Genomic DNA, 57671 nt, shown 5'->3' with positions numbered 1-57671 from the left:
AATAATGTAAAAACTCCAGATGCTGTCAACGTTATTCCATCAATCATTGTCACACTCCAAGGAAATAATAATATCGCGCTATATATATTTAACTACGAAATTGTAATTAAGGCTTAGGGAAATCGGCCAAACTAAACAATAGATTTAATTATAGTAATAAAAAAGCGCCTCCCGAAGGAGGCGCTTTTCAGTTCTATACACAGCAATTAGCTATTACAGGGATTCAGCGGTCGCAACCACGTTTTCCACGGTAAAGCCGAATTCCTTGAACAGCAGCTCGGCCGGGGCAGACTCACCGAAGGTGGTCATACCGATGATCTTGCCGCCGAAACCGACGTACTTGTACCAGTAGTCAGCGATGCCGGCTTCAATGGCCACACGCTTGGTGACGGAGGACGGCAGGACGGACTCCTTGTACTCGGCAGACTGAGCGTCGAACACGTCGGTAGACGGCAGAGAGACCACGCGCGCGGCACGGCCCTTGGCAGTCAGCTGCTCATAGGCGGCAACGGCCAGTTCCACTTCGGAACCGGTGGCGATCAGGATCAGCTCCGGTGTACCGGCGCAATCTTTCAGCACGTAGCCACCCTTGGCGGTATCAGCCAGCTGCTGGGCAGTACGGTCCATCTGGGCCAGGTTCTGACGAGAGAAGATCAGAGATGTCGGGCCGTCGGTACGCTCGATGGCGTGTTTCCAGGCGATGGCAGATTCAACCTGGTCACACGGACGCCAGGTGCTCATGTTCGGAGTCAGACGCAGGGAGGCGATCTGCTCAACCGGCTGGTGAGTCGGGCCATCTTCACCCAGACCGATGGAGTCGTGGGTGTAAACGAAGATAGCGCGCTGCTTCATCAGGGCGGCCATGCGCAGGGCGTTGCGAGCGTACTCCATAAACATCAGGAAGGTAGCGCCGTAGGGGATGAAACCACCGTGCAGGGCGATACCGTTCATGATGGCGGACATGCCGAACTCGCGTACACCGTAGTGGATGTAGTTGCCGGAGGCATCGTCGTTGGTCAGGGACTTGGAGCCGGACCACATGGTCAGGTTGGACGGCGCCAGGTCGGCAGAGCCACCCATGAACTCCGGCAGCAGCTTGCCGAACGCTTCCAGAGAGTTCTGGGACGCTTTACGGGTCGCAATCTTGGCCGGGTTGGCTTGCAGGGTTTCGATGATCTTGGCGGATTCAGCAGCCCAGTTGGCCGGCAAGTCGCCTGCGGTGCGGCGCTTGAATTCGGCAGCCAGCGTCGGGTGAGCGGCTTCATAGGCAGCGAACTTGGCAGCCCAGTCGGCTTCCAGTGCAGCGCCCTTCTCCTGGGCGTTCCACTCGGCAGCGATATCGGCCGGGATAACGAACGGCGCGTGGTCCCACTTCAGGAAGGCACGCGCAGCGGCGATCTCGTCGTTGCCCAGCGGTGAGCCGTGGCAGTCGTGAGAACCGGATTTGTTCGGGGAACCGTAACCGATGATGGTGCGGCAGCAGATCAGAGTCGGCTTGCCGGTCTCGGCCTTGGCGGCTTCGATGGCGGCATTGATGGCTTCCGGGCTGTGACCGTCAACAGCCGGAATTACATGCCAGCCGTAAGCTTCGAAACGCTTGACGGTGTCGTCGGTGAACCAGCCTTCTACGTGACCGTCGATGGAGATACCGTTGTCATCCCAGAACGCGATCAGTTTGCCCAGTTGCAGGGTACCTGCCAGGGAGCACGCTTCGTGGGAGATACCTTCCATCAGGCAGCCGTCGCCCATAAAGGCGTAGGTGTAGTGGTCAACGATGTCGTGGCCCGGCTGGTTGAACTGCTCAGCCATGGCTTTCTCGGCGATCGCCATACCCACGGCGTTGGTGATGCCCTGACCCAGCGGGCCAGTGGTGGTTTCCACGCCCGGTGCATAGCCGTACTCCGGGTGACCCGGGGTGCGAGAGTGCAGTTGGCGGAAGTTTTTCAGATCGTCGATGGAGAGGTCATAACCGGAGAGGTGCAGCAGGGAGTACAGCAGCATGGAGCCGTGGCCGTTGGAGAGAATGAAACGGTCGCGGTCGGCCCACTTGGGGTTGTTCGGGTTATGTCTGAGGTGGCTACGCCACAGCACTTCGGCGATATCCGCCATTCCCATGGGGGCGCCCGGGTGACCGGAGTTGGCTTTTTGAACGGCATCCATACTCAATGCACGAATGGCATTGGCAAGCTCTTTACGAGAAGGCATCTGAATCTCCTGCGATTGCTTCATTTGATGGCCAAGATTAAGGCGCGTTATTGTCCCAGCAGGGCGCGCGGCGTGCAAATATTATCTGGATGAATAAAGTGGCTTTGGGAGGACAATCGCTTTTCTTGCCCTCTATTGACCAAAGCAACCAGAGAAAAACGTTTGATTTCCATCCCTTTCGGGATAGGAGAGCACCGCTTGTGACCCATTGGACACTGCGCGACAAAATAGTGCTGGCAATCACGGGGGGCGCTAATTAAAATAGACGTCCAGATGTAGATACCTCTACACCATCCCATTCATCCGGTTATTGCCGTGGCGATAACCCAGACAAGCTGAGACTCTTATCATGGCAAAGCTGTTTACTTCCGAGTCGGTCTCCGAAGGCCATCCCGACAAGATTGCGGACCAGATCTCCGATGCGGTACTGGACGCCATCCTCAAGCAAGATACCAAGGCCCGTGTCGCCTGCGAGACCCTGGTCAAGACCGGTATGGTCATGGTGGCCGGCGAAGTAACCACCTCTGCCTGGGTTGATATCGAAGAGATCGTGCGTGATACCGTACGTGAAATCGGCTACACCCACTCCGACATGGGCTTTGACGCTGACTCCTGCGCCGTGCTGAACGCCATCGGCAAGCAGTCCCCGGATATCAACCAGGGCGTTGACCGCAGCGATCCGCTGGAGCAGGGCGCTGGCGACCAGGGCCTGATGTTCGGCTACGCCACCAACGAAACCGACGTGCTGATGCCGGCCCCCATCACCTACTCTCACCTGCTGGTGAAGCGTCAGGCTGAAGTGCGCAAGAACGGCACCCTGCCGTGGCTGCGTCCGGATGCCAAGAGCCAGCTGACCTTCGCCTACGACGACGCAGGCAAGATCATCGGTGTCGATGCCGTGGTGCTGTCTACCCAGCACGCCGAATCCATCAGCCACAAAGATCTGGTTGAAGCGGTACGCGAAGAGATCATCAAGCCGGTGCTGCCGGCCGAGTGGGTCAACAAAGACACCAAATACTTCATCAACCCGACCGGCCGTTTCGTTATCGGCGGCCCGATGGGTGACTGCGGTCTGACCGGTCGCAAGATCATCGTCGACACTTACGGCGGCATGGCCCGTCACGGTGGTGGCGCCTTCTCCGGCAAGGATCCGTCCAAGGTTGACCGCTCCGCTGCCTACGCCGCCCGTTACGTTGCCAAAAACATCGTTGCCGCCGGTCTGGCCGATCGCTGTGAAATCCAGATCTCCTACGCCATCGGCGTGGCCGAGCCGACTTCCATCAGCGTGGAAACTTTCGGTACCGCCAAAGTCGCCGAAGATCTGCTTGTCAAGCTGGTGCGCGAGCACTTCGAACTGCGCCCGTATGGCCTGATCCAGATGCTGGATCTGAAGCGCCCGATCTACCAGGCTACCGCGGCCTACGGTCACTTCGGTCGCGACGAGTTCCCGTGGGAGCAGACCGACAAGGCCGAGCTGCTGCGTTCTGCTGCTGGCCTGTAAGGCTCGCTGTTGTGATAAAAGGGGAGCCAGGCTCCCCTTTTGCTTATCCGCTATCTGACGAGATGTTGATGTCTGCCACCCCTTCCCAGCTTGTCACCCTGCTGCAACAACGCGTAGAAGCCTGTTTTGTGCAGGCCGAGGCGCGCCTTGGCCGTACCTTCCCCCGCCCGCAAGTCCATTGCAATATGCGCGGTCGGGCGGCAGGATCGGCGCGGCTGGAAACCTGGGAGCTGCGCTTCAATCCCGCCCTCTATCAGGCCAACCAACAGGCGTTTCTGGATGAGGTGGTGCCCCACGAGGTGGCCCATCTGCTGGTTCACGCCCTATGGGGTGAAGGTCACGGCAAAAGCCGGGTCTTGCCCCACGGCCGCCAGTGGCAGTCGGTGATGCGAGAGGTATTCGGCCTTGAGCCCAGAACCACCCACAGCTTCGATCTGGCAGTATTGGCCCAGCGCACCGTGCCCTATCGCTGTCACTGCCAGCAGCATCAACTCTCTATTCGCCGTCACAACAAGGTGGTGCGCGGCGAGGCCCGCTACCACTGCCGCCGCTGCAAGCAACCGCTGGAGCGGGAACGGCCGGAGCCAGAGCAGTAAGCCAGCTTGTGTCGCGCCCCTGTGGTAGGGTGCCCGCCATCGTTCGTCAATCACCCCGTTTGCAAGGAATCCCATGCGTTTCATCTCCTCCCTCGCCCTGACCCTGCTGGCCGGCTTGCCGCTGCTCAGCTCCCCCCTGCACGCCCAGACCTTTCGCGAAGCCAAGCAGGATCTGGTGAAGCTCTATCGCAGTCAGCCTGCGGTCACCACCTTCTACTGCGGCTGCGACATCGACTATCAGGGCAAGAAAATGAACCCGGATCTGGCCAGTTGCGGCTATGAGCCGCGCAAGCAGGCCAAGCGCGCCGCCCGCATCGAGTGGGAACACGTGGTCCCGGCCTGGGAGTTCGGCCACCAGCTGCAGTGCTGGCAGGATGGCGGTCGCAAGAACTGCGAAAAAGCGAGCCCCGAGTTCAACAAGATGGAGGGGGACATGCACAACCTCTTCCCCGCCATCGGCGAGGTGAATGGCGATCGGGCCAACTACCGCTTCTCCGACTGGAACGGCAAGCCGGATCAGTACGGTCAGTGCCAGATGCTGGTGGATTTCAAGGATCGTCGAGTGCAGCCGCCCAAGGGGCCGGTACGGGGCCAGATTGCCCGCGCCTACCTCTACATGAGCCAGCAGTATGGGCTGCGTCTGGCAGCGCAACAGCGTAAACTGTTTGAAGCTTGGGATCGCCAGTACCCGGCAGATGGCTGGGAGTGCGAGCGCAACCGCCGCATCGGCAAGCTGCAGGGCAATACCAATCCCTTTATTGAAAAGCAGTGCCAATAACCCCATTTGACCAGGGAGGGGGATCGCCCCTCCTATCATGAAACCCTTACCCACTGCCGCGTGAGCATTGCTTGCCGCCTCACAGCAGGATATGAAGGGTTTCCAAGCAAGAGACTGACAAGCAGCCATGCGCATTCCACGTATCTATGAACCGGCCACCCTGCAAGTTGGCCAGACCATCGCCCTGTCGGAAGACGGCGCCAACCATATCGGCCGGGTACTGCGCATGCAGCCGGGCCAGCAGCTCGAGCTGTTCAACGGCGATGGCAATCAATACCCCGCCACCATCGCCAGCGTCGGCAAAAAGTCGGTGGAAGTGACCATCGACCGCTGCGACGTCCAATCAGTGGAGTCACCGCTGGCCATCCACTTGGGTCAGGTGATCAGCCGTGGCGACAAGATGGACTTCACCATCCAGAAATCGGTTGAGCTGGGCGTCACCTGCATCACTCCGCTCTTCTCCGAGCGCTGCGGCGTCAAGCTGCCGGCCGATCGGCTGGAGAAGAAGCGCGAGCAGTGGCAGAAGGTGGTGATCAGCGCCTGCGAACAGTGCGGCCGCAACGTGGTGCCAGAGGTGCGCATGCCGATGGAGCTGGACGCCTGGCTGGCGGAAGAGACCAAGGAGCTCAAGCTCAACCTGCACCCGCGCGCCGAGTACAGCATCAACACCCTGCCCGTTCCCGAGCACGGCGTGCGCCTGCTGATTGGCCCGGAAGGGGGCTTGTCGAGCGACGAGATCGCCCGTACCGTGCAGGAAGATTTCAAAGAGATGCTGTTGGGGCCGCGGGTGCTGCGCACCGAAACTGCCGCCCTGACTGCGATCACTGCGCTGCAGTGCCGCTTTGGCGATCTCGCTTGATACTATCGGCCGCATCAATCAGCCTCATGGCTGCATCGACGCAGCCGCAAGCGGCCGATTACGCTGCGCTAATCGACCCTACAACCCTATCGAGCCATTAAAAAGGAACTGCGGATGACCATTAAACTCGGCATCGTGATGGACCCCATCTCGGCCATCAACATCAAGAAAGATTCCAGCTTTGCCATGCTCGAAGAGGCGCAAAAGCGCGGCTATGAGCTCTTCTATCTGGAGATGAAGGATCTCTACATGGAAGCCGGTCGCGCCTTTGGCACCATGCGCCCGCTGACCGTCAAATATGACTATGCCGACTGGTACACGCTGGGCGAGGTGGTGGATCAGCCCCTCTCCAACCTCGATGTGATCCTGATGCGCAAGGATCCGCCGTTCGACACCGAATTTATCTATGCCACCTACATGCTGGAGCGGGCAGAGGATGAGGGTTGCCTTATCGTCAACAAGCCGCAGAGCCTGCGTGACGCCAACGAGAAGCTCTATACCGCCTGGTTTGCCGAGCACACCCCGACCACGCTGGTAACCCGCCGCGCCGACAAGCTGCGCGCCTTCCACGCGAAGCACAAAGACGTGATCTTGAAGCCCTTGGACGGCATGGGCGGTGCCTCCATCTTCCGCATGAAGGAGGATGACGCCAACGTCGGTGTGATTATCGAAACCCTGACCGCCCACGGCAGCCAGTACTGCATGGCGCAGACCTATCTGCCCGCCATCAAGGATGGCGACAAGCGGGTACTGGTAGTGGACGGTGAACCGGTTCCCTACTGCCTGGCCCGTATTCCGGCGCAGGGGGAGACCCGCGGCAATCTGGCGGCCGGTGGCCGTGGTGAAGCACGCCCCCTGAGCGAATCGGACTGGGCCATCGCCCGTGCGGTGGGCCCAACGTTGAAAGAGAAAGGGCTAATCTTCGTCGGCCTCGATATCATCGGCGATCGGCTGACCGAGATTAACGTCACCAGCCCGACCTGCATTCGCGAGATTGAAGCAGCGTTCGATGTACACATCACAGGCATGCTGATGGATGCCATCGAGCGTCGGCTGGGCAAATAATCGCCAGACAGGCTAAACCGGCCTGTTCAGGGGTAACCCGCCCCCGACAAGCCCGGAAACAGAGAGGGTGGCCCGGCGCCACCCTCTCTGTTTCAAGGCAATCCGGAAAGGGGCGGGATCTCGCCCTGCCCAAAAAGCGGTTTTTCCCATGGGGATCAACTGCCATAATTGACCTCAAATACCTTTGCACTATTTGGCCTCTATGCAAACACTGCAAAATCACTTCCTGCTTGCCATGCCAAGCCTGACGGATCCCTATTTCGAGCGCTCGCTGGTCTATCTGTGCGAGCACAACGAAGAGGGCGCCATGGGACTGGTCGTCAACATTCCGGTCGAGATGTCGCTGGAAACCATGCTGACCCAGCTCCAGCTCAGCCCGCCCAACAACCCGGAGCTCAAGCAGCCGGTACTGCAAGGGGGGCCGGTTCACGCCGATCGCGGCTTCGTGCTGCACAGCTTCCGCCCCGGTTTCAACTCCACCCTGCAGGTGGGGGATGAGATGATGGTGACCACCTCCAAGGATATTCTGGAAACTCTGGGTACGAGCGAGGCCCCAGCCCATTGGCTGGTGGCCCTTGGCTATGCCGGCTGGAGCGCCGGGCAGCTGGAGCAGGAGCTGGTGGATGGCGCCTGGCTGGTGATCCCCCCCAATCCGGCTCTGGTGTTCAAGACCCCCATTCACAAACGTTGGCAGCAAGCTGCCGCCAGCATAGGGGTGAACCCGGTTCACCTCTCCAGCGATATCGGCCACAGCTGATCGGCTGGCCCGCTCCGCTCTCTATTTCGAGGATTTATCAGTTATGTCATCACGCAGCATCATGGGCTTTGACTATGGCACCAAGAGCATTGGCGTCGCCATCGGTCAGGAGCTGACTGGCACAGCCCAGCCTCTGCGCGCCCTCAAGGCCAACGACGGCATCCCCAACTGGGACGAGATTGAGAAGCTGCTCAAGGAGTGGCAACCGGACCTGCTGGTGGTCGGTCTGCCGCTGAACATGGATGGCACAGATCAGGAGATCACGGTACGGGCCCGCAAATTCGGCAACCGGCTGCATGGCCGTTTCGGCAAGCCGGTGGAGTTCAAGGATGAACGACTCACCACCACAGATGCCCGCGCCCGTCTGTTTGAGCGAGGCGGCTATCGCGCGCTGGAAAAAGGCAGTGTGGACGGAGTATCGGCGCAGCTGATCGTCGAAGCCTGGATGGAAGAGCAGTACAACTAAGCCATCAACAGCAAGGCAAGGGTCGCAGCCCTTGCCTTGTCTCGCACTATCCTCCCCTCATTACGCTTGTGATTGACCCGCGACCAGCCCCTCGGCCTCTGTCGGCGTTGCATTCATCATCCGGTTGAGCCAGGGCACCATCAGCCCCATCACCACCGCAATCAGCAGGGTCGCCATTCCTATCTTGCCAAACACGCCGGTGTAAATGGGCAAGGTTTGCAGCGGATCCGTCACACCTTGCGGCACGGCGGTAAAAGTCGCCACATAGCCCCCCAGCAGGGACGCCATCGCCTGAGTCAGGAACCACATTCCGAGAATGAAGCCCATCAGGCGTTGCGGCACCAGCGCGGCGACCATCGCCAGCCCCAGCGCACTGATCATCAGCTCGCCCAGACTCTGGAACAGGTAGATAAGCACCATAAACCAGGGGGAGGTCAGCCCCTGCTCATCGGCAAACCACCAGCCGGATGCCGCCGCCGTCAGAAAGCCCAGCGAGCAGAAGAACATCCCGAGGGTGAACTTGAGCGGCATGGTGAGATCCCGCCCCTTGCTACCCATCCGGGTATAGATCATCGCGAGTACCGGACTGCCCACCACCACCCAGAAGGGGTTGAGCGCCTGGAAGCTGATGGGGTTGACGCTCATGCCCAGCATCTCGTGGTGCATGTTGTTGATGGCAAAGAAGTTCAGAGACGTCGGCATCTGGGCGTAAAGCACATAGAAGAGCACCGCCTCCAGCATCAGCACGAAGGCCACATACATCTTGTTGCGGCCCACGGCATCGAGCCTGAACGCCTCGCGAAAGAAGAAGATCACCACGGCGATGGTCACCGTCATCAGCACCATGTTGGCGATCACCACGTGGTGCATCAGCCAGGCGCAGAAGAAGACCATGGCTACCGAACCCAATATAACCAGCAACAGCTTGCTGTAATTCAGTGGCAGGTGATCCGGCTCGGAGCCAATATCCTTGACCATATTGCGGCAGGCAAAGAAGGTAAGCAGCGCAATAATCAGCCCCACCCCGCACAGGTTATAGGTCACGGTATAGCCGTAGTGATCGGCAATCACCGGCGCGAGCGAGAGGGAGATAAGGGAGCCAATATTGATCGACATATAGAACAGGGTAAACGCCCCATCCAGCCGCGGATCTTTTGGCTGGTAGCATTTTGACAGCAGGCTGGCCGGATTGGCCTTGAACAGGCAGTTACCAACTGCAATGGTGCCCAGCGCATAGAAAATCAGGTCGGGATTGTAGATAGAGAGGCCGGTCATAAAGTAGCCTGTCACCAGCACCACGGCCCCCAGCACCATGGTGCGCTTGGTGCCGAGCACATGGTCGCCGACATAGCCACCGACCGAGATCAGACCATATACCAGCGCCGAGAAGGCACCGAAGGTAATAAAGGATTGCTCTTGGGAAAAACCCAGTTGCTGTACAAAGAAAACCGCCAATATCCCCTGCACGCCGTAATAACCGAAGCGCTCCCAGAGTTCGACGAAAAATATCATAAAGAAGGGTTTGGGTTGTTGTAACAACCCGGTGGGTGCTGTTGCTGGACGCATATCAACCTGCCTTTGCTGAGATTTATTTTTATTAATCTGGTGGTGGCTGCCGCACTATTTTTTGCCCGCCATTGCCATAACGGGGAGCACAGTCAGCCTGCCAATCTGGCTATTTTCGGGTGCATGGGCCTCGTTCGATGAAAGGTGTTTTTCATCTAGCCGGTTTCAATTAGGTGTTATCGGGGGATGGTGAGTGGCGTCTCCCAGTACAGTTACCGGCTCCGGGTTCTACCTTTGCTGCATCCCTTTACTCAAGCCGGTTTATCAACCTTGATACTTATTCCCCTCTGCTCCGTCACTCATGGCTGGTGGCTAGATGGACGGGGCATGACACGGCCACAGACGACCTGTGGGGCTGGTTCACTCCGCGCTCTACTGGCTATCACACTACACAGGCGCTATCTAACCCCGTCATTTCAAGGGGAGTCATGCTATATCACTGCAAATACAGGAACTTAATGGTCGATCACACTTTAAAAGCGACCATAGGTGAAGTTTTCTAATGAAACCACATGAATTCTTTTCGTGAAAAGAGCTTCACTCGAGACGTGCAACCAAGGTCAATATGTGCATAAAGAGAGTTGAATGGCACACAGCTTGAACCCGAACTCGGCACTTAAGTCGTGCCAAAGCCCACTCATCCGGGCGATACGACAACAAAAAGCCGAAGCTGATGGCTCCGGCTGATCGATGGGCACCGTCACGGCCACATTAGCGTGGCGATTCATCGTTGTAGAGTCGCCGGATCTCGTTGCGCAGCCACATCACCTTGGCATCCTGATTGTGCCGCTTGTGCCACAGCAAGATGAAGGCGATCTCCAGCTGGGCGTAGAGCTTCTCGGGGAGCGGCAGCGGCATGGCGATCAGATTGCCGTGATGCCGACTGGCATAACCACCGCAGTAGGAAGGGGCCACCGCAATCAGTTCGTGGCTCGACTGGGAGGCAATATGCAGCGCCTGCTCGAAGCTGGAGACCATGATGGGCACCTCCCGCTTCAGCCCCTCGTCCTCCAGCAGACTGTCGAGAGCCCAGGTATCGTTCGCTTCCCACACCATGCTGATCTGGGGGCAGGCCAGAAAGTTCTCCAGCGACCACTTCTGCCCGAGCAGGGGGTGATCCTTGCGCAGGAACACCACCGGGCGATCGGTGAACAGCACCTCGTGATCGATGTAGTAGGGCAAGCGGTTGACCTTGGCTTGGGAGCGGCCATGGGTCTCACGGGCGCAGAAGCCGAGATCTGCATCGCCGTTGACGATGTCGTTGAGGGAGTGGTGATCCCACCCCAGCATCCTGACTACCGAGTTGGGGTACTTCTGGTAGATGGTCATGGGCAGATCGCTCAAAAAGCTGATGTAGAAGGGGGACTCCATCACCAGCGTGAAGCGGGCGCCGTCGGGGATCGCCTCGCTATTGAGCGAGGTGATGCTGTCGGTGAGCTGGAACCAGACTTTCAGCTCCTCCTCCAGGGTCAGGGAGAGGTTGGTGGGCTGCAATCCCTGCCGTACCCGCACAAACAGGGGATCGTCAAACCACTCCCGCAATTTGGCCAGAGACTTGCTCACCGCCGACGGAGTGACACAGAGCTTTTTCGCCGCCCCTGCCACACTGCGCTCCTGCATCAGGTACTTGAACACCACCAGCAGGTTCAAATCGAGTTCACCCAGATTGCGCATATCCCCTCTCATCTTCCATCAGCCCTGCGACCGCACTTCACGAAGCGCGAGCCATGGTAACAGCCCTTTGGCAGCCAGGTAACTGAGCAGTGCCAGCAGCAGGGCGCAGATCAGCATCTCGGTCGGGGCAAAGCCAAGTTGGCCCAGCAGCCAGATATAGAGGCCGGAGAGGCTGATCTGCATGATGCAGAGCACCGCGCTGGCGAACGCCACATTGTGTTGACAACCATCGAGCGCCTCCCCCATCGCCACCCCGAACCCACAGGAGAAGCCGACACAGACCAGCGCAAACCCCGGCAGCAAAAGATGGATATCGCCCCCCGCCTGCCAGCTGCCGATCAGTGAGCAGGCCGCCAGCAGATAGGAGAGATGAGACACCGCCAGCACCTTCTGTTTGCCCAGCCAGCGCAACAGCAGAGGGGTCAAGAAAGAAGTAGACATACTCACCCCGGCCATCACCATCATCACGATGGAGTACTGCTCGGTGGTGAAGCCAAACTCCTTCACCAGGATCAGCGGCGAGACGCTGACATAGACCAAAATAGAGGTCACGCTGGCACTGGTCAGCAGGGAGAGCAGCATAAAGCGCGGCGAGCGCAGCAGGGCAAAAGGCAGCGTTGTGCCCCCCCCCGTTTGCCGGGCCGGGCGGGTCTCCTTGAGCAGCAACAAGTTCACCAGACCGCTGACGGCTGCCACCAGCGCCATCGCCACGAAAATCGCACGCCAGTCAAAATGCGACAGGATGAGGTAACCGAGCACCGGCGCCAGCACTGGGATCACACAGATCACCCCGTTGATCATCGAGAGCGCCATCGCCAGCCGCTCCTGACTCAGCACGTCCCGCAGCACGGTAAAGGTCATGATATATAGCGCACCGGCCCCAACCCCCTGCCAGAAACGACCGAAATAGAACTGACTTATCCCCTCTGCGCTGCCTGCCACCAGCGAGGCGAGGACAAAGATCAGCGCCCCCCCGAGCACCACCCAGCGCCGCCCGTAGCGATCGGCAATCATTCCCCCCAGCAGCACGGTCGCCGCCATGCCAAACAGATAGATGGAGAAGGCCGTGTGGATCTGCGCCTCGCTCGCCTGCAGGGTATCGGCAATCTGGGGCACCGCCACCAGATAGAGATCGATCCCGACCGGATAGAGGATGATCATCAGAAAAGTGCACAACAGGAAAACAAGCATGGATGCTCCATAGCAGATTGGCGTGTAGATGCCTGCCAGATCACAGCGACAGGCGAACAGTGGCGGGGCCAAGGTGGTGACAAAGGTAGCAACACAGCGCGTCGCAATGGGGCAACTATATGGGTGCCCACCGCTCTCACCTAGTGAAGAGATGGCGATCGGTACATTCCAATCAGGAAATATTGTATTGAGTTACGTGCCATAGCGGCCATATTGAATCGAGCAGACTCAGCAATAAACCGGGTCACCTCCCGCTCATAGCCATCCCTGCGCAGCACTTTTACCGCCCGTCTGTTATCTGCCTTCGCTCTTGCGGGCGTATAAGCTGTAGGTGCGACGCAATACAGGGAATGTGTATGAAGGGAATGGAGAGAGAAGAGCAGATTGCCGGGCTGCTGGCGGCACTGGAGCAAGTCATTCTGGGCAAGCCGCTGCAACTGAAAATCGCGCTGGTGACCCTGCTGGCGCGCGGTCATCTGCTGATCGAGGATCTGCCCGGTATGGGCAAAACCACCCTGGCCCACGCGCTGGCACAGGTACTGGGGCTGGCATGCCGGCGCATGCAGTTCACCGCCGATCTGCTCCCCGCCGACCTGCTGGGGTTGCAGATCTTTGACCCCCAGCAGCAAACATTTCGCTTTCACCCCGGCCCCATCTTCACCCAGGTACTGCTGGCGGACGAGATCAACCGCGCCAGCCCCAAAGTACAAAGCGCCCTGCTGGAGGCGATGGCAGAGGGCAAGGTGAGCATTGAGGGGAATACGCATCCCCTCCCCGATCCGTTTTTCGTCATCGCCACCCAGAACCCGGCGGATCAGGCGGGCACCTATCCACTGCCGGAGTCCCAACTCGACCGCTTCGCCGTGCGACTCTCGCTGGGTTTTCCGCCGCGAGAGGCGGAGCGCCAGCTGCTACGCGGCCACCAGCCGACGGGCCCACTGCCCGCCATGCTGGATGCTGCCGGACTCGCCACCTTGCAAAGCGAAGGGGATGCTATCCATGTTTCCGATGCCACCCTCGACTACCTGCTGGCGCTGGTGCACCAGAGCCGCTTTGATGGGGATCTGCCACAGCCCCTCTCCCCCCGTGCAGCCCAGACCTTGCTGGCGGTGAGCCGTGCCTGGGCGCTGGTGGCGGGGCGGAGCTTTGTCACGGTGGAGGATGTGCAGGCAGTCTTCCCCTATGTGGCCGAGCATCGGCTGCGGGGCAGCTTTGGCGTACAGCACGGCGAAGCCTGTCCCCTTAGCCAGCGGCTGCTGGCCAGGGTCGATCCGGACAATCCCTGATGAGCAAATTGCTAAACCGTTGGCAGCAGTGGCGAGCCCGCTGGCAGCGACGCTGGCTCGACCGCCGCATTCCCCCGGCCCGCCAGATCACGTTGGGTACCCGCAGCCTCTTTATCCTCCCCACCCGCATGGGGCTGCTCTATCTGCTGGTGCTGCTCGCCATCTATCTGCTCGGCACCAATTACCAGAACAATCTGGTGCTGCTGGTGGCCTACTGCCTCGGCAGCCTGTTTATGGCCGCCATGTGGCTCACCCACCGCAATCTGCTGGGGCTGGAGCTGCTGGGGGGCCCACTGATGCTCGGGGAAGCGGGTAGCCAGCTTCCTATCCGTATCTTGGTGCAGAGCCCGCGCCCGGTACAGGCACTTCACTTTAGCCTCAACGAAGGCGCCCTCTGGCTGGCACAGGCCGACGCTGTGCCCAGCACAATTATCCTGCCAGTATCGGGCTCGCGCCGTGGGGCACTGCCCCTTGGTCGATTGCGGGTCGAGAGCCGCTACCCTCTCGGCCTGTTTCGCTGCTGGTCCCTGCTGGACTTGCAACTGGAGGGCTGGCTCGCCCCCAAACCCGCGTTCGGGGCACTAAGAGGGGAACATGCGACCCAAAGCGAAGGGCATCAGGGCCAGCCCGCGCCAGCTCCCCTCGGTGACTTTGATACCCTGCGGACACATCAGGCCGGTGAGCCACTGAGCCGAGTCGCCTGGAAGCAACTTGCCCAAGGGCGCGGCCTGCTGACCAAACAGTTCCATGAACCGCAGCAGGATGACACTCACCTCACATTGCCGCGGGTCGCAGGCGGGGATCTGGAGCAACGGCTGGCGGTGCTGGCCTGGTGGTGCGCCGATTACGGCAAGCGGGGCATCCCCTTCACCCTGACGCTGGCAAACCAGACGCAGGGGCCCGATAGTGGCGCCACCTTTGTGCAGCGCTGCCTGCTGGCACTAGCCCAGTTCGATGCCACACCACCGAAGAGCACGCCAGATGCTGCTCGATAACCGCCGCCTGCTGCCACTCATCGCCCTGCAACAGCTGCTGCTGGTCGCTGCGCTCTGGCCCCAGTTGCAACTCTGGGTAGTGGCAGTGGGCGCCATCACCCTCGGCGTCCGGGCCATGATGCTGTGGCGCGGCTGGCCGCCCCTGCCTGCCCGCGGGTTGGCGCTGCTGGCCATCACTACTGTGCTGTTGCTGGGACTACAGTGGCGTGGCTTGGGCACCCTGCCCGCCCTGATCAATCTGCTCTGGCTCGGTTATAGCCTCAAAATGATCGAGGTACGGCGCGAGCGGGATATCGAGCTGGTGCTGCTGCTCGCCTTCTTTCTCATCGCGCTGGCGCTGGTGCAGCGACAGAGCATCGGCTGGACGGTCGGAATAACAGTAGCGCTCTGGCTGGCAGTGACCGCGCTGGTGGCCGCCATCGCCCCCGAACAGAAAAGGCCATGGCGCAGCGCGGGTGGCTCCCTGCTGCTGGCGCTTCCTCTGCTCATCACCCTGTTTCTGCTGCTGCCAAGGCTGCCGCCCCTCTGGCAGATGCCCACCACCAGCCGCGCCCTGTCGGGGCTCTCGGAAGAGCTGGCCCCCGGCGATATCAGCGAACTGGTCAACTCATCGGAGCTGGCCTTTAGGGTCACCTTTGCCGATGGCCCGCCCCCTGTCCGCGAGCGCTACTTTCCGGTGATGCGCCAAGAAGTTTTCGATGGTCAGCGCTGGTTGCTGAGCCCCGAGGTCAAAGCATGGCAGCAGACAGTGCCGGTGCAGACCGGGCTCACCCTTCTGGCATCCTCTTCACAAGCCAATACTCAACTGGCAGATAACCCGTTGCCAGCCGGGAGCTACGAGGTGATTGCCGAGCCCCAGCGCCACCGCTGGGCCTTTGCCCTGAGCGAACCGCGCCTGCTGGCGGGACCGGTAATGCTCACGCCTCTCGACACCCTCTATCGGCAGGGGAGCGGCGAGGTGGCGATCCGCTATCGCATTAGCCGCGGCGAAGCGCTGCCCGAGGATGACCACCAAGCCGCCCAGCGCAACCTGCAACTGCCAGCCGAGGGCAACCCGAGAGCGCGAGCTCACGGCCAAGAGCTGGCCGCACGCCATCCGGATCGCGCAGAGCTGGTCGCCGCCCTGCTCGCGCAGTTTCGCAGCCAATCCTATTACTACACCCTGACACCGCCACGGCTTGGCAGTGACGGGGTGGATGAGTTCCTGTTCGATACTCGGCGCGGCTTTTGCGGCCACTACGCCATGGCGACCGCTTTCGTACTGCGCGCTGCCGGTATTCCGGCACGGCTGGTCACCGGTTATCTCGGCGGCGAGTTGAATCCCAGAGGCAACTATCTGGCGGTACACCAGTTCGATGCTCACGCCTGGGTGGAGTATCTCGATGAAGGAGGAACATGGCGGCGAATCGACCCCACAGCGGCAGTGGCGCCGGAGCGCATTGAAGGCGGCGTGAGGGAGGCGCTGAGCGACGAGTTTACCGCCGCCGACCCCCTAGCTTTGCAGCGTTATCGCAACTGGGCTCTGCTCAATCAGCTGCGCTGGTGGGGCAACAATATCGACTACCAGTGGAGTCGCTGGGTGATTGGTTACGATGCGGGCCAGCTCTGGCAACAAATCAGTCTGCGCTGGCCTGCACTGGCGGGATACACTCCCTGGTTGATCCTCGCCAGCCTGATGCTGGTCGCCCTGCTGGTGAGCTTGCCCCTGCTGTTGCCCGCACGTCTGCCGCCAGAGCGGCGCATCTGGCAACCCCTGCTCAAACGGGGCAAACGCAGCGGCTATTCCCCAGAGCCTGCCGAGAGCATGGGAGCATGGTGCGAGCGGCTAGCACGGCTGCGTCCCGACCTTGCCCATCCCCTGCTAAAGGGTGCGTGGCTCTATCGCCGCTGGCGTTATGCCCCCCTCAACGACCGGCAACAAGGGCGCTGCTGGCGCCAGTTGCAACGGCGTATCAGGCAACTCGTTCGGCGCTGGGATAAGCAACCGAAAAGCGCGCCATAAAAGAAGGGGGAGCCACCGGCTCCCCCTTCAGGTTTTAATCAAGAGGTTTGACTTACCGCTTGTTATTTTTTGGTCGGATTGTCCCAGATCCCCTCTTCCAGCTGGGAGCGGATCTCGGGGTATTTGTTGGCATCGAAGGTGGGCACCTTGCCCAGCCGGAGCTGGTCGTTGTAATCCTTCGCCAGCTTGATGGCAACGCTGGAAAGCAACAGGATCGCCACCAGGTTGACGATGGCCATCAGACCCATGGAGACATCCGCCATCGCCCACACGATCGGCAGCTCACCCACGGCACCGAACATCACCATCCCCAGCACGAACACTCGGAACAGCATCAGGCCACCCTTGTGGTTGTGCTCGAGGAACACCAGATTGGTCTCGGCATAGGAGTAGTTCGCCACGATAGAGGTGAAGGCGAAGAAGAAGATGGCCGCCGCAATGAAGATGTTGCCACCGCTGCCAATCTGGGAGGATAGCGCCCGCTGGGTCAGCTCGACACCGGTCACGCCGGATCCCGGCTCAAACTGACCGGACATCAGGATGATGGCGGCGGTACAGCTGCAGATGACGATGGTGTCCATAAAGACCCCCAGCATCTGCACATAACCCTGAGAGGCCGGGTGCGGCGGATAGGGAGTGGCAGTAGCCGCGGCGTTGGGCGCAGAGCCCATCCCTGCTTCGTTGGAGAAGAGACCGCGCTTGATACCGTTGATCATCGCCTGGGAGATGGCATAACCGAGCGCACCCGAGCCTGCCTGCTCAATCCCGAAGGCGGACTTGATGATCAGCATGAAGACATGGGGCAACTCGGTAATGTTCATCGCTACAATGACCAGCGCCAGCAGAATGTAGGCCAGCGCCATAAAGGGCACCACCAGCTCGGCAAAACGGGCGATGCCACGAATGCCGCCGAAGATAATCAGGCCGGAGAGAGCCACCAGCGCCAGACCGCTGACCCAGTCAGGAATGCCAAACGCCACCTTCATCGCCAGACTGATGGAGTTGGCCTGCACCGCGTTGAACACAAGGCCAAATGCCAGGATCAGACAGAGCGAGAAGACCACCCCCATCCAGCGCATGCCAAGGCCTTTCTCCATGTAGTAGGCCGGGCCACCACGGTAGTTGCCATCCTCATCCTTGACCTTGTAGAGCTGGGCAAGGGTGCTTTCGACGAAGGCGGTCGCCATGCCGATAAAGGCAATCAGCCACATCCAGAAGATGGCGCCGGGGCCACCCAGATAGATGGCGACAGCCACACCGGCCAGGTTGCCGGTGCCGACACGAGCGGCAAGGCTGGTACAGAGGGCCTGGAAGGAGGAGATGCCTGCGTTGTCCGATTTACGGCTGTTTTTCAGCACGGAAAACATGTGGCCAAAGTGACGGATCTGGATAAAACCCAGGCGGAAGGTGAAAAAGATACCGACCCCGATGAGCAGGTAGATGAGCACGGCTCCCCACATCAGGTCGTTTAGCATCGCAATCAAGGTGTCCATAATTCTCTCGTTGTTATTCACATCCATGGCCAGTCTGCGCTGACCGTTTTCTGTCTGTCGTTTAATTAGCGTTTCGCTAAAGGGGCGGAATCTAGCACAGCGGGAGAGCCCGGAATAGTGATCCCGGTCACGCGAGACACAAAAAACGAACGGTAAAAGCCCATAAAGCTCCATTTAAATCGCAAACTTTCAACAAACTCAATAATTCAATCAGACAGGCCACCATTAAGCCCCATAAGAGAACCTTTTTGATATATCCCTGATGAGCTATGCGAAAACGCAAACGCTTGCATGAAATGGCTTTCAAACGGAGACATTTCGCCAAACGTTTTCGCTGTAATTAAATTTCAAGTACGTAGCGAGATAATTTATGTGATCGACGACACAAATATGGATATTGGCTAAAAAAGTTCAGCTGAAAGCAAACCGGAGCGAGGTCGGAATGAAATGTAAAAAACCTTACTAATCATATAGTTTCAAGCCATAAAACGGGATGACTCAACAGCCTGAATGTTTAACAACCAAGCGCCCCTATTGCAGGATGCAGCACATCAGTATTAATTAGGCAGGCAATGACGATGGGCCGCCCCCATCGCGCTTTTCTGAGCCTGAGGCACCAAGATCCTGTAATTTTATTTCAGAACCACCGTCTCAAGCCCGCAACCCAGGGATTACTCCCTCATTAAGAGATGATATTCGCTATGGCCGATAAATTAACCCAGCTGAAAGCCCTGACCACTGTTGTTGCCGACACCGGTGATATCGAAGCCATCAAACGCTATCAGCCCATCGATGCCACCACCAACCCCTCTCTGGTTCTGAAGGCCTCCGAGATCCCCGAGTACGCTCCGCTGATCGAAGACGCCATCAACTGGGCCAAAGCCCAGAGCCAGGACAAGGCACAGCAAATCATCGACGCGGGCGACAAGCTGGCCGTCAACATCGGTCTGGAAGTGCTGAAGATCGTTCCTGGCCGCATCTCTACCGAAGTGGATGCCCGCCTCTCCTTCGATACCGAAGCCAGCATCGCCAAGGCCCGCAAGCTGATCCGTCTCTACAACGAAGCGGGTATCAGCAACGACCGCATTCTGATCAAGCTGGCCTCCACCTGGGAAGGGATCCGTGCCGCTGAAGTACTGGAGAAAGAGGGTATCCAGTGCAACCTGACCCTGCTGTTCTCCTTCGCCCAGGCCCGTGCCTGTGCCGAAGCCGGTGCCTTCCTGATCTCCCCGTTCGTGGGTCGCATCCTCGACTGGTACAAGGCCAAAAATGGCCGTGATTACACCGCCAGCGAAGATCCGGGCGTGGTCTCCGTCACCTCCATCTACAACTACTACAAGCAGCACGACTACCCGACTGTCGTGATGGGCGCCAGCTTCCGCAATACCGGCGAGATCCTGGAACTGGCCGGTTGCGACCGCCTGACCATCGGCCCGGCCCTGCTGGAAGAGCTGAGCAAGACCGAAGGGACCGTGGTACGCAAACTGGACTACACCGGTGAGCGCAAGGCCAAACCGACCCCGATGACCGAAGCCGAATTCCGCTGGGAACTGAACCAGGATGCCATGGCTCACGAGAAGCTGGGCGAAGGCATCCGCATGTTCGCCATCGACCAGGGCAAGCTGGAAACCATGCTGGCAAGCCGCCTGTAATCGGTTCTTTTTTCTGATAAAAACCGGGCCCCTAACAAGGGGCCCGGTTTTTTTCATGGGCTTTTTTAGCGCTGTCATAGAGTCGTCACGAAAACGTTTTAATTTCAGATTCGTTATGTTATACGGGTGGTGAAAACGATAAAAACCAAGGAGGGAGCCATGGAAATGTTCAACTTCGATTATGACGAGGTGGTTGAACTCGGTTCGCGTAGCCGCGGGACAACGGGAAAAAAACGTAAATGGCGTGAAATCGAGGCGTTGAAAGACAAACATCGCCTGCAGAAGGAGCTGCAATCCATCGATATCGCCTATGAAGGTCTTACAGACGAGATTGAACTGTAATACCACCAGACACCTGTAAAAGCGCTCCGCACAGCCGGGGCGCTTTTTTATGCCGCAATCGGATGATCAAGCGGCATGTCATGCCACCGCTAACGATTCCACAGGATGCAGCGGGCAGGCGACAGACAACGCGTTGCCGCAGTCCCTGACAGCCCTCACCAACGGCATGGCATACCAACCCTGCCCCTCACCCGCGAAGAGTGAGCGGCGCCGTTTCAGGGCGCGTTGGCGCAATCACCGCAAGACAAGTCATCAGCAATAAAAAACCCCCGTCGATGACGGGGGCCTGAATATTCGGGATTAACGGCTGCGCTTAGCAGTAGCCGTAGCCCAGCAGACGCTGGTAGCGCTGCTCCAGCAGTTGCTCGGTATCGAGCGGACGCAAGGCGTCCAGATCCTGCTTGATGCGAGCCTTGAGGTTTTTGGCCATCTTCTCCACATCGCGGTGGGCACCGCCGAGGGGCTCGTCGATCACGTGGTCGATCAGCTTGAGCTCTTTCAGACGCTGGGCAGTGATGCCCATCGCTTCGGCAGCTACGGAGGCCTTGTCGGCACTCTTCCACAGGATGGAGGCACACCCTTCCGGCGAGATGACGGAGTAGGTGGAGTACTGCAGCATGTTGACCCGGTCACCCACGCCGATTGCCAGCGCACCACCGGAGCCACCCTCACCAATCACGGTGCAGACAACCGGCACGGTCAAACCTGCCATCACTTTCAGGTTGCGGGCAATCGCTTCGGACTGGCCACGCTCTTCGGCACCGACGCCGGGGTAAGCGCCCGGGGTGTCGATAAAGGTGATGATCGGCATCTTGAAGCGCTCGGCCATCTCCATCAGACGCAGGGCCTTGCGGTACCCTTCCGGACGCGGCATGCCGAAGTTGCGCTTGATCTTCTCTTTGGTCTCGCGACCCTTCTGGTGACCAATCACCATCACAGGCTCACCGTCGAGACGGGCGATGCCGCCGACGATAGCCTTGTCATCGGCATAGGCGCGATCGCCAGCCAATTCGTCGAAATCGGTGAAGATATGCTCGATATAGTCAAAGGTGTAGGGGCGCTGGGGATGACGCGCCATCTGGGATACCTGCCAGGCCCCCAGATCACCGAAGATCTTCTTGGTCAGCTCTTCGTTTTTCTTCTCCAGCCGGCGGATCTCGTCTTTCAGATCCACGGCGTGATTGCCTTCACTCACATGTTTGAGTTCATCAATCTGCGCCTGCAACTCGGCAATCGGCTGTTCAAAATCCAGAAAAAGACTCATAGGGCCTTAGAACCTCTAATCAAAAACCAATTCAACCCGCTCTCGTCCAAGCAGGACTCGCAAGTCATCTATCAGTTGATCGGTGGGCGTCACCCGCCACTCGGTACCGAGCGTCAATCGCACCCGGGAGCCGGGGCGACGATAGTTTACCTGAACCGGACAGACTCCGGCACGGGCGGGCTCCAAAATCTCGCACAAACGCGGGAAAAAGCGATCATCAATCCGCTGTTCATCGAGGGAGATGCGGATTGCTCTGGCAAAACGCTCCCTCGCATCGTTGATATCCAGTAATTCTCGAGCCGACATTTTAAGGCCACCGGAGAAGTCATCAAAGCTGACCTGTCCAGAAACCACCAAAATGCGGTCTTTTTGCATCAATTCTTCATATTTTTCCAGCGCTTCACTGAACAGGGTCACATCGAGGCGACCGGAACGGTCGTCCAGGGTGAAGATCCCCATCTTGTTGCCACGCTTGGTCACCATGCTGCGGGCCGCAATCACCAGCCCCGCCGCCGTGGTCACGGTATCGCGGGAGGTGGGATGCAGATCGCACAGGCGACCCGAGGTATAACGACGCAATTCGCTGCTGTACTGGTTGATGGGGTGGCCGGTGAGATAGAGCCCGAGAGTCTCGCGCTCCCCTTCCAGCCACACCTTGTCAGGCCAGTGCGGCACGTTGGCAAACGCCTTCTTGACGTCGTCAATCTCTTCGGTGAGCACGCCGAACATGTCGACCTGCCCCACCGCCTGCGCCTTGGCGTGCTGCTCGGCGGCCCGCATCGCCTCCTCCAGGGTCGCCATCAGGGCGGCACGGTGGGGGCCGAGCCGATCCATGGCGCCGGAGAGGATCAGCTTCTCCATCACCCGCTTGTTGAGCTTCTTGATGTCGACCCGGTTGCAGAAGTCGAACAGATCGCGGAACGGGCCGTCCTGATCCCGGGCGCTCAAGATCGCATCGATGGGGCCTTCACCGACCCCTTTCACCGCCCCGATCCCGTAGACGATATGGCCATCTTCGTTGACCGAGAAGCGATAGCGCCCAGTGTTCACATCCGGCGGGATCACAGTGAGCCCCATCCGCTGGCACTCATCAACCAGGGTCACGATCTTGTCGGTGTTGTCCATATCGGCGGTCATCACCGCCGCCATGAACTCGGCCGGGAAGTGGGTCTTGAGCCAGAGGGTCTGGTAGGAGACCAGCGCGTAGGCGGCGGAGTGGGATTTGTTAAAGCCGTAGCCCGCAAACTTCTCCACCAGATCGAAGATCTTCATCGCCAGTTCGCCGTCGACGCCATTCTTGACGGCACCCTCCTCGAAACCGGCCCGCTGCTTGGCCATCTCCTCGGGCTTTTTCTTACCCATCGCCCGGCGCAGCATATCCGCGCCACCCAGGGTATAACCCGCCAGGGTCTGGGCGATCTGCATCACCTGCTCCTGATAGAGGATGATGCCGTAGGTCGGTTCCAGAATCGGTTTCAGGCTCTCGTGCTGCCACTTCTCGTCCGGATAGGAGATCGCTTCATTACCGTGTTTGCGGTCGATGAAGTTATCCACCATGCCTGACTGGAGCGGGCCCGGTCGGAACAGGGCCACCAGAGCGATCATGTCTTCGAAGCAGTCGGGGCGCAGTCGCTTGATGAGATCCTTCATGCCGCGGGATTCCAGCTGGAATACCGCCGTGGTCTCGTAGCGCTGCAGCAGGTCGAACGACTTCTTGTCATCGATGGGGATGGCGGCGATATCCACTGGCGGCTTGCCCTCTTTGGCAAGACGCGGGTTTATCATGCCGAGCGCCCAGTCGATGATGGTGAGCGTTCGCAGACCCAGGAAGTCAAACTTCACCAGACCGGCGTATTCCACGTCGTTCTTGTCGAACTGGGTGACCGGGTGATGGCCTTCGTCATCGCAGTAGAGCGGCGCAAAGTCGGTGATCTTGGTGGGTGCGATCACCACGCCACCGGCATGTTTACCGGCGTTGCGCACCACCCCTTCCAGGCGGCGGGCCATGTCGATGAGGTCTTTGACCTCCTCATCCTGCTCGTAGAGCTCGGGCAGCTTGGGCTCGGCCTCGAATGCCTTGGCCAGCGTCATGCCCGGATCCGGCGGGATCAGCTTGGAGATGCGATCCACAAAGCCGTAGGCATGGCCCAGCACCCGGCCCACATCCCGCACCACCGCCTTGGCCGCCATGCTACCGAAGGTGATGATCTGGGACACCGCATCCCGGCCATACATGTCGGAGACGTGCTCGATCACCTCGTCGCGTCGGTCCATGCAGAAGTCGACGTCGAAGTCGGGCATGGATACCCGCTCGGGGTTCAGGAAACGTTCGAACAGCAGGTCAAATTCCAGCGGGTCGAGGTCGGTGATCTTGAGGGCGTAGGCCACCAGGGAGCCTGCACCCGAGCCCCGGCCCGGGCCAACGGGAATGCCGTTGTCCTTGGACCACTGGATAAACTCCATCACGATGAGGAAGTAACCCGGGAAGCCCATCTGGTTGATCACTTTCAGCTCGATGTCGAGACGCTCGTCATACTCGGGACGACGCTCGGCACGCACCGCCGGATCCGGGAACAGGAACTCGAGACGCTCCTCCAGACCCTCTTTCGACTTGGCCACCAGAAAATCTTCGGTAGTCATGTCACCGGTCGGGAAGTTGGGCAGGAAGTACTCGCCAAGACGCACCGTCACGTTGCAGCGCTTGGCGATCTCCACCGTGTTTTCCAGCGCTTCGGGGATATCGGCAAACAGCTCCGCCATCTCCTCCTGACTGCGCAGGTACTGCTGGGGGCTGTAGCGACGGGGACGGCGTTTGTCCATCAGGGTATAGCCATCGTGGATGGCAACCCGAATCTCGTGGGCGTCGAAGTCATCGGCGTTGAGGAACACCACCTCGTTGGTGGCGACCACTGGCAGCTCGAACTCGGTGGCGATGGCCACCGCCATGTGCAGGTAGACCTCTTCGTCGGGTCGACCGGTACGCAGCAGTTCGAGGTAGTAGGCATCGGGGAAGTGGGTCTGATAGAAGGCGACACACTGCTCGGTCATCTGCCGGTTGCCCTTGAGCAGGAACTTGCCCACATCCCCCTCGCGTCCGCCGGAGAGGACGATCACCCCCTTGGCATGCTCGGCGAGCCAGCTCTTGTCGATAACCGGACGCCCCTGCACGTGGCCGCGCTGGTAACCGCGGGAAATAAGCAGGGTGATGTTCTGGTAGCCGTCGTTATCCATGGCTAGCAGGGTGAGGCGGAACTGCTCGTCGCCGAGCTCATCGCTCTGCACCCAGAAGTCGGCACCGACGATGGGCTTGATCCCCTTGCCGTGGGCCGCGCCATAGAAGCGCACCAGACCGCACATGTTCATCTGATCGGTCAGCGCCAGCGCCGGCATGTTATTGGCCGCAGCAGCCCCGACGATGGGGTTGATCTTCTGCAGGCCATCGACCATGGAGAAGTCGGAGTGGACTCGCAGGTGGATAAAACGGGGGTCAGCCATCGTCATCTCCTCTCGCTGCTCAAACTAAATGGCATGGTCTACTCGATCCCCAGTGCGCGACGCACAGGCTTGAAGCTCTTGCGATATTCGGGCAACGGGCCACGCTCGGCCAGAATGGCGAGGTGCTCCGCAGTCGGATAACCCTTGTGGCGGGCAAAGCCGTACTCGGGATGACGGCTGTCCAGCTCGGTCATCTCCGCATCGCGGGTCACCTTGGCGAGGATCGAAGCGGCACTGATGGCGGCCACCAGACTATCGCCCTTGACCACGGCGCGCGCTTCCATCGGCAGCGCCGGACAGCGGTTGCCATCGATAAAGACCAGCTCGGGGGTCACCTTCAGCCCCGCTACGGCGCGCTGCATCGCCAGCATGGTGGCATGCAGGATGTTGAGCTCGTCGATCTCCTCCGGAGTGGCGCGGCCGATGGCGAAGGCAAGTGCCTTCTCTTTGATCTCATCAAACAGGGCGAGGCGCTTCTTCTCGGAGAGCTTCTTGGAGTCAGCCAGCCCGACAATGGGATTGGCGGGATCGAGAATGACCGCAGCGGTGACCACGTCACCCACCAGGGGGCCACGACCCACTTCGTCCACACCGGCAACCAGCTTGTCGTCAGGAATATCGATCATCATCTTGTAGCCTTGAATCAAAACAGGCCCCGTGGGGCCTGACAGGGGTCGACTGGCGCGGTATCACCGCTCGAAAACGAATCTACGGGTAGCTCGGCGCAATCGACGGTCCGAAATAGCGTTATCCGCCGAGCAGATCCGCCACCGCATCGGCGGCCTGCGAGTCGGCATTGCAGCGGATCAGCTGGTGCAGCTCGGTGAAGGTGTTGACCAGCGCACTGTTGTCGTGCTCGAAGTACTTGCTCACCTCTTCCACCAGATTCTCCGGGGTACACTCGTGCTGGATGAGTTCCGGCACCAGCATGCGACCGGCGAGCAGGTTGGGCAGAGAGACAAATTCGGTCTTCACCAGTCGCTGGGCCAGCCAATAGCTGAAGGGCTTGAGCTTGTAGCCCACCACCATCGGCTTTTTCACCAGCATGGCTTCGAGTGCCGCGGTGCCGGAGGCCAGCATCACCACGTCGGCGGCGATCATCGCCTCGCGGCCCTGCCCTTCCAGCAGCACCATGTCGAGACCCGGCGCTACCTCGGCCTTAATGGCCATAAACTGCTCGCGCCGTTTCTGGTTGACCAGCGGCACGATAAAGCCGAGATCCGGATAGCGCACCGTCAGGTGTTTACACGCTTCGAGAAACAGGGGGGACATAAAGCCCACTTCTGCGGTGCGGCTGCCCGGCAGCACCGCCAGCCAGCGGCGATTGGCATCGATACCGAGATTGCGACGCACGGCAGCCTGATCCGGCACCAATGGAATGTCATCCGCCATGGTGTGACCGACAAAACGGCAAGGGGCGTCGAAGCGGTCGTAGAAGGCTTTCTCGAACGGCAGGAAGGCGAGCACCATGTCGGTGGCGGCCTTGATCTTGTGAATGCGGTTCTGGCGCCAGGCCCACACAGAGGGGCTGACATAGTGAACCGTCTTGATACCGGCGCGGCGCAGTTTCAGCTCCACTCCGATATTGAAATCCGGTGCATCCACACCGATGAAGATATCGGGCGGATTGGCAATAAAGTGGCGCAACAGTTCGCGACGGACCTTGAAGATGCGCGGCAGACGGCCCAGCACCTCGGTGATCCCCATGACGGAGAGCTCTTCCATCTCGAACAGGGCCTTGACGCCGAGGGCCTGCATCCGCGGCCCGGCGATCCCTTCGAACTGCGCATCCGGGTAGCGGGCTTGCAGCTCGCGCACCAGACCGGCAGCCAGAATGTCGCCGGAGACTTCTCCGGCGACGATACCGATACGAACCGGATCAGGCACGGATGATCCCGCGCTCGTTGTCTTTGAGGAAGTCCACATAGAGCTGGACGGCCGGTTCGGCTTGCGCCATCTCGATCAGCACCGGCAGCACCTCTTCGACGGTCTTGCCGGAGCGGAAGATCTCTTTGTAGGCACGCTTGACGGCAGAGATGGCCTCGGCGCTGAAACCGCGGCGACGCAGACCTTCGGAGTTGACCCCGAACGGCTTGGCGTAGTTGCCGGCGGCCATCACGTAAGGCGGCACGTCCTTGTTCAGGGCGGCGCAGCCACCGACGAAGGCGTGGGAGCCAACTCGGCCGAACTGGTGAATGGCGGAGAGACCACCAAAGATCACGAAGTCACCAATCACCACGTGGCCCGCCAGGGTCGCGTTGTTGGCGAAGATGCAGTTGTCACCGATGATGCAGTCGTGGGCAACATGAACGTTGACCATGAACAGGTTGCCGCTGCCCACCTTGGTCAGGGATTGATCCTGAATGGTGCCACGGTGGAAGGTGCAGTTCTCGCGAATGACGTTGTTGTCGCCAATTTCGAGGAAGGTGCGCTCACCGGCGTATTTCTTGTCCTGGCAATCCTCACCGATGGAGGTGTGCTGGAAGATCTTGTTGCCGCGACCAATCTTGGTCGGGCCCTTGATCACCACATGGGAACCTACCCAGGTGTTGTCACCGATTTCCACCTCGGCGCCGATGACAGAAAAGGGGCCGATTTCAACCCCTTTACCGATCACGGCAGACTCATGGACGATGGCAGTATCGTGAATGATGGCAGTCTGGTCGATCACGTGTGTTAAACCTCGCGTTTGGCGCACATCAGCTCGGCGGTACAGACCACTTCACCGTCGACGGTGGCGACACCGGTGAACTTGGCAATACCGCGACGCTCTTTCAGGAACTCCACGTCCAGCACCAGTTGGTCACCGGGGCCGACCGGGCGCTTGAAGCGAGCGTTGTCGATTGAGGCAAAATAGTAGAGTTCGTTGGGAGACGGCTTGCCCACCATGGTAAAGGCCAGGATACCGGTGGCCTGTGCCATCGCTTCCAAGATCAGTACGCCAGGGAACACCGGCTTGGCCGGGAAGTGCCCCTGGAAGATCGGCTCGTTGAACGAGACGTTCTTGATGGCGCGCAGTGTTTTGCGCTCATCGCTGATCTCGTAGTCGTCTACACGATCCACCATCAGAAACGGATAACGGTGGGGCAGCAGATCCATGATTTCCTGGATACCCAGGCTCTTCTTTTCAGTAGTCAAAACAGTACCCTATACCAATCGTGATTATTCTTGATCCAGCTTCTTCTCAAGCTTGCTTAACCGCTTGTGCATCTCTTCGATACGCATCACCCGGGCGGCGGTCTTGCGCCACTCTTTATTAGTTTGCAGAGGGATGCCGGAAGAGTAGACACCGGGCTCGGTAATGGGTCGCATCACCATGGCCATACCGGTAACGGTGGCCTGGTCGCAGATCTCCATATGCCCGTTAAAGACGGAAGCGCCGCCAATGATACAGTATTTGCCGACCTTGAGACTACCAGCCATCACGGTAGAGCCCGCCACGGCGGTGCCGTAACCGATCTCCACGTTGTGGGCGATCTGGCACTGGTTGTCGATGATGACGTTGTCAGCGATGCGGGTATCTTCCAGCGCACCGCGGTCAATGGTGGTACAGGCACCGATCTCGACCCGGTTGCCAATGGTCACACCGCCGAGCTGGGGGATCTTGATCCACTCGCCACGCTCGTTGGCATAACCGAAACCATCGGCGCCGATCACTGTGCCGGATTGAACCAGACAGTCGGTGCCCATAGTCACATTGTGATAGAGGGTGACGTTGGCCCACAGCCGGGAGCGCGCTCCCAGCCGGGTGTTCTTGCCAACGAAACAACCCGGGCCAATGCGTACATCATCACCCAGCACTACGCCGGATTCGATCACTGCATTGGCGCCGATGGCCACTCTCTCGCCCAGTTGTACGTCAGCCGCGATAACGGCGCTCGGATGGATATCCGTGGCCGGCTGCGGGGTGGTGTCCAGCAGTTGGGCTACCCGTGCAAAGCCCACATAGGGGTCTTTGAGCACCAGGGCATTGGTGGGACAAAATGGCAGATCCGCTTCGGTAATGAGCACGGCGGTCGCCTTGCTCTGCTCCAGATAGTGCCGGTACTTTTTGTTGGACAGGAAGGTGATATCCCCCTCCCCGGCCTTTTCCAGTGTCGCTACCTTGCGGATTTCCAGGGTTCCGTCGCCATGGACCTGGGCCCCCAGTTGCTGGGCCAGCTGTGCGAGAGTGAATGCCATCAATTAGTTGCTCTTGCTTACCTGAGAAATAACCTGGCCGGAGATGTCCAGCTTGCTGGCAGCATACGGGGCGGCATTGCGCTCCAGCACCAGATCGTAACCATTGCTCTTGGCGATGGAATCGATGGCAGCCTGCACCTTGGTCAGGATCTTGTTACGCTCTTCGGACTGACGGCGACCGTTGTCCTGCTCAAAGGCTTGACGCTTCTGGTTGAACTCCATCTGCAGCTTGGCCAGCTTCTCCTGATTCTGCTTCTTCTGCTCGGCGCTCATGAAGGCTTCATCCTTGCGGAACTTCTCGACCAGCTTCTGGCCTTCCTGTTCCAGCTTCTGCAGCTCACGCATGCGCGGCTCGAATTCACCTTTCAGCTTGGCTGCAACGGCTTCACGCTGGGGCAGCTTTTGGAAGACTTCGCCCATATCGACCACGGCTATCTTGGTCTCAGCGAAGGCAGAACCCATGCCGGCAGCCATCAGTGCAAAGCTCAAACCAGCTACTTTCAACGCTTTATTCACACTTACTCCTTGTTCCCTCATGGCGAGGGCTACCTGATTTACCCGATTATGCAAGCGGCGTTAGGACCGTCTTGTTACCTGGTGAGGCACGCATACCGCGCGTCCCATCATTGAAGACCCCCACCGCATGGGTGGGGGTGAAACTCTGCTTAGAAAGTACGACCGATGTTGAAGGAGAAGAACTCGGTGCGATCCCCTTCATATTTCTTGATCGGCTTGGCCAAGGCGAACACCAGCGGGCCCATCGGCGAGAGCCACTGCAGGGAGACACCGGCAGAGACCCGGATATTGCCCGGGCTGGAGTAGTCCTGGCTCAGATAGTTGCAATCAGAACCGGCGGCGCAAGGATATGCTCCGTTGGCAAAATCAGTGCTCCAGACGGTACCTGCATCCATAAAGACGGTGGAACGGATCTGCGGACGATAAGTCTCGGAGACGAACGGGGTCGGGAAGACCAGCTCCAGTGTTGCAACGGCCAGAGCGTTACCGCCCACCGAGGTGTCGGAACCTTCATAACTGCCGGTCTCACAAGGTTGACTGCCAGTACAAGTGCCAGCCCCCGGTTTGTTGTAGGTCTTGTAAATCGCCTTGGGACCAATGGTGTTGCTCTTGAAGCCACGTACCGTATCGAAACCGCCGGCATAGTAGTTTTCGAAGAACGGCAGCATGGGGTCATCGCCATAGCCGTTACCGTAGGAGACGCGCCCCTTGCCGATCATCACCCAGTTATGATCCACATCTAGCGGGAAGTAATGGGCATCTTCGGCGGAGAGCTTGTAGTACTGCAGTTCCATGCCCGGCACGGTCACCTTGGCGTTGACACGCTGGCGGTCACCGGCGGTCGGGAACATCCCCTTGTTCAGGGTGGAACGGGTCCAGCCAGCGGTGACATCGACGGTCACAAAGTCGAGGTTGGAACCATCCTGTGAATAGAGATTCCAGAACTGATCCATCTGCACCGACTGGCGGTTATCGTTCCACTGATCCCAGCAATAGGTATTGCCGTCAGTATCCGGATTGTCCTTTAGACATTCCTGATAGTTCTGGCTATTGAATGAGGGACGACTCAGCTTGGTGCTCTCGATACCGGTACTGAAGTCGAGACGGTTGAACTCGTTGACCGGGAAGCCGCTGGAGAGACGGAAACCGATGGTTTCGTTCTCGTAATCGACGATATCGGCATCATCGGCGCGGAACTGGTTGTAGTAGACCCGACCACCCAGGCTGACACCATCTACGGTGAAGTAGGGGTCGTTGTAGCTCAGGTCAACGTTCTTGGAGTAGTCGTTGGTGCTGGCGTTGATGGAGACCGTTTTACCGGTACCCATAAAGTTATTCTGAGAGATCCCCGCCTGCAGGCTCAGACCCGATTCGGTACCGTAACCGATACCGGCGTTGATGGAGCCTGCTGGCTGCTCCTTGACCTTGAAGTCGAGGTCAACCAGATCATCGTTGCCCGGCACCCGCTTGGTGTCCACTTCGACGCTCTCGAAATAACCAAGGCGGTTGAGACGGCTCTTGGACTGCTCGATGTTGTCGGAGGAGAGCCAGGTGCCTTCCATCTGGCGCATCTCGCGACGCAGCACCTGATCTTCGGTGGTGGCGTTACCGCTGAAGTTGATGTTGCGCACATAGACACGGGGGCCAGGCTCAACGTTGACGATCAGCTCCACTTCCTTGGTCTTGTCATTGACCTGCGGGAAGGTGACCACTTTCGGATAGGCGTAGCCGTAACGGCCGAGGAACTTGGAGAGCACCTCTTCGGTATGAGTCACCTGACTGGCGGAGTAGGTGCTGCCGGCAGCGATCGGGATCAATCCCTTCATCTCGCCACCGCGATCGATCAGGTCACCCTTGAGCTGGACACCTGAGACCTTGTACTGATCCCCTTCCTTGATGTTGAGGGTGACGTAGACGCCCTTCTTGTCGGGGGTCATGGAGACCTGGGTAGACTCCTGCTGGAAGCGGATATAGCCGCGGTCCATGTAGTAGGAGCGCAGGGTCTCGATATCACCGGCCAGTTTCTGCTTCTGATAGCGCTGATCGGCGGTGAAGTTCCACCAAGGCACTTCGTCGCGCAGGGAGAGCTGGGCAATCAGCTTCTCTTCAGGGAAGACGCTATTGCCGACGATGTTGATCTGCTGGATCTTGGCCGCTTCCCCTTCCACGAAGGTGAACTTGAGGTCGACCCGGTTGCGCGGCAACGGGGTGACGATCGCCTTGACCTTGGCGGAGTATTTACCCACGCCATAGTAGAAATCTTCCAGTCCCTTCTCGAGGGAGGTGAGCACGGTGCGATCCAGCGGATCGCCCACACGGATACCGGAGGACTCCAGACTCTGGGTCAGTTGCTCCTCTTTGATATCCTTGTTGCCGGCAAACTCGATGCTGGAGATGGTCGGACGCTCCTTGACCATCACCTGCAGCACCTGGCCATCACGGTAAACCTTCACATCCTCGAAGTTACCCGAGGCATAGAGCTTCTTGATGGCGCTGGCCAGAGCCACGGAGTCGACGGTATCACCGACCCGGATCGGCAGGTTCAACAGTGCGGCACCCAGGGTCACCCGTTGCAGACCTTCGACCTGGATATCTTGCACCACAAAAGAGGCAGGGGCCGCCTGGGCCAGGAAACTGGCACCCAGCAGGCAACTCAACACCAATGCTTTTTTAACAGCCATTTTGTTCTTATGTGTCCTTGTTGATGCTCTGGCCTCAGAGGCGAGCGAAATCGTTAAACAGCGCAATGCCCATCAATAACATCAGAATGGCGGCGCCGATCCTGAAACCCACTTCCTGTATTTTCTCTGATACCGGCTTGCCGGTGACCGCTTCGATCAGGAAATAGACCAGATGGCCACCATCGAGCACCGGCAGGGGGAACAGATTGATAATTCCCAGGTTGACGCTGATGAGCGCCAGAAAACTCAAGAAATAGACCAGACCATAGTCGGCACTGCTGCCGGCGCCCTTGGCAATGGAGATGGGGCCGCTCAGGTTGTCCAGCGACACGATGCCACCGATCAACTTGCCAATCATGTCAAAGGTGAGCGTGATCAGGCTCCAGGTCTTGTCCGCGCCATGCCACAGCGCCTGCAAAGGCCCATACTGTAACAGAATTCGATATTCATCCGGTAATGGAACCAGTTGCGGTGAGAGACCGACGAATCCAACAAGCTTACCCTGCACCTTGCGGCTATCCGGGGTCAGGGTCACGTTGAGATCACTGTTGTTGCGCTCAACCACCACTTGCAGTGGTTCGCCCGGTGCCTGCTGCACCAGTTCGACAAACTGGGCCCACGCGGTAATAGGCTGATCGCCGACCTGTTTGATACGGTCACCGACCTGCAGCCCCGCCTTTTCACTGGCACTCTTGGCCACCACGGCAGCCACGACAGGCAGCACTTTGCCACTCAGGGGGACAATCCCCAAGCTGCCAATGGGCGACTCTTTATCCGGCTCGAAGGTCCAGCCGGTCAGCGACAAGGTTTTATCGGTGGCATAGCTGGTATTGGGTGCCTGCACTTTCAGGGTGACTGCATCATCACCCAGATGGCTGATAAGGGCGTAAGTGACGCTCTCCCAGTCGCCGGTCTGCTCATCGCCAACCCCGACAATCTCCATCCCCGGCAGCACACCCGCCTCGGCAACGATGGATGCCGGACGCACCTCACCAATCACCGGCTTGACGCTCGGCACCCCGATGATAAACATCAGCCAGAGGGCAAACAGGGCAAACACGAAGTTGGCCATAGGGCCCGCGGCGACAATCGCCATCCGCGCCCAGACACTCTTGTGGTTGAAGGCATACTGCTCGTCACCGGGCTTGAGTTCATCGACCCGGCCATCGAGCATCTTGACGTAACCACCGAGGGGGATCAGCGCCAGCACATATTCGGTGCCATCTTTACCCATCCGGCGCCAGATCGCCTTGCCAAAACCGATAGAGAAGCGCTCAACCTTGACGCCACAACGACGGGCCACCCAGAAGTGACCAAACTCGTGCACCGCGACCAGCAGGCCCAGCGCAACAACAAAGGCACCGATATTCCACAACACACCGCCCATCAGCCAAGCTCCTCAATCAAAGTGTGAGCACGGGCTCTTGCCGCACCGTCCAGGGCAAACAGATCATCGAGCGAGCCGACTGCGCTGCTATCCAGCGCCAGCATCACTGCCTCGTTGATCCGGGCAATATCCATAAAGCCGATGCGCCCGGCCAGGAAGGCGGCAACCGCCTCCTCGTTGGCCGCATTGAGCGCAGTGGTCGCCGCTTGTCCCTTCTGGCAGGCATTGATGGCAAGCGCCAGACAGGGATAGCGATCATAATCAGGCCGGATAAAGCTGAACTCTCCGACACTGAAGAAATCCAAAGGTTCCACACCGGAAGGGATGCGATTGGGGTAAGCCAGCGCATGGGCGATGGGGGTACACATATCCGGATTACCAAGCTGGGCCAGTACAGAGCCATCCTTATACTGCACCATGGAGTGGATCACCGACTGGGGGTGGATCACCACCTGGATCTGCTCGGGCGCCGCATTGAACAACCAGCGCGCCTCGATGTACTCCAGCCCCTTGTTGATCATGGTGGCGGAGTCGACCGAAATCTTGGCCCCCATCGACCAGTTGGGATGGGCGATGGCCTGCGCCGGCGTCACCTTGGCCAACTCGCTGATCTCAGTGTAACGGAACGGGCCGCCAGAACCGGTCAGCAAAATCTTGCTGATCCCCGCCGCCGCCAGATCGCAAAAACCGGGCTGGCGCTGCACGGCGGTCGGCAGACACTGGAAGATGGCATTGTGTTCGCTGTCGATGGGCAGCAGCTCGGCGCCATGTTCGCGCACGGCTTCCATGAAGAAAGCACCGGACATCACCAGCGCCTCCTTGTTGGCCAGCAAAATACGCTTGCCGGCACGTACCGCGGCCATGGTCGGGGCCAGTCCGGCTGCCCCCACAATGGCGGCCATCACGCTATGGGCGTCGGGGTGAGCGGCAACCTCGCAAAGGGCTGCTGCACCAGACATGACCCGGGTCGCACTGCCGTGCGCTTTCAGACGGGCAGCCAGTTCACGGGCGGCATCCTCATCGACCATCACGGCAAAACGGGGGGAGAATTCGAGGCAGTCCCGCAACATGGCATCCACGTTGCGGGCGGCGGTCAACGCCAATACTTGCCAACTGCCCGGGTTATGGCGCAGCACTTTCAAGGTACTCTGACCAATGGAGCCGGAGGCCCCCAGAATAACCAGTGACTTGTGCATCAAAACTCCTGACTGAGTAGCAGATAACTGAGCAGAAACACCGGCAGGGCGGCGGTCAGGCTGTCGATCCGGTCAAGAATGCCGCCATGACCAGGCAGCAGAGTGCCGGAGTCCTTGATGCCCGCTTCGCGCTTGAACATGCTCTCGGTCAGATCGCCGAGTACGGAGGCAAGCACCGCCAGCAGAGAGCAAAACAGCACGGTGATCATCTTGGCAGGAACAAATCCCATCGACCAGGTAACGCCGATGGCCAGCAGGCTGGCGGTAAAGAGGCCGCCACACATTCCTTCGATGGTTTTGCCCGGACTCACAGCCGGTGCCAGCTTGTGCTTACCGAACGCCTTGCCGAAAAAATACGCGCCAGAATCTGCCGCCCAGACCAGTCCCATCACGAACAACAGGATCCAGGCCCCCATCATGGGGTCATGGTAAAAGTTGTAACCACGGATGGCGACCAGCGACCAGAAGAAAGGAACCAGGGTCACCAGACCAAACAGCGACTTGAGCCAGATAGACTCTTTCCACAGCTTGGCGCTCTGGGGATAACGCAGTACCAGCAGCAGACCCAGCAGCCACCAGCTTACCGCGGTCCAGAGCACGCCCATCACGAGGGGGTGCAGATGGGGCGTCCAGAGTTGCTCCACCGGCAGCCAAAAGAGGCTGGCACCGAGCAACAGACAAAATACGATGGGCAACCATTGCTGCGGAGCAGCAGAGACAAACCCGCTCCATTCACGACTGGCCAACAAAAACACCAGCGCAGCCAACAGGGCAAAAAATTTCAATGGCAGAAAGAAGAGCGCCCCCAACACCAGGGGGATCAACATCAAAGCAGTAATAATTCGTTGTTTTAGCAAAAGAAACCTCTCTCTTGGGAGCGGGGTTTAGCCGGTCTGCTGCTCGGCGATCAATTCCCGTATCTGTTCACCCGTGCAACCGAAGCGACGCTCGCGGGCAACGAAAGAGGCGACAGCCTCACTGAACTCGGCCTCGTTGAAATCGGGCCACAATACCGGGGTAAAATAGAGCTCGGCATAGGCGAGCTGCCATAACACAAAGTTGCTGATGCGATGATCGCCACCGGTGCGGATCAACAGGTCCACGGGTGGCAGATCGGCCATGCAAACCTCGCGGGTCAACATGGATTCATCAATGTCGTCAGCGGCCAGTTCACCGGCCGCCACTGCTTTAGCCAGCTTGCGGGCGGCCTGGGCGATATCCCACTGGCCGCCATAGTTGGCCGCAATGTTCAGGGTCAACCCCTTGTTATTGGCGGTCAAGGCTTCCGCCTTGGCGATTTTGGCCTGCAACCGCTCACTAAAGCGAGCAGTATCGCCAATCACCTTGAGCCGGATCCCGTTGTTGTGCAGTTTCTGCACCTCACGACCCAGCACTGTGATGAACAGTTCCATCAAGGCACTGACCTCCCCTTCCGGGCGGCGCCAGTTCTCGCTGGAGAATGCAAACAGGGTCAATGCCTCGATCTTGGCACGCGCAGCAAAGGTAACGGCCTCGCGCACTGACTTGACGCCCGCCTTGTGGCCATAAACCCGCATCTTGCCTCGGTTCTGGGCCCAGCGACCGTTACCATCCATGATGATGGCGACGTGACGGGGTAAAGACGAGTTGGCACAATCACCCAACGCAGCCAAAAGCGACATGTAATTCTCCCACAAAGACAAAAGCGCCGTGCAGGGGCACTACACGGCGCTCGTAATATACCTTTCAGACGGTTAGATTTCCATTAGCTCCTTCTCCTTTACGGCAAGGGCCTCATCGACCAGCTTGATGTAGGAGTCGGTCAGTTTCTGGATCTCTTCCTGGGCGCGACGGTCATCGTCTTCGGAGATCTCTTTGTCCTTCAGCAGCGCTTTCAGATCAGCGTTGGCGTCACGACGGATGTTGCGCACGGCAACACGAGCGTTTTCCGCTTCGGCACGGACGATCTTGGTCAGGTCGCGACGACGCTCTTCGGTCAGCGGCGGCAGCGGTACGCGCAGGGTCTGGCCATTGCTGGACGGGTTCAGGCCCAGATCGGAGGTCAGAATCGCCTTCTCTACCGCCTGGATCATGGAGCGGTCAAAAATGGAGATGGAGAGGGTGCGAGCATCTTCTGCCACGACGTTGGCCAACTGTTTCAGCGGAGTGGCAGCACCGTAATACTCAACCTGGATGCCGTCGAGCAGGCTCGGGTGAGCACGGCCGGTACGGATCTTGGACATTTGGGTCTTGAGCGCTTCTACGCTCTTGCCCATACGGTCCTTGGCGTCGTTTTTAATCTCGTTGATCACAGTGGTTTTCCTTTTGGCGAACGAGCCGCTACACGGCCCGTGTCTATCTTATTTACTGACGTGATGGATAGGATAAGAGCGCCAGGTGGCTCACTTTTATCTTATTTACCAACGTGGTGGATCAGAGTGCCTTCCGGTTCACCCATGACAACCCGGCGCAGGGCACCCGGTTTGTTCATGTTGAACACACGGATCGGCAGATCATGGTCACGTGCCAGGGTAAAGGCAGCAAGATCCATCACCTTGAGCTCTTTTTCAAGAACTTCATCATAACTCAGTTCATGATACAGCACGGCATCCGGATTCTTGACCGGATCTTCGTTGTATACACCATCAACCTTGGTGGCTTTGAGCACCACGTCAGCTTCGATCTCGATCCCGCGCAGGCAAGCCGCAGAATCGGTAGTGAAGAAGGGGTTGCCGGTACCGGCAGAGAAGATAACGACTTTGCCAGCACGCAGCTGGCTGATTGCCTCGGCCCAGCTGTAGGAGTCGCAGACGCCTTGCAGGGAGATGGCAGACATCAGACGGGCATTCACATAAGCACGATGCAGGGCATCACGCATGGCCAGACCGTTCATCACGGTTGCCAGCATACCCATGTGGTCGCCCACCACGCGGTTCATGCCCGCTTTGGCAAGACCGGCACCACGGAACAGGTTGCCGCCACCGATGACCAGACCGACCTGAACACCCAACTCAACCAGTTCTTTGATCTCTTGGGCCATCCGCTCCAGCACCGCCGGATCAATGCCGAAACCCTCGGATCCTTGCAGGGCTTCACCACTCAACTTCAGAAGAACACGTCTGTATGCAGGTTTGGGATTGGTACTCATGTCACTGATTCCTGGTCATATAAAGACCGCGACATAAGTCGCGGTCTGGGGAAACGGAAAAACCGGTTCGATTAGGCCTTCTGAGCGGCCGCGATTTGGGCTGCAACTTCAGCAGCGAAATCGGTCTCTTGCTTCTCGATGCCTTCGCCCACTTCGAAACGGGTGAAGGAAACAACGTCAGCGCCTTCTTTCTTCAGCAGCTCGGCAACGGTCATGGAAGGATCTTTCACGAACGGTTGACCAGTCAGGGAAACCTCACCGGTGAACTTCTTCATGCGGCCTTCAACCATCTTCTCGGCGATCTCTTTCGGCTTGCCGGAGTTGATGGCGATGTCGATCTGGATTTCGCGCTCTTTGGCAACGACTTCAGCAGACACGTCTTCAGGCTTGACGAATTGCGGGCTGTTGGCAGCAACGTGCATGGCCAGATCTTTGGCCAGCTCGGCAGAACCACCGGTCAGCTTGGTGATAACACCAATGCGGGAACCGTGAACGTAGGTACCCAGGTTGTCACCTTCAACCAGCATCACGCGACGCAGGTTCATGTTCTCACCGATCTTGGCGATCAGGTTGGTGATGGTCAGCTCGACGGATTCGCCGTTACCGAAGTCAGCGGCTTTCAGCGCGTCAACGTCAGCAATTTTCTGGGTCGCAGCGATGTCAGCGATCTTCTGGCCCATTGCCATGAAGCTGGCATCTTTGGCGACGAAGTCGGTTTCGCTGTTCAGCTCGATCATGACGGCAACGTTGCCTTCGGTGCGAGCAAAGATAACGCCTTCAGCGGCGATACGGCCAGCTTTCTTGGCGGCTTTGGCCTGACCGGATTTGCGCATGTTCTCAATTGCCAGCTCGATATCACCAGCAGCTTCTTCCAGTGCTTTTTTGCAATCCATCATGCCAGCGGCAGTGCGCTCGCGCAGTTCTTTTACCAGGGCGGCAGTAACGTTAGCCATGTCCAGTATCCTCGGTCTTGAATTGACAAGAAACAGGGGCCACAAGGGCCCCTGCTAACCAATTACATCAGCTTGGTTAATAAGGGCTTTACAGTCCTTATCAATTACTCAGCTTCAACGAAGCCATCTTGTTCGGCTTGAACAACGATGTCCTGAGCGCGAGCTTCCAGTACGGTGTCAGCAGCAGCATTCAGGTACAGCTGTACGGCACGGATAGCGTCGTCGTTACCCGGGATGACGTAATCAACGCCGTCCGGGTTGGAGTTGGTATCAACGATGGAAACTACCGGGATACCCAGGTTGTTGGCTTCTTTGATAGCGATGTGCTCGTGGTCGGCATCGACAACGAACAGAACGTCAGGCAGGCCGCCCATGTTCTTGATACCACCCAGGCTCTTCTCCAGCTTTTCCATTTCGCGAGTACGCATCAGCGCCTCTTTCTTGGTCAGCTTGTCGAAGGTACCGTCCTGGCTCTGGGTTTCCAGATCTTTCAGGCGCTTGATAGACTGACGAACGGTTTTCCAGTTGGTCAGCATACCGCCCAGCCAGCGGTGGTTTACATAGAACTGGTCGCAACGCTCAGCGGCTTCTTTTACGGCTTCAGACGCGGCACGCTTGGTACCAACGAACAGTACCTTGCCTTTCTTGGCAGCTACGGAGCTGATGAAGTTCATGGCATCGTCAAACATCGGAACGGTTTTTTCCAGGTTGATGATGTGAACTTTGCTGCGGGCACCGAAGATGTAGGATTTCATTTTCGGGTTCCAGTAACGAGTCTGGTGACCGAAGTGAACGCCGGCTTGCAGCATGTCGCGCATAGAAACTTTAGCCATTTTATACCTCTGTATTGGGGTTAGGCCTCCACACATCCCATATAACCGACCCGTTAAGGCACCCCGGCATATGTGTCGATGTGTGTGTGTTGTTTAAGTAAGGGTGATGAAATCGGGACGCAAGTTCCCCATTCCGGCGCGCTTTATATCATAACTTTGTTCAGGACACCACCGGCCGACACCCTAAACAGGTGTAAATATGGATCCCGCCAGAGGATGCTGCGACGCTGATTTGACGTTGTGATGACAATCACACTGGAAGTACGCGGGGGTTGCGGATAAAATTTTGCCCTGATTGCAAACGCATCTATTTTTCATTACCTGTCCTGTCTGCCCTCGCAGGCCCAGCGGCAGGCCGCAAGAGAGATCCCATGTCCATTAAAATCAAGACACCGGAAGAGATTGAAAAGATGCGCGTTGCCGGCCAATTGGCCGCCGATGTGCTGGTCATGATTGCGCCCCATGTCAAAGCTGGCGTCACCACTGACGAACTGAACACCCTCTGCCACGACTATATTGTCGACGTACAACAGGCGGTTCCAGCTCCGCTCAACTACCACGGCTTCCCCAAATCCATCTGCACCTCGGTGAACGATGTGATCTGCCACGGTATCCCGAATCACAAGAAACTGCGCGATGGCGACATCATTAATCTGGATATCACCGTCATCAAGGATGGCTACCACGGCGATACCTCGGCCATGTTCATCGTGGGCGAGACCACCCCGCTGCGCCGCCAGCTCTGTAAAGTTGCGCAAGAGAGCCTCTACGCCGCCATCAAGAAGGTGCGTCCGGGTGCCTGCATCACCGAGATTGGCGCTGTTATTCAGCCCATCGTCGAGAAGGCCGGTTTCTCCGTAGTGCGTGACTACTGCGGCCACGGCATCGGTGCCGAGTTCCACGAAGAGCCACAGATCCTCCACTATCGCAACAGCGGCAAGCTGGAGCTGAAAGCAGGCATGTGCTTCACCATCGAGCCGATGGTCAACAGCAAGAAGTATCACTGCAAGGTCAATCCGAAGGATGGCTGGACCGTGACCACCAAGGATGGCGGCGACTCCGCCCAGTGGGAGCACACCCTGCTTGTGACCGATGATGGCTGCGAGGTGCTCACCCTGCGCCCCGATGACACTATCGACCGCTTCATCAAACACAGCTAACATCGAACCCCGGCCCTGAACTTCCAAAGCGCCGGGGTTTTTACTTCTGTTTCAGCCGTTTGCCTGCCACTGTGTGTGAGATGCCATGGACGCCAGCCTGCTTTCCCCCCATTTGTTACCCGATGACCAGCTCACTCGCGACAACTGCAAAGAGTACCTGAGCCGCTTTCTCGGCTGGCTGCACGCCCGTTTCGATGCCGGTGACAACATCATCGAGCTGGTTGCCACCCGCTCCGAATACATGGATCAGCTGCTCTGCCGGCTGTGGCAGAAGTTCGGCTTCGACAAGAGCGACCTCACCCTCATCGCGGTAGGCGGTTATGGCCGTGGCGAGCTGCACCCCCACTCCGATATCGACCTGCTGATCCTCTATGACGGCGACGAACTGGACGAGGTGCTGGGACTGCGGATCGGCGAGTTCATCACCTTGCTATGGGATCTCAAGCTGGAGGTGGGTCAGGCGGTGCGCAACGTGGCGGAGTGCCTCGAGCAGGGGCGCGCCGATATCACGGTAGCAACCAACCTCATCGAGGCCCGCTACATCACAGGTCGCCAGGAGGGATTCCAGCAACTGAAAGAGGCCACCGGCCCCCAGCACTTCTGGCCAAGCGAAGCCTTCTTTCGCGCCAAGCGCCAGGAGCAGGCTGAACGTCATCAGCAGTTTCTCGGCACCGCCTACAAGCTGGAACCGGATCTCAAGAGCAATCCGGGCGGCCTGCGGGATATTCAAACCCTCGCCTGGGTTGCCCGCCGCCACTTCGGCGCCACTACCTTGTTCGAGATGACCAGCCACGGCTTTCTCAACCGCGCCGAGTATCGTGAACTACTCGACTGCCAGAATTTCCTCTGGAAGGTGCGTTTCGCCCTGCATATGGCGATCAACAAGGGGGATAACCGCCTGCTGTTCGATCGCCAGCGCACCGTGGCCCAGATGCTGGGGTTCGAGGGAGAGGGCAACACTCCGGTCGAGCAGATGATGAAGCGCTTCTACCAGACTGTGCGGCGGGTCTCCGAGCTCAACGAGATGCTGTTGCAGCTGTTTGACGAAGCGATCCTCGGCAACACCGCCATGGATGTGCGCCGCCTCTCCGACGAGTTCCAGCTCCGTGGCCGCCTCATCGATGCGGTGGATGCGGAGCTGTTCAGCCGTGAACCGGCCGCCATCTTGCGCCTCTTCTATCAGATGGCCCAGCATCCCGAGATTGCCGGCATCCACTCGGCCACCCTGCGCCAGCTGCGCGAGGCGCGCCGCAAACTCAACTGCTGGCTGCAGGACTTGCCTGACTGCCGTCGCCTGTTCATGGCGCTGCTGCGCCACCCCAACGGCATCGGCCTACCGCTCACCCTGATGCACAAGTACGGCATTCTGGCGGCCTATCTGCCCCAGTGGAACCTCATCGTCGGCCAGATGCAGTTCGACATGTTCCACGCCTACACGGTGGATGAGCACACCCATCGGCTACTCAAGAACATTCACCAGTTTCCCAATCCGGCCAGTCGCCAGAGCCACCCGCTCTGCCACGAGGTCTTCACCCGGCTGCGCAAACCGGAGCTGCTCAGCATCGCCGCCCTGTTCCACGACATCGCCAAAGGGCGGCGCGGCGATCACTCGGAACTCGGCGCCGTCGATGCGCTGGAGTTCTGCCAGCTGCACGGTCTGGATCGCTACGAGAGTCGGCTGGTCGCCTGGCTGGTGCGCCACCATCTGCTGATGTCGGTCACAGCCCAGCGCCGCGACATCTATGACCCCGACGTTGTCACCGATTTTGCCCAGAAGGTGCGCGACGAACAGCATCTCGACCTGCTCTACTGCCTCACCGTGGCCGATATCTGCGCCACCAACGACACCCTGTGGAACGATTGGAAGGGCACCCTGCTGCGGGAGCTCTACTTCGCGACCCAGAAGGCGCTGCGCCAGGGGCTGGAGAACCCGCCCGACATGCGGCTGCGCATTCGCGAAAACCAGCGTCAGGCCAAGCAACTGCTGGCACAAAGGGATGTATCGGAAGAGGCGATCAACCTGCTCTGGGCCGATTTCAAGGCCGACTACTTCCTGCGTCACAGCCCGGAGCAGATCGCCTGGCACTGCCGCCACATCATCGAGCATGGCGACAATCCGGCTCCGCTGGTGATCATCGGCAAACACCCGACCCGCGGCGGCAGCGAGGTATTTATCTACTGCCGCGACACGCCGAATCTGTTTGCCACCGTGGCCTCGGCGCTGGATCAGAAGAACCTTAACATCCACGACGCCCAGATCATGAACTCGCGCAGCAACTATGTGCTCGATACCTTCGTGGTGCTGGAGCCGAGCGGCGAGCCCATCAGCCCCAACCGCACCGCCACCATCAAGAAAGCGCTGGAGAAGGCGCTGCAGGAGCCGGGCAAGTTGGTGCTGCGCAATAAGCCGTTGTCGCGGCGCCACCGCCAGTTCAGCGTACCGACCCGGGTAGTCTTCCTGCCTCATAAAGGGGAGAGCCGTCACACCCTGATGGAGCTGACTGCCCTCGATACCCCCGGCCTGCTGGCGCGGATCGGTGCCGTTTTCCAGCAGTGCGGACTGTCGCTACACGCCGCCAAAATCGCCACTTTCGGTGAGAGGGTCGAGGACTTTTTCAGCCTGACCAGCCTCGATGGCGAGCCATTGACCGCCGAGCAGCAAAAACAGCTGGAAGAGCGACTGGTACACCAGCTCAATCCCCAGCAATCGGTACTGGATTAAGCGAAGAGTGATTCGAAAGAGGCTGATTGTCGGGCGTTTTTTGCCATACCAAACAACTGGTTGGCGCACACCGGATGAAGAAATGGCCGCTGGCCGGAAGAATTCCGGTCAACCCCTTAAAAACAGTCGGAAAAGTGTGATACAACAAACAGAATTTTTTAAAGGAAACCTGTCATGACCGAGTTGCAACAGATCATTGAAGCGGCCTTCGAGCGCCGCGACACCATTACTCCGGGCTCCGTGGATAGCGCCACCAAGTCCGCCATCCTGCAAGCCATCGACCTGCTGGACTCCGGCAAGGCACGGGTTGCCGAGAAGATCGCCGGTGAGTGGGTTGTCCATCAGTGGTTGAAGAAAGCGGTACTGCTCTACTTCCGCATCAACGACAACGGCATCATCAAGGGCGACGATGCCCAGTACTACGACAAGGTTCCCCTCAAATTCTCCAACTACACTGCCGAGCAGTTCAAGGAAGCGGGTGTGCGCGTGGTGCCGCCGGCAACCGCCCGCAAAGGCTCTTTTATCGCCCCCAATACCGTGCTGATGCCCTCCTATGTCAACATCGGCGCCTTCGTTGACGAAGGTACCATGGTCGATACTTGGGCCACCGTAGGCTCTTGCGCCCAGATCGGTAAGAACGTGCATCTCTCCGGCGGCGTCGGCATCGGCGGCGTACTGGAACCGCTGCAGGCCAACCCGACCATCATCGAAGACAACTGCTTTATCGGTGCCCGCTCCGAAGTGGTTGAAGGGGTGATCGTCGAGGAAGGTTCCGTCATCTCCATGGGCGTCTTCATCGGCCAGTCCACCCGCATCTATGACCGCGAAACCGGCGAGATCCACTACGGCCGCGTACCGGCTGGCTCCGTGGTCGTCTCCGGCTCCCTGCCCTCCAAATGCGGCAAGTACAGCCTCTACGCGGCGGTCATCGTCAAGAAGGTCGATGCCAAGACTCGCGCCAAAGTAGGCATCAACGCTCTGCTGCGCTCCATCGACGAGTAATCAGCATAGCTGTGATGAAAAGGGCGCCTGATGGCGCCCTTTTGATTTTGGCGCCCTTGTCACAGGCAAGCCATAAGGCATCGGTTAAGATGGATGGGACAGGATCGTTTCAAACCGAGGAAGCCTGATGTACGAGAATCTGAAGAGCCTGGGGATCCAGGATCCCGCCTCCGTCGACAGCTATACCCTGCGCCAGGAGGCCAACCACGACATCCTCAAGATCTACTTCAAGAAGCAGAAGGGCGAGTTCTTCGCCAAGAGTGTCAAATTCAAGTATCCCCGCCAGCGCAAAACCATGCTGGTCGACTCCGGTACCCATGAGTACAAGGATGTCACCGAGATCAACGCCAACCTCAAGTATGTGGTGGACGAGCTGGACAACCTGACCCAGGGCGTCCATCAGCAAGCCGACCCGGACATCAAGCAGAAGATCCTGCGCGACCTGCGCCATCTGGAAAAAGTAGTACAAAACAAGATCAGCGAAATCGAACGGGATCTGGAGAAACTCTAATCCCCTCGACTCGACAAAAGAGCGCCCAGATGGCGCTCTTTTTATTGGCTGATTACTGGATGACTTTATCTGGCTATAAGGTTGACCTGGTGATGGTGTGCGATAAGGCGAGCGAGGCACAACGCCGACAGAAGGTATCCCGTTACACATCGCATCTTGGGCAAAGAGACTCCTGCCGAGATCGATCTACAGCGACTCGCACGATCCATGACCAGAAATAGCAAGAGGGAGGCTTTCGCCTCCCTCTTCAAACACGCTGATATTCAGGCAACAGGATTAGTTGCTCTTCATCCAGATGTCCATGTCGGTTTTCAGGTTGTCGGACTTGGTACCGAAGATGGCTTGAACGCCGGAACCAGCCACAACCACACCGGCTGCACCCAGTTTCTTCAGACCAGCCTGGTCAACTTTGGCAACATCTTTCACGCCAACACGCAGACGGGTGATGCAGGCATCCAGAGAAGCGATGTTCTCTTTACCACCGAAGGCGGCAACCAGAGCAGCAGACATCTCGTCTTTGCCTTGGCCAACGGCCTCTTCAGCAGTCTCGTCTTCACGACCCGGGGTTTTCAGGTTCATGGCACGGATAACGAAGCTGAATACCACGTAGTAGATGGCCGCGTAAACCAGACCCAGACCTACCAGCAGCAGCATGTTGTCGGCACGCGGTGATTGCACCACGAAGTCGATGAAGCCATTGGAGAAGGTGTGACCATGTACGATACCCAGAGAGTTGGTCAGCACATAAGCCAGACCAGCCAGTACAGCGTGGATTGCGTACAGAACCGGTGCGATGAACAGGAAGGAGAATTCAATCGGCTCGGTGATACCGGTCAGGAAAGAGGTCAGGGCTGCAGAGGCCATGATACCAACGATCTTGGCGCGGTTTTCCGGCTTGGCAGCGTGAGCGATGGCGAACGCAGCAGCAGGCAGACCGAACATTTTGAACAGGTAGCCACCAGCCAGCTGACCAAAGCCGTTACCGGCAGCGCGGGACGCGTCATCAGCAGTCAGGAAGCAGGTCATGATACCGTGAACAGTTTCACCGGCACCGTTGACGCAGGTACCCGCCTGATAGAAGAACGGTACGTTCCAGATGTGGTGCAGACCGAACGGGATCAGGGAGCGCTCAACCACGCCGTAGATACCGAAGGCCAGTACCGGGTTCTGGTTGGCAGCCCAGTCAGAGAAGGCACCGATGGCGCCACCCACTGGCGGCCAAATCACAGACAGGATCACACCCAGACCGATGGAGAGGAAACCGGTGATGATGGGTACGGCACGTTTGCCCGCGAAGAAGCCCAGGTACTCTGGCAGCTGGATCTTGTAGAAGCGGTTGAACGCCCAGGCAGCGATACCACCGGCCAGGATACCACCCAGCACGCCGGTTTCGATGGTTTCAACACCCATCACAGGTGCCATGACCTTCAGGGTTGCGACCATGATGCCGTAGCCAACGATAGCTGACAGACCGGATACACCGTCGTTATTGGTAAAACCCAGAGCAACACCCACTGCGAACAGCAGGGCCATCTGGCCAAATACGGAACCACCGGCTTGCTCCATCAATTGGGAGACAATTTCCGGCATCCAGCTGAAGTGGGCAGCCCCCACCCCCAGCAGAATACCTGCGACTGGCAAGACTGATACTGGCAGCATCAGCGCCTTACCAACCTTTTGCAGATTAGAGAAAGCATTTTTGAACATTGTGTGCGCTCCTGAATGGATTGTCGTCCCTGAACGATCTATCTGGATGAAATAAGGACTGATTCATTCAGATATCTTCGAGTCGGGCTTGTTTATTTTGACCATCAGAATATAACCCAGCGGGTCATAAATTGCTGCTTTCAAAGGCGGGGGAATATTGAATTTGGAGGGAAGATCACAACTTGTTTAGCGGCTAAAAAACGCATCTAATATAAGTTAACAATCCGCATTATCACTCTATTACAAAGACATATAAATAGCAGTTTCACTTTGTATTTTAACAATGCCATTCACATCAAACGGCAACTCATTGTAACCAAATGTAACGGCGTGATTTTTATTTATTACAGTCTACCGATTAAAAAGGCCTCCAACAAGGGAGGCCTCAATAAATATATCTGACCAGCAAAGGGGCGTATTATTCTATTTTTGCGAGCGCTTGACCGCATCAATAAACACGCTTTTTGCCTTGGTTGAACCGGCCCGCTCAGCCTCGTTCACCAGCTTCATCGCCTTGTCGATATCCCCCGCCTTGACCGCTTTTTCGATCTGGCTCTGGTAGAAGGCTTCAGTTTCACTCAACATGGCAGGAGCAGGTTTGGCGACGGTTGCCCCAGCCACTGAAGTTGCAGCGGTAGCAGCGGTAGCAACTGGCACAACCAGCTTGTTTGGTGTCGTATCCACGATCGGTGTATTGGCATCGATCGCTTCCTGGTAAACCGGCTTGTAGAAGTTATCCCCCAGCGCACTGGCACTCAGATCTTCCACATCAAGTGTGACGACACCCCAAGCCGAGTGCGGGATCAGCGGATCTTTGGCGCCATAATCCTGCACACTCATCGATTTTGCCATCATCTTGGAAGGGCTCATGGCTTGGGTAGTCTGACTCAAAGTAGCCTGAGTGGTGTAAATCACCATATAGGTTTCATTGTTCGGATTGCCGACATAGGAACGGTCGATGGTAAAGACACCTTCAACCCGATCGCCATCCAACATACGCGCAGGTTTGTAGGTAATGATGTTGGCACCGATTGTGCGGGTCGGCTTGAACTGGGAATCCAGCAGCAACACTGTTGGGTTAAACAACGTCTTGTCAATCAGCCCAGCAACCGTGATCTTGAGATCACCAGAATTGCTCGGTAATTTGAAGGCGGCATAATAGCTCTTGCCTTCCGGGAAGTTGAACGCCGGAGAGCTGCCATCTATGGCAACCACTCTTTTCTGCTCAGCAGCCAACGGCTGATACTGCAACTCATTGATACTGCTGCAACATACTGTAGCTGTGCCGAGTTGCTGGAGTGCACTGGCACGGCTATCGAGGATACCCTTGTACTCCTGAGTGGGAGCCACCGTTGCCTCAAGCGACGCACAGGCCGTCATCAGAGTGGAACACAAAATCGTCAACGCTACCTTGCTATATTTCATCTGCCTACCCTACACGCCATCTAGAAAAAAAGAGCCCCCGACAAGCGGGGGCGACTTGAAATCAGGTGATGGAGAGATTACCACCAAGCTTCGGCTTGTACACCGAAGTTCCAAGCGTTGTCTTGCTTAACACCGTTGCTGTCAGCACGGAATTGACCATCTTGCTGTACATAGGAGGCGAAAACACGGATTTCAGGACGAGCCCAGAAACCTGAGCCTGCAGACCAAGCTTGTGCCAGTGTATACTTGCTACCATCAGTAGAGGTTTCACTTGCGCCTTTCTTAGTTTCATGATCTTTGAAGTAACCCACCTCAGCGACGGTCTTCATGACATCATTCCACTTGTACATCGGACGAACAACAACAGAGAAAGTATCCTTGTCCTCGTACTGAGTGCCCCATTCAGTAAAGTCTTTAGCCTGCGCATAAATCAGCTGGTGGCCAAATTCAACTTTGTCACCAACTGGCAGCACACCCCAGTTGATCAATCGGAAGCCATCACCACTGCTGGAATTGGACTGCAGGCCGCTCCCTGAACCAGAACCATAGCTCACACCTTGAGCAGCCAGACCATCCATAAAGTACTGAGCAACAGTCTTGTTGAAACCACCCAACATTGACTGGGTCAGTTCAGCTGTCAACATATGACCATCATTGATATTGGGGTTCAGCTTATCTTGCTCGTCAGTCGGGTTTGCCATAGCAAAGTCATAACCGACTTCAAGAGAAGCGTCAGTCCAAAGAGGAATGCCAGCATAACGAATATCGAACACGTTGGTATCGATAGTATCTTTAGTGCCAGTCACTGCTTCCCATGGGTCATTACGAGTGACAGCAACAGAGAGCTTGCCCGGACCAACCTCAATATTTTCTACACCAGCACCGGCGCCGGAGACATCCCAGTAGTAGGTATCGGAGATATGAATGTCATGACGCTGATAGAAGCGCTTACCGGCCCATAGGGTTTCATTCCCACCAAACAGGTTTTTAGCCTGAACGTTGAACTGACGCAGTGCGAAGTTGGATGAATCGCTAGCAGTGTCCTCCCAATCACGGCTTTGGAAGTCGGTCTTCATGGTAAACATGGAGTCTACATAAAAAGTTTGATTATTCTTGTTGTAGACTTCTTGACCCAGCTGGATCTCTCCATAAGTGTCATCTTCGTTACCCAGACGGCCTACTTTATTTTTCGCATTAATCTGCATGTCACCGTTATCAGAAACACCGATACCGGAACGCATATAGCCGTGGAAATCTACGGCAAAGGCGGCTTGGGAAGCCAGGGCGGCAGTAACAGCTGCTGCAATCGGGAGCCACTTCATTTTCATTGTCATATTCCTTATTTCCCGCAGTGAGGAGTGTGATCCTGAATATTCAACTTCTTATCACCATGTAATCCTGTTGGTGATAACCGAGGTTGATTATAGGGAGCGTATTTCACGACAAATATGAAGCGACTCACAAAATGGCGACAAATCGCTCGGCAAACAATCACCTCAACACAAGCAGGTAAAAAAACGACCCACAAGGCAATGCATGACTAACAAAACAACAAAATTAGCAATTAAAGTAAACTTGAAAGCGTTACCAGCAATTAATTCGCGACTGAACCGAAGTCATTATTTTACGTTCGAATGACAAAAACATGACTGAGATCGCTTTCAAGATTGAACTTTTATTTGGACGACGGGTCTGCGGTGCGCTTGAAACCATTACGCCGATGGAATGCCAAAAGGGGAAAATATCCCTCCGCCACTATCGACAATAAGAGTGGGAAATATGCTTGCTGAGTGAGATGACATTTGTGCAAATAACAATCCCCTGTCGGTTAAGGATCAGGGGATTGATATGGCTCTATTTCAGAGAATATTCAGGACTGAATATCCCACTTTTTCAGCCAGCTGAGTGCCACCTGTTCGGGTTCATCGTGCACGGTGGCATCCAGCTCCAGCGGGGGAATCACTCGCGTGGCGCCCAGCTCTTGCAGCAATCCGTCCAGCCGACGGCCCGCGCCACAAAAATGGTCATAGCTGCTGTCACCCATGGCAATCAGGGCATACCGCAGCCCCTTGAGCCTGGGCGCCTTGTCAGCCAGCTCGCTGGCAAAGGGCTGCAGATTGGGAGGAATGTCCCCCTGCCCGGTGGTGGCACTGACCAGCAATAAAAAACGGCCGGGGTCGATGTCCGCCAGCCGTGCTTCTTCGTGCAGGGTACAGTGATGCCCCTTGCGTTCCAGCTCATCTGCCAAGGTCTCGGCCACCAGCATGGCTGCGCCGTAGACAGTTCCTACCACGATATCGATCTGCGCCATTCTCATCTCCCCGCGTGAGTCACTCTTTTGAGCAACTCTATCAGCAAGCTGGCGTCAGATGCCACCGATTCAGGGCTGAGGATCAGGCGCTTAGTAGTCGCTCTCGCTGGCGGGCCAGCCCAGCTCGGCAAACAGGCGCAGCACATCCTGACCGAGCGGCGCCTGGATCCGCATCGGCACCTTGAGCACCGGATGGGTAAAGCTCAGGGTGCGGGCCACCAGCAGCAGCCGTTCGCAGCCAAAGTGCTCGCGAAAGAAACGGTTGTGGCGGCCATCCCCGTGGGTGGTATCCCCGACGATGGGGTGGAACAGGTGATCCATATGACGGCGCAGCTGATGCTTGCGGCCGGTCTTCGGGAACAATCTGACCAGACTGTAACGACTGGTGGGATGCTTCTTGGAGACCGCGTGGGGCAGCTCGACCTGATGCAGGCGCCGGAAGGTGGTGACGGCATCCTGCGCCGGGCGATCCGGGTTGCTCATGGCATCGGCAATCTTGTCCAGCTGCTCCTTGAGGGGATAGTCGATCACCCCCTGCTCGGGCGCCCAGCCCCGCACTAGAGCCAGATATTCCTTGTGTACCTGACGTTGGGTGAAGGCTTCGGTGAGTGCGCGGGCAATCACCGGATCGAGCGCAAACAGCAGCACACCGGAGGTGGGTCGGTCGAGGCGATGCACCGGATAGACATGGCGACCACCGATGAGATCCCGGGTCATCTGCATGGCAAAACGGGTCTCGCCCTTGTCGAGCCAACTGCGGTGCACCAGCAGACCGGACGGCTTGTTGACCGCCACCAGCCACTCATCCTGATAGAGCAGGGTCAGCTTCAAGTCACTCTCTTCTCGGGTTTGATCTGGCATCATTGTTCGATCACTTTGCCGGAAAGCAGCAGATCGAAGCGGGCGATCAGGCGCAGCAGCGCTTCTGCTTCGGCCAGATCTTCTTTGTAGACTTCGCTGGCCATGGGATAAAGGGAGACGCTGGTGGGCAGTGGCGCCTGCAACATCACCAGCTGCTCCATGCGCGGGATCAGCACGAACTGCAGCCACTGATCAAAGCTCAGGGTATCGACACAAAAAGGCAGGGTGCTTGCCAGGGCTTCGTCACCGGGATGGTCAGCTTGCCAGCGCTCAAGGCGCTGCAACTCGGCGGTGAGTTCCCCCAACAGGCCAGCTACCAGCAAATATTGATTCATCTCGCTCTCTTCCTCATAACCACAGATTGATCCGCCGACCCGACAGGGTCAGCCAGGATGCCGATACATTCGGTCGCGCAGCACCGGCGATTCAGCCAGCGCATCGACACACACGGCAGCCAGCGCGGCCTGCCGCCGTTAAAAAAGGGCGATACTATACACCTCCCCCCGCATGGCTGCCATGTTGATATCTGCCGCAACGCGCGTCTGCTGCCACTGGCTATCCTCGGCAAGGGCCTTATAATCGGCCCGCATCACCATTAGCCGGATCTCACCATGTCTGCGACGCCTACTGCCATCAATACCTTGACTGAATTTCTGACTCAGGCTGGCACCCAGTTCCAGCTGTTTGATATGGGCCGCCAGGTGCGGCCCCTGGCCAGCGATACCTTTGTCCGCATCGAACAGCAGCAGGAGCCCTACCCCTGGCCGCTGCAACAGCACGCCTGGCTCGGTGTGCACTTCTTCCAGCCGAGCGAGTCTCGCCACTATCTCTGGTTCCTCAAGTTTGCCCTCGATGAGCGCGGCCTGCTGATGTCAAATGGTCCCAAGCTGTTCATGGATCAGGTGGTGGAGACCCTGGGCTACAAGCTCACCGGCGATCTGGACGAGGAAAAAGCCCAGCGCTTGGCCGACAATCCCTACACCTTCCGCCCGGCGGAGGCAAAAATGGCCAGTCTGCACGCCAAGCTGGCGCGCCAGCTGGAGCAGGCCCCTTCCGCCTATTACGATGCCCTCTGCCACTATCTGGCCGCCCCCAACGACACCGGTTGGCAGACGCTGGGGCTGCAGGGCTTTGCCGATCTGGCCGAGCGACTGCATGATGAACGCAATCTGGCGCTGATCTGCAAGGCGCTGCCCAAACTGCCGCAAGAGCCGCTCTACGCCCTCTGCCAGAGCCTTGAAAACGCCCCGCTGCCGCCGGCAGTACAAGGCGCCCTGCTCGAGCGGATCGGCAAGGAGCAGGAGTGCGCCGCCCCCAACCCTGAGACCCTGGCCTACCTCTGCCGCGCCATGGCCTCCTGCCCCGGCAGCACTTTGCGCACCAACAAGCTGCTGACCCTGCTGCAAACCCAGCCAAGCCCGGCGCTGCTGCTCGCCATTGCGGGCCGGCTCTGGCCCGATCTGAAAGATGCCAATCTGCTCAGCCACTATCTGGAACAGCTGGCACTGCAACCGACCCAGTTCTTCAATCAGGTTTTTGCCGAGTTGGTCACTTTACCGGCCCTGCGCAATGATATGCTGGCCAGACTGCGTGACCCCAACCGCAGCGATGCTCTGGGCAAGGCCATCGGCCGTCTGTTTGCCTCGGCCTGATCCCTCGCCTCCCCCTCACGCCACGAGGCAACACGGCGGGAAATAGAAAAGGAGATCGGGAGTGCCGAGCAGGACTCCCGGTTATCGACATCACGATAAGGAAGCCCGCCTATGGGAGAGATGCTCGGAATTTTGTTGCTGATTGCCGTAGCCGGCCTGTTCTGGCTGCAACGCCAACAGGCAGAAGTGGCCTGGCAATACATGCGCCGCTACTGCCAGCACCATGACCTGCAACTGCTGTCACTGGCTCGCCATCGGCGGGAGCTGGCACATAATCCCCTGCGGCTGCTGACCCACTATCAGTTTGAATTCTCCAGCGATGGCGAGAGCCACTATCAGGGCACCCTCAAGATGCAGGGGCTGCACATCGTAGGCGTTGATCTGCCACCCCATCGCATCCCCTCAGCCTGATCTCCAATCTCGTCTCTGCGCCCGATGGCTGTGCCTGTCTATAATCTCAGGGATTAAACAAAGGGAGAGACGAGATGGAACCCCTTGTCCACGATCTGCCAGCCCTGTTTGCCCAGCTCGGGATGGCCAACGACGAGCTGAGCCTGCACCGCTTTGTGCACGACCATCACCTCGACAATGAGACCCTGCTGCCGGAGGCCGTTTTCTGGAACGCCGCCCAGGCCAGCTTTCTGCGCGACGCCCTGTGGAACGACTCCGACTGGTGTGAAGCGATCGACCAGCTCGATGTGATGCTGCGCCAGCCCCGCTAAGCCGCCCGCCCCTTTCCTCCCCTGCCGGCTTTGGTTAAGATCCCGCCCCGATATCGATCCCTCCTTCTCACCCAGAGCATGCTTATGTCCGCCCACGAGATCATCCGAATTGCCAACGAGCTGGCCGCCAAGGGCCTGACGCCCACCACCGCCATGATCAAGGCCCGCCTCACCCAGCCCGTGCCGATGGCCGAGCTGCTGAAAGTGCTGAGCCAGTGGAAGCAGCAGCCCATCGCGACCGCCGAGAGCGAGCTCCAGCAAGAGGCAGCCCCTCAGCCAGCGCCTGAGCTCACCCTGCAGCAACTCGCCGAACAGCTCGCGCGTATCGAACAGAAGGTAGATCGCCTGACCGACATGCTCCTCCAGCAGGGGCAAGGCTGAACCATGTATATCGTCGAACTCTGCTTTGAGTGTTACCGCGATACCTCCCTTGGCGACGCCGAGCGGGCCATCGTCAACTACCTCGACATGCTGCGTTATCAGGGCCAGATCCTCGGGCGGGAGTTCCCCACCAGCATGCACGACGGCTATTTCGTCAGTCGGGTGGTCTGCCCGGAGCAGGATAGCCTGCACCCCGACAACCAGAGCGAGCAGGTCAAACTGGCTGAGCAGCAGCTCAATCAGGCCGGGCTGCTGGCGCCGAAACTCCAGCTGCAGGGGGCGGATCTGCTCTCCGACAGCACAGATCCTTGCGGCCAGCAGGGCGAGCGGCCGAGCTGGATGATGCTCTACACCAGCTTCTTGCATACCTGCTCGCCGCTGCGCTGTGGTGACCACTTCGCCCCCATTCCGCTCTACCAACTGCCCGCAGTCGCCAACGGCGATCAGAAGCAGATCATCAAGTGGCAGGAGGATTGGGAGGCATGCGATCAGCTGCAGATGAACGGCTCCATCGCCGAACATGCGGCGCTGCACGAAATCGGCGAAGTGGGCAGCCGCCTCTACCGGCGCGGCAGCGATCTGGCCAAACGGTTGGAAGTGCTGAGCGGCATCCCCACCTACTACTACCTCTATCGGGTGGGCGGGCTGAGCGCTGCCGAGGAGAAGGCGCGCCCCTGTCCCAGCTGTGGCGGTGAGTGGGCGCTGGCAGAGCCGCTGCACGAGATCTTCGACTTCAAGTGCGACAGCTGCCGTCTGGTCTCCAACCTCTCCTGGGATTTCAAGGATTAAGCGCGTTCCCTGTACGCGATGCCATAAAAAAGAGCCTTGCCGCATGGCAAGGCTCTTTTCGTTCCGATGAGTAACCTTGGCTCGAACAGGTGCTATTGCGGCAACGTCTCAAGCCGCTCCAGAAACGCCGGCAAAGAGGGAGCCAGCGTCAGACGGCGGCCGGAGTCGAGCCACTCCAGCCACACCTGACCACTCTCGTTATCAAGGGAAATGAGCGTCATCTCGTTGCGGGTGGTGGCAATAAAGATGGAGGGGGTTCGTTTTAGCTTGCGCAGCATCAGCAGATGACCGATGAGGTTCTCCCTGAGCAGGTCGAGATCCGCCTCGTTCCACGGCAGGATCAATTCAAGGCGCAGCCCCTTGAAAAGGCAGGGGATGGGGCGGCTGAACCAGTGCCCGAACAGGGCGATAGCGCTGGGATGAATTGTCAGCTCAAGAGCATCGGCCATGGCCGTAAAATCGGCGGGTTCGGGGCGCTGGTGAGGGCGCCAAGCCACCCGACCATCGGCGGGCTCACCAAGCTGGCAGGGGGAACGCCAGTCCGCCTCCCACTCGCACAGGGGCAGGCCTCGTCTGGCCTCGCCATCCCGTTGCCAGCGGGCAAAAAAGTGCTCCAGGGCAGACAAAACTTGATCCGACATCGAAAATCCCCACAATTGCTGGCAAAGTCCGCTATTGCACCACCAAACCCGGTAACAGACAAGGTTGCCAGCCGACCTAGTGACCCGAGAAACAGAACCCGGGATACAGAGAGGCCGACGCCCAAGCCAAACGGCTGCAACCATCCGGCCCTGCAATGGCCCGTTTCATTCCACTCATCATGAGCACATTACGTGAGCAACCCTGTGAGCAAACAAGATAGATACGCCGGGGCCAGCGCCCTGACCGGCCTGAGTCTGGGCCAGCAATCCGATTACATTAGCCAGTACACCCCCTCCCTGCTGCAGCCGGTTCCACGTAGCCTGAACCGGGATGATCTCCAGATGGGCGATGACCTGCCCTTTAGCGGTTGCGATGTCTGGACCCTCTATGAGCTCTCCTGGCTCAATGCCAAGGGCAAGCCGATGGTGGCGGTGGGGGAAGTGACCATTCCTGCCACCAGTGCGAACCTGATCGAATCCAAATCCTTCAAGCTCTACCTCAACTCCTTCAACCAGACCCGTTGCGACTCTATCGAGGCAGTCGCCGCCATGCTGACCAAGGATCTGAGCGCCTGTGCCGGGGAGACCGTCAAGGTGACCCTGTTCCCCCTCGACAAGGCACCGCACCAGATTGCCCAGCTGCCCGGCGAGTGCATCGACGAGCAGGATATTGAGGTAGACAATTACGAGTTTGATGCGTCCCTGCTGCAAGGGGCGGCAGGCAGCGAGCTGGTCGAGGAGACCCTGCACAGCCACCTGCTCAAATCCAACTGTCTGGTCACCAGCCAGCCCGACTGGGGCTCTGTGGTGATCCGCTACAAGGGGCCGAAACTCGATCGGGAGAAGCTGCTGCGCTATCTCATCTCGTTCCGCCAGCACAACGAGTTCCACGAGCAGTGCATCGAGCGGATCTTTATCGACCTCAAGCACTATTTCCAGCCTGAGCAGTTGACCGTCTATGCCCGCTATACCCGCCGCGGCGGCCTCGACATCAACCCGTTCCGCTCCAATTTCGAAGCGGTGCCCACCAACCTGCGTCTGATCCGCCAATAAAGTCGAGCTGCGACAGAGAGGGCAGGTACGCTGCCCTCCATGACTGGCAAAAGGCTTCAATTGATGCTTTACGCAGCAGGGATAAGGGTGCTGGATAATAAAATCCAGACGAAACCCACTTGCCGGCCACCAGCAAACCACAGTAAACGCTGGACTCGCAGGGGGGGGCTTGGATAACATGCCAACACCTCTGCGCCGTCCTTAATCCAATGAATCAACTGTTTTTTCTGGCCATGATGATGTCCTCCCTGTCAGCTCCGAATCTGGATCTGGACAAGGAGCAACTCTCAATCGATCTGCAACAAGCGCAATCGATGGTACTGACCGATCCTGCCAGATGCGTCCAGATCACCACCGCCTTCCTGACGCGCGCAGCCAATAATCCCCAGCAAATCATCAGCAATCGCCAGGAGTTCGGTTATCGCGAACCCATCCTGAGCTACAGCACGGCGGCCCAGACCATAGGCGCCCACTTGCTCAAAGGGGAGTGTCTGCTGCAACTGGGCCAATATCAGGCCACCCAGCAAGCGCTCGACAAGGCGATGGCGCTGGCAGACAAAGAGCAACAACCGGAACTCAAGGCCCACGGCCTCTATCTCAAGATCCGCAGTCAGGCCCTCAAACCGGATAACCAGAGCACCAGCCGCGCCCTGATGGATCAACTGGACGAAC

At 58.3% G+C, this 57671-nt stretch carries 53 protein-coding genes (2 of these 53 running past the window's edge); 23 read left to right on the top strand and 30 right to left on the bottom strand.

Annotated elements, in window-relative coordinates; genetic code table 11:
* On the bottom strand, positions 1–47 hold the 5' end (the start) of the coding sequence (locus AB5Y67_RS14345) for a hypothetical protein (protein ID WP_150390385.1). The gene continues 616 nt to the left of window position 1, outside the view; only the first 47 of its 663 coding nucleotides appear in the window; the start codon lies at positions 45–47; its stop codon lies beyond the left edge, outside the window.
* A gap of 166 nt (positions 48–213) precedes the next feature.
* Positions 214–2205, bottom strand: a complete 1992-nt coding sequence (gene tkt / locus AB5Y67_RS14340) for a transketolase (RefSeq protein ID WP_368207877.1) — start codon at positions 2203–2205, stop codon at positions 214–216.
* A 349-nt stretch (positions 2206–2554) separates the two neighbouring features.
* Between tkt and metK the strand changes: the two genes are divergently transcribed.
* From metK to ruvX, 7 genes are all read left to right on the top strand, one after another.
* A complete protein-coding gene (metK, locus tag AB5Y67_RS14335; RefSeq protein ID WP_042058491.1) occupies positions 2555–3706 on the top strand; it encodes a methionine adenosyltransferase in 1152 nt (383 codons plus the stop codon).
* Positions 3707–3774: 68 nt separating this feature from the next.
* On the top strand, positions 3775–4302 hold the full coding sequence (locus AB5Y67_RS14330; protein ID WP_199427485.1) for a SprT family zinc-dependent metalloprotease: 528 nt from the start codon (positions 3775–3777) through the stop codon (positions 4300–4302).
* 73 nt (positions 4303–4375) lie between these two features.
* The gene (locus AB5Y67_RS14325; RefSeq protein WP_199427484.1) at positions 4376–5080 is read left to right on the top strand and encodes an endonuclease; all 705 of its coding nucleotides are present in this window, start codon (positions 4376–4378) and stop codon (positions 5078–5080) included.
* A gap of 127 nt (positions 5081–5207) precedes the next feature.
* Positions 5208–5939: a 16S rRNA (uracil(1498)-N(3))-methyltransferase gene (rsmE, locus tag AB5Y67_RS14320; RefSeq protein ID WP_069556423.1), complete on the top strand. Its 732-nt coding sequence runs from the start codon at positions 5208–5210 to the stop codon at positions 5937–5939.
* 114 nt (positions 5940–6053) lie between these two features.
* Complete coding sequence (gene gshB, locus AB5Y67_RS14315) at positions 6054–7004, top strand: glutathione synthase (RefSeq protein WP_047435649.1); 951 nt, start codon at positions 6054–6056, stop codon at positions 7002–7004.
* A 202-nt stretch (positions 7005–7206) separates the two neighbouring features.
* Positions 7207–7761, top strand: a complete 555-nt coding sequence (locus AB5Y67_RS14310; RefSeq protein ID WP_100646584.1) for a YqgE/AlgH family protein — start codon at positions 7207–7209, stop codon at positions 7759–7761.
* A 43-nt stretch (positions 7762–7804) separates the two neighbouring features.
* The gene (ruvX, locus tag AB5Y67_RS14305; protein WP_005343821.1) at positions 7805–8227 is read left to right on the top strand and encodes a Holliday junction resolvase RuvX; all 423 of its coding nucleotides are present in this window, start codon (positions 7805–7807) and stop codon (positions 8225–8227) included.
* Between the two features lie 60 nt (positions 8228–8287).
* Here ruvX and dtpB read toward each other — a convergent pair whose 3' ends face one another.
* The 3 genes from dtpB to AB5Y67_RS14290 all read right to left on the bottom strand — a co-directional run bounded on the left by dtpB (position 8288) and on the right by AB5Y67_RS14290 (position 12658).
* Positions 8288–9793 carry a dipeptide/tripeptide permease DtpB gene (gene dtpB / locus AB5Y67_RS14300; protein WP_199427483.1) on the bottom strand — a complete coding sequence of 502 codons (1506 nt, stop codon included), beginning with the start codon at positions 9791–9793 and terminating at the stop codon, positions 8288–8290.
* A 711-nt stretch (positions 9794–10504) separates the two neighbouring features.
* On the bottom strand, positions 10505–11467 hold the full coding sequence (gene yidZ / locus AB5Y67_RS14295) for an HTH-type transcriptional regulator YidZ (RefSeq protein ID WP_139493771.1): 963 nt from the start codon (positions 11465–11467) through the stop codon (positions 10505–10507).
* Between the two features lie 18 nt (positions 11468–11485).
* The gene (locus AB5Y67_RS14290; protein ID WP_199427482.1) at positions 11486–12658 is read right to left on the bottom strand and encodes an MFS transporter; all 1173 of its coding nucleotides are present in this window, start codon (positions 12656–12658) and stop codon (positions 11486–11488) included.
* A gap of 365 nt (positions 12659–13023) precedes the next feature.
* Between AB5Y67_RS14290 and AB5Y67_RS14285 the strand changes: the two genes are divergently transcribed.
* Genes AB5Y67_RS14285 through AB5Y67_RS14275 form a run of 3 tightly spaced genes read left to right on the top strand, consistent with a single transcriptional unit; the run spans position 13024 to position 16941 of the window.
* On the top strand, positions 13024–13944 hold the full coding sequence (locus tag AB5Y67_RS14285) for a MoxR family ATPase (RefSeq protein ID WP_199427518.1): 921 nt from the start codon (positions 13024–13026) through the stop codon (positions 13942–13944).
* Positions 13944–14939 (top strand): DUF58 domain-containing protein, encoded by a 996-nt coding sequence (locus AB5Y67_RS14280; RefSeq protein WP_199427481.1) that lies wholly within the window; start codon positions 13944–13946, stop codon positions 14937–14939. Before AB5Y67_RS14285 ends, AB5Y67_RS14280 begins: the two co-directional genes overlap by 1 nt.
* Positions 14926–16941 carry a transglutaminaseTgpA domain-containing protein gene (locus tag AB5Y67_RS14275; RefSeq protein WP_368207874.1) on the top strand — a complete coding sequence of 672 codons (2016 nt, stop codon included), beginning with the start codon at positions 14926–14928 and terminating at the stop codon, positions 16939–16941. Before AB5Y67_RS14280 ends, AB5Y67_RS14275 begins: the two co-directional genes overlap by 14 nt.
* Positions 16942–17003: 62 nt before the next feature.
* Here the strand turns inward: AB5Y67_RS14275 and AB5Y67_RS14270 are convergent, their stop codons facing one another.
* Positions 17004–18434, bottom strand: a complete 1431-nt coding sequence (locus tag AB5Y67_RS14270) for a sodium:alanine symporter family protein (protein WP_013724018.1) — start codon at positions 18432–18434, stop codon at positions 17004–17006.
* A 701-nt stretch (positions 18435–19135) separates the two neighbouring features.
* On the opposite strand from AB5Y67_RS14270, the gene tal reads away from it, so the two are divergent.
* A complete protein-coding gene (tal, locus tag AB5Y67_RS14265) occupies positions 19136–20086 on the top strand; it encodes a transaldolase (protein ID WP_076492916.1) in 951 nt (316 codons plus the stop codon).
* Between the two features lie 159 nt (positions 20087–20245).
* Positions 20246–20428, top strand: a complete 183-nt coding sequence (locus AB5Y67_RS14260) for a DUF3545 family protein (protein WP_005338547.1) — start codon at positions 20246–20248, stop codon at positions 20426–20428.
* A gap of 313 nt (positions 20429–20741) precedes the next feature.
* Here AB5Y67_RS14260 and accA read toward each other — a convergent pair whose 3' ends face one another.
* From accA to rpsB, 17 genes are all read right to left on the bottom strand, one after another.
* The gene (accA, locus tag AB5Y67_RS14255; protein ID WP_005338549.1) at positions 20742–21692 is read right to left on the bottom strand and encodes an acetyl-CoA carboxylase carboxyl transferase subunit alpha; all 951 of its coding nucleotides are present in this window, start codon (positions 21690–21692) and stop codon (positions 20742–20744) included.
* A 15-nt stretch (positions 21693–21707) separates the two neighbouring features.
* Positions 21708–25187, bottom strand: coding sequence for a DNA polymerase III subunit alpha (gene dnaE / locus AB5Y67_RS14250; protein WP_064337094.1), 3480 nt, complete (start codon positions 25185–25187; stop codon positions 21708–21710).
* A 38-nt stretch (positions 25188–25225) separates the two neighbouring features.
* A complete protein-coding gene (gene rnhB, locus AB5Y67_RS14245; protein WP_199427479.1) occupies positions 25226–25816 on the bottom strand; it encodes a ribonuclease HII in 591 nt (196 codons plus the stop codon).
* Positions 25817–25934: 118 nt separating this feature from the next.
* The gene (gene lpxB / locus AB5Y67_RS14240) at positions 25935–27074 is read right to left on the bottom strand and encodes a lipid-A-disaccharide synthase (RefSeq protein WP_199427478.1); all 1140 of its coding nucleotides are present in this window, start codon (positions 27072–27074) and stop codon (positions 25935–25937) included.
* On the bottom strand, positions 27067–27858 hold the full coding sequence (lpxA, locus tag AB5Y67_RS14235; protein ID WP_199427477.1) for an acyl-ACP--UDP-N-acetylglucosamine O-acyltransferase: 792 nt from the start codon (positions 27856–27858) through the stop codon (positions 27067–27069). The genes lpxB and lpxA overlap by 8 nt, the downstream gene beginning before the upstream one ends.
* A gap of 5 nt (positions 27859–27863) precedes the next feature.
* Positions 27864–28325, bottom strand: a complete 462-nt coding sequence (fabZ, locus tag AB5Y67_RS14230) for a 3-hydroxyacyl-ACP dehydratase FabZ (protein WP_005338559.1) — start codon at positions 28323–28325, stop codon at positions 27864–27866.
* A gap of 24 nt (positions 28326–28349) precedes the next feature.
* The gene (gene lpxD, locus AB5Y67_RS14225) at positions 28350–29369 is read right to left on the bottom strand and encodes a UDP-3-O-(3-hydroxymyristoyl)glucosamine N-acyltransferase (protein WP_005338561.1); all 1020 of its coding nucleotides are present in this window, start codon (positions 29367–29369) and stop codon (positions 28350–28352) included.
* Positions 29370–29372: 3 nt separating this feature from the next.
* A complete protein-coding gene (locus AB5Y67_RS14220) occupies positions 29373–29885 on the bottom strand; it encodes an OmpH family outer membrane protein (protein WP_005338563.1) in 513 nt (170 codons plus the stop codon).
* A 149-nt stretch (positions 29886–30034) separates the two neighbouring features.
* Entirely contained in the window at positions 30035–32566 is a 2532-nt protein-coding gene (bamA, locus tag AB5Y67_RS14215) for an outer membrane protein assembly factor BamA (RefSeq protein ID WP_150390374.1), read from the bottom strand.
* 34 nt (positions 32567–32600) lie between these two features.
* Positions 32601–33953, bottom strand: a complete 1353-nt coding sequence (gene rseP / locus AB5Y67_RS14210; protein WP_342291417.1) for a sigma E protease regulator RseP — start codon at positions 33951–33953, stop codon at positions 32601–32603.
* On the bottom strand, positions 33953–35149 hold the full coding sequence (gene ispC / locus AB5Y67_RS14205; protein ID WP_150390373.1) for a 1-deoxy-D-xylulose-5-phosphate reductoisomerase: 1197 nt from the start codon (positions 35147–35149) through the stop codon (positions 33953–33955). Before ispC ends, rseP begins: the two co-directional genes overlap by 1 nt.
* Complete coding sequence (locus AB5Y67_RS14200) at positions 35149–36006, bottom strand: phosphatidate cytidylyltransferase (RefSeq protein WP_026034918.1); 858 nt, start codon at positions 36004–36006, stop codon at positions 35149–35151. The genes ispC and AB5Y67_RS14200 overlap by 1 nt, the downstream gene beginning before the upstream one ends.
* Positions 36007–36033: 27 nt before the next feature.
* The gene (uppS, locus tag AB5Y67_RS14195) at positions 36034–36810 is read right to left on the bottom strand and encodes a polyprenyl diphosphate synthase (RefSeq protein ID WP_005338574.1); all 777 of its coding nucleotides are present in this window, start codon (positions 36808–36810) and stop codon (positions 36034–36036) included.
* A gap of 72 nt (positions 36811–36882) precedes the next feature.
* The gene (frr, locus tag AB5Y67_RS14190; RefSeq protein ID WP_005338576.1) at positions 36883–37440 is read right to left on the bottom strand and encodes a ribosome recycling factor; all 558 of its coding nucleotides are present in this window, start codon (positions 37438–37440) and stop codon (positions 36883–36885) included.
* A 101-nt stretch (positions 37441–37541) separates the two neighbouring features.
* Positions 37542–38276, bottom strand: a complete 735-nt coding sequence (gene pyrH, locus AB5Y67_RS14185) for a UMP kinase (RefSeq protein WP_005338577.1) — start codon at positions 38274–38276, stop codon at positions 37542–37544.
* A gap of 71 nt (positions 38277–38347) precedes the next feature.
* Entirely contained in the window at positions 38348–39229 is an 882-nt protein-coding gene (gene tsf / locus AB5Y67_RS14180; protein ID WP_005338578.1) for a translation elongation factor Ts, read from the bottom strand.
* Positions 39230–39333: 104 nt separating this feature from the next.
* The gene (gene rpsB, locus AB5Y67_RS14175; protein ID WP_005303470.1) at positions 39334–40062 is read right to left on the bottom strand and encodes a 30S ribosomal protein S2; all 729 of its coding nucleotides are present in this window, start codon (positions 40060–40062) and stop codon (positions 39334–39336) included.
* A gap of 371 nt (positions 40063–40433) precedes the next feature.
* Here rpsB and map point away from each other — a divergent pair, with 371 nt between their 5' ends.
* The 4 genes from map to AB5Y67_RS14155 all read left to right on the top strand — a co-directional run bounded on the left by map (position 40434) and on the right by AB5Y67_RS14155 (position 45457).
* The gene (gene map, locus AB5Y67_RS14170) at positions 40434–41222 is read left to right on the top strand and encodes a type I methionyl aminopeptidase (RefSeq protein WP_021229216.1); all 789 of its coding nucleotides are present in this window, start codon (positions 40434–40436) and stop codon (positions 41220–41222) included.
* An 85-nt stretch (positions 41223–41307) separates the two neighbouring features.
* Positions 41308–43944 carry a bifunctional uridylyltransferase/uridylyl-removing protein GlnD gene (glnD, locus tag AB5Y67_RS14165; protein WP_064338549.1) on the top strand — a complete coding sequence of 879 codons (2637 nt, stop codon included), beginning with the start codon at positions 41308–41310 and terminating at the stop codon, positions 43942–43944.
* Between the two features lie 174 nt (positions 43945–44118).
* Positions 44119–44946: a 2,3,4,5-tetrahydropyridine-2,6-dicarboxylate N-succinyltransferase gene (gene dapD / locus AB5Y67_RS14160; protein ID WP_005338581.1), complete on the top strand. Its 828-nt coding sequence runs from the start codon at positions 44119–44121 to the stop codon at positions 44944–44946.
* Positions 44947–45073: 127 nt separating this feature from the next.
* A complete protein-coding gene (locus AB5Y67_RS14155) occupies positions 45074–45457 on the top strand; it encodes a DUF3461 family protein (protein WP_005338583.1) in 384 nt (127 codons plus the stop codon).
* A 276-nt stretch (positions 45458–45733) separates the two neighbouring features.
* Here AB5Y67_RS14155 and ptsG read toward each other — a convergent pair whose 3' ends face one another.
* The 6 genes from ptsG to AB5Y67_RS14125 form a co-directional block, all read right to left on the bottom strand.
* The gene (gene ptsG, locus AB5Y67_RS14150) at positions 45734–47164 is read right to left on the bottom strand and encodes a PTS glucose transporter subunit IIBC (RefSeq protein WP_005338586.1); all 1431 of its coding nucleotides are present in this window, start codon (positions 47162–47164) and stop codon (positions 45734–45736) included.
* Between the two features lie 423 nt (positions 47165–47587).
* Entirely contained in the window at positions 47588–48589 is a 1002-nt protein-coding gene (locus tag AB5Y67_RS14145; protein WP_043818987.1) for a MalM family protein, read from the bottom strand.
* Between the two features lie 77 nt (positions 48590–48666).
* A complete protein-coding gene (locus AB5Y67_RS14140) occupies positions 48667–49917 on the bottom strand; it encodes a maltoporin (protein WP_043818990.1) in 1251 nt (416 codons plus the stop codon).
* A gap of 542 nt (positions 49918–50459) precedes the next feature.
* The gene (locus AB5Y67_RS14135; RefSeq protein WP_342291416.1) at positions 50460–50900 is read right to left on the bottom strand and encodes a flavodoxin; all 441 of its coding nucleotides are present in this window, start codon (positions 50898–50900) and stop codon (positions 50460–50462) included.
* A gap of 90 nt (positions 50901–50990) precedes the next feature.
* Positions 50991–51764 carry a tRNA pseudouridine(65) synthase TruC gene (truC, locus tag AB5Y67_RS14130; RefSeq protein WP_041202291.1) on the bottom strand — a complete coding sequence of 258 codons (774 nt, stop codon included), beginning with the start codon at positions 51762–51764 and terminating at the stop codon, positions 50991–50993.
* On the bottom strand, positions 51761–52096 hold the full coding sequence (locus AB5Y67_RS14125) for a YqcC family protein (protein ID WP_005338596.1): 336 nt from the start codon (positions 52094–52096) through the stop codon (positions 51761–51763). Before AB5Y67_RS14125 ends, truC begins: the two co-directional genes overlap by 4 nt.
* 276 nt (positions 52097–52372) lie before the next feature.
* On the opposite strand from AB5Y67_RS14125, the gene AB5Y67_RS14120 reads away from it, so the two are divergent.
* From AB5Y67_RS14120 to AB5Y67_RS14100, 5 genes are all read left to right on the top strand, one after another.
* Positions 52373–53413, top strand: a complete 1041-nt coding sequence (locus tag AB5Y67_RS14120; protein ID WP_113738991.1) for a DUF3549 family protein — start codon at positions 52373–52375, stop codon at positions 53411–53413.
* 111 nt (positions 53414–53524) lie between these two features.
* Positions 53525–53824, top strand: a complete 300-nt coding sequence (locus tag AB5Y67_RS14115; RefSeq protein ID WP_047435589.1) for a DUF3301 domain-containing protein — start codon at positions 53525–53527, stop codon at positions 53822–53824.
* A gap of 74 nt (positions 53825–53898) precedes the next feature.
* Complete coding sequence (locus tag AB5Y67_RS14110) at positions 53899–54135, top strand: DUF2789 family protein (RefSeq protein WP_064338556.1); 237 nt, start codon at positions 53899–53901, stop codon at positions 54133–54135.
* A gap of 84 nt (positions 54136–54219) precedes the next feature.
* On the top strand, positions 54220–54516 hold the full coding sequence (locus AB5Y67_RS14105; protein ID WP_064341764.1) for a hypothetical protein: 297 nt from the start codon (positions 54220–54222) through the stop codon (positions 54514–54516).
* A gap of 3 nt (positions 54517–54519) precedes the next feature.
* On the top strand, positions 54520–55305 hold the full coding sequence (locus AB5Y67_RS14100) for a Zn-ribbon-containing protein (protein ID WP_064341765.1): 786 nt from the start codon (positions 54520–54522) through the stop codon (positions 55303–55305).
* 92 nt (positions 55306–55397) lie between these two features.
* Here AB5Y67_RS14100 and syd read toward each other — a convergent pair whose 3' ends face one another.
* Positions 55398–55946 carry a SecY-interacting protein gene (syd, locus tag AB5Y67_RS14095; RefSeq protein ID WP_064338576.1) on the bottom strand — a complete coding sequence of 183 codons (549 nt, stop codon included), beginning with the start codon at positions 55944–55946 and terminating at the stop codon, positions 55398–55400.
* Positions 55947–56150: 204 nt separating this feature from the next.
* Here syd and queF point away from each other — a divergent pair, with 204 nt between their 5' ends.
* Together queF and AB5Y67_RS14085 are read left to right on the top strand one after the other, a co-directional pair.
* The gene (queF, locus tag AB5Y67_RS14090) at positions 56151–56999 is read left to right on the top strand and encodes an NADPH-dependent 7-cyano-7-deazaguanine reductase QueF (protein ID WP_199427468.1); all 849 of its coding nucleotides are present in this window, start codon (positions 56151–56153) and stop codon (positions 56997–56999) included.
* Positions 57000–57208: 209 nt separating this feature from the next.
* Positions 57209–57671, top strand: the start of a protein-coding gene (locus AB5Y67_RS14085; protein WP_199416159.1) for a hypothetical protein. The gene runs 1820 nt beyond the window's last position; 463 of the gene's 2283 nt are visible here — the first part of the coding sequence; its start codon is at positions 57209–57211; the stop codon falls past the right edge of the window.

Source organism: Aeromonas sp. s12, from assembly GCF_040907925.1.
Classification (GTDB): Bacteria; Pseudomonadota; Gammaproteobacteria; order Enterobacterales; family Aeromonadaceae; genus Aeromonas; species Aeromonas veronii.
Note: the sequence above shows the minus strand (reverse complement) of the source record. Positions and strands in the feature narration are given on the sequence as shown.

Excerpts from the sequence above, each read along its gene's own strand:
- dnaE (WP_064337094.1), bottom strand. The coding sequence starts at position 25,187 with ATGGCTGACCCCCGTTTTATCCACCTGCGAGTCCACTCCGACTTCTCC.
- bamA (WP_150390374.1), bottom strand. The coding sequence starts at position 32,566 with ATGGCTGTTAAAAAAGCATTGGTGTTGAGTTGCCTGCTGGGTGCCAGT.
- rnhB (WP_199427479.1), bottom strand. The coding sequence starts at position 25,816 with ATGATGATCGATATTCCTGACGACAAGCTGGTTGCCGGTGTGGACGAA.
- accA (WP_005338549.1), bottom strand. The coding sequence starts at position 21,692 with ATGAGTCTTTTTCTGGATTTTGAACAGCCGATTGCCGAGTTGCAGGCG.
- gshB (WP_047435649.1), top strand. The coding sequence starts at position 6,054 with ATGACCATTAAACTCGGCATCGTGATGGACCCCATCTCGGCCATCAAC.
- rsmE (WP_069556423.1), top strand. The coding sequence starts at position 5,208 with ATGCGCATTCCACGTATCTATGAACCGGCCACCCTGCAAGTTGGCCAG.
- AB5Y67_RS14270 (WP_013724018.1), bottom strand. The coding sequence starts at position 18,434 with ATGGACACCTTGATTGCGATGCTAAACGACCTGATGTGGGGAGCCGTG.
- metK (WP_042058491.1), top strand. The coding sequence starts at position 2,555 with ATGGCAAAGCTGTTTACTTCCGAGTCGGTCTCCGAAGGCCATCCCGAC.
- AB5Y67_RS14260 (WP_005338547.1), top strand. The coding sequence starts at position 20,246 with ATGGAAATGTTCAACTTCGATTATGACGAGGTGGTTGAACTCGGTTCG.
- AB5Y67_RS14105 (WP_064341764.1), top strand. The coding sequence starts at position 54,220 with ATGTCCGCCCACGAGATCATCCGAATTGCCAACGAGCTGGCCGCCAAG.
- AB5Y67_RS14140 (WP_043818990.1), bottom strand. The coding sequence starts at position 49,917 with ATGAAAATGAAGTGGCTCCCGATTGCAGCAGCTGTTACTGCCGCCCTG.
- rpsB (WP_005303470.1), bottom strand. The coding sequence starts at position 40,062 with ATGGCTAAAGTTTCTATGCGCGACATGCTGCAAGCCGGCGTTCACTTC.
- tkt (WP_368207877.1), bottom strand. The coding sequence starts at position 2,205 with ATGCCTTCTCGTAAAGAGCTTGCCAATGCCATTCGTGCATTGAGTATG.
- dapD (WP_005338581.1), top strand. The coding sequence starts at position 44,119 with ATGACCGAGTTGCAACAGATCATTGAAGCGGCCTTCGAGCGCCGCGAC.
- syd (WP_064338576.1), bottom strand. The coding sequence starts at position 55,946 with ATGTCGGATCAAGTTTTGTCTGCCCTGGAGCACTTTTTTGCCCGCTGG.
- ptsG (WP_005338586.1), bottom strand. The coding sequence starts at position 47,164 with ATGTTCAAAAATGCTTTCTCTAATCTGCAAAAGGTTGGTAAGGCGCTG.
- truC (WP_041202291.1), bottom strand. The coding sequence starts at position 51,764 with ATGATGCCAGATCAAACCCGAGAAGAGAGTGACTTGAAGCTGACCCTG.
- AB5Y67_RS14125 (WP_005338596.1), bottom strand. The coding sequence starts at position 52,096 with ATGAATCAATATTTGCTGGTAGCTGGCCTGTTGGGGGAACTCACCGCC.
- rseP (WP_342291417.1), bottom strand. The coding sequence starts at position 33,953 with ATGGGCGGTGTGTTGTGGAATATCGGTGCCTTTGTTGTTGCGCTGGGC.
- AB5Y67_RS14275 (WP_368207874.1), top strand. The coding sequence starts at position 14,926 with ATGCTGCTCGATAACCGCCGCCTGCTGCCACTCATCGCCCTGCAACAG.
- map (WP_021229216.1), top strand. The coding sequence starts at position 40,434 with ATGTCCATTAAAATCAAGACACCGGAAGAGATTGAAAAGATGCGCGTT.
- lpxD (WP_005338561.1), bottom strand. The coding sequence starts at position 29,369 with ATGGCATTCACTCTCGCACAGCTGGCCCAGCAACTGGGGGCCCAGGTC.
- AB5Y67_RS14280 (WP_199427481.1), top strand. The coding sequence starts at position 13,944 with ATGAGCAAATTGCTAAACCGTTGGCAGCAGTGGCGAGCCCGCTGGCAG.
- ispC (WP_150390373.1), bottom strand. The coding sequence starts at position 35,149 with ATGCACAAGTCACTGGTTATTCTGGGGGCCTCCGGCTCCATTGGTCAG.
- AB5Y67_RS14155 (WP_005338583.1), top strand. The coding sequence starts at position 45,074 with ATGTACGAGAATCTGAAGAGCCTGGGGATCCAGGATCCCGCCTCCGTC.
- AB5Y67_RS14115 (WP_047435589.1), top strand. The coding sequence starts at position 53,525 with ATGGGAGAGATGCTCGGAATTTTGTTGCTGATTGCCGTAGCCGGCCTG.
- AB5Y67_RS14145 (WP_043818987.1), bottom strand. The coding sequence starts at position 48,589 with ATGAAATATAGCAAGGTAGCGTTGACGATTTTGTGTTCCACTCTGATG.
- uppS (WP_005338574.1), bottom strand. The coding sequence starts at position 36,810 with ATGTCGCTTTTGGCTGCGTTGGGTGATTGTGCCAACTCGTCTTTACCC.
- glnD (WP_064338549.1), top strand. The coding sequence starts at position 41,308 with ATGGACGCCAGCCTGCTTTCCCCCCATTTGTTACCCGATGACCAGCTC.
- yidZ (WP_139493771.1), bottom strand. The coding sequence starts at position 11,467 with ATGCGCAATCTGGGTGAACTCGATTTGAACCTGCTGGTGGTGTTCAAG.
- pyrH (WP_005338577.1), bottom strand. The coding sequence starts at position 38,276 with ATGAGTACCAATCCCAAACCTGCATACAGACGTGTTCTTCTGAAGTTG.
- AB5Y67_RS14330 (WP_199427485.1), top strand. The coding sequence starts at position 3,775 with ATGTCTGCCACCCCTTCCCAGCTTGTCACCCTGCTGCAACAACGCGTA.
- AB5Y67_RS14285 (WP_199427518.1), top strand. The coding sequence starts at position 13,024 with ATGGAGAGAGAAGAGCAGATTGCCGGGCTGCTGGCGGCACTGGAGCAA.
- AB5Y67_RS14135 (WP_342291416.1), bottom strand. The coding sequence starts at position 50,900 with ATGGCGCAGATCGATATCGTGGTAGGAACTGTCTACGGCGCAGCCATG.
- ruvX (WP_005343821.1), top strand. The coding sequence starts at position 7,805 with ATGTCATCACGCAGCATCATGGGCTTTGACTATGGCACCAAGAGCATT.
- AB5Y67_RS14100 (WP_064341765.1), top strand. The coding sequence starts at position 54,520 with ATGTATATCGTCGAACTCTGCTTTGAGTGTTACCGCGATACCTCCCTT.
- tal (WP_076492916.1), top strand. The coding sequence starts at position 19,136 with ATGGCCGATAAATTAACCCAGCTGAAAGCCCTGACCACTGTTGTTGCC.
- AB5Y67_RS14290 (WP_199427482.1), bottom strand. The coding sequence starts at position 12,658 with ATGCTTGTTTTCCTGTTGTGCACTTTTCTGATGATCATCCTCTATCCG.
- AB5Y67_RS14120 (WP_113738991.1), top strand. The coding sequence starts at position 52,373 with ATGTCTGCGACGCCTACTGCCATCAATACCTTGACTGAATTTCTGACT.
- AB5Y67_RS14110 (WP_064338556.1), top strand. The coding sequence starts at position 53,899 with ATGGAACCCCTTGTCCACGATCTGCCAGCCCTGTTTGCCCAGCTCGGG.
- AB5Y67_RS14325 (WP_199427484.1), top strand. The coding sequence starts at position 4,376 with ATGCGTTTCATCTCCTCCCTCGCCCTGACCCTGCTGGCCGGCTTGCCG.
- dtpB (WP_199427483.1), bottom strand. The coding sequence starts at position 9,793 with ATGCGTCCAGCAACAGCACCCACCGGGTTGTTACAACAACCCAAACCC.
- AB5Y67_RS14310 (WP_100646584.1), top strand. The coding sequence starts at position 7,207 with ATGCAAACACTGCAAAATCACTTCCTGCTTGCCATGCCAAGCCTGACG.
- tsf (WP_005338578.1), bottom strand. The coding sequence starts at position 39,229 with ATGGCTAACGTTACTGCCGCCCTGGTAAAAGAACTGCGCGAGCGCACT.